Source organism: Kitasatospora humi (assembly GCF_020907985.1).
GTDB classification, from domain to species: domain Bacteria; phylum Actinomycetota; class Actinomycetes; order Streptomycetales; family Streptomycetaceae; genus Kitasatospora; species Kitasatospora humi.
Genome location: NZ_JAJJPA010000050.1, coordinates 1 through 42823 on the forward strand (window position 1 = coordinate 1; position 42823 = coordinate 42823).

33 protein-coding genes and 1 pseudogene are annotated in these 42823 nt (G+C 72.6%); 20 read left to right on the forward strand and 14 right to left on the reverse strand.

Translation table 11 applies throughout. The features are described 5' to 3' along the window. Positions 1-458: 458 nt before the first annotated feature. Both LN042_RS38130 and LN042_RS30515 read right to left on the reverse strand, forming a co-directional pair. Positions 459-1022, reverse strand: a complete 564-nt coding sequence (locus tag LN042_RS38130; RefSeq protein ID WP_372495848.1) for an RloB family protein — start codon at positions 1020-1022, stop codon at positions 459-461. Between the two features lie 62 nt (positions 1023-1084). After that, positions 1085-2395, reverse strand: a complete 1311-nt coding sequence (locus tag LN042_RS30515; protein ID WP_230054658.1) for an AAA family ATPase — start codon at positions 2393-2395, stop codon at positions 1085-1087. Between the two features lie 1017 nt (positions 2396-3412). Here LN042_RS30515 and LN042_RS30520 point away from each other — a divergent pair. Continuing rightward, the gene (locus LN042_RS30520; protein WP_230054659.1) at positions 3413-4465 is read left to right on the forward strand and encodes a hypothetical protein; all 1053 of its coding nucleotides are present in this window, start codon (positions 3413-3415) and stop codon (positions 4463-4465) included. Positions 4466-4606: 141 nt separating this feature from the next. On the opposite strand, the gene LN042_RS30525 is transcribed toward LN042_RS30520, so the two are convergent. Next, positions 4607-5368, reverse strand: coding sequence for a hypothetical protein (locus LN042_RS30525; protein ID WP_230054660.1), 762 nt, complete (start codon positions 5366-5368; stop codon positions 4607-4609). 150 nt (positions 5369-5518) lie between these two features. Here LN042_RS30525 and LN042_RS30530 point away from each other — a divergent pair, with 150 nt between their 5' ends. The 3 genes from LN042_RS30530 (at position 5519) to LN042_RS30540 (ending at position 9827) form a co-directional block, all read left to right on the forward strand. After that, positions 5519-7540, forward strand: coding sequence for an N-6 DNA methylase (locus tag LN042_RS30530; protein ID WP_230054661.1), 2022 nt, complete (start codon positions 5519-5521; stop codon positions 7538-7540). Between the two features lie 83 nt (positions 7541-7623). Next, positions 7624-8199 (forward strand): hypothetical protein, encoded by a 576-nt coding sequence (locus tag LN042_RS30535; RefSeq protein WP_230054662.1) that lies wholly within the window; start codon positions 7624-7626, stop codon positions 8197-8199. Next, a complete protein-coding gene (locus LN042_RS30540) occupies positions 8196-9827 on the forward strand; it encodes a serine/threonine-protein kinase (RefSeq protein WP_308191889.1) in 1632 nt (543 codons plus the stop codon). The genes LN042_RS30535 and LN042_RS30540 overlap by 4 nt, the downstream gene beginning before the upstream one ends. Positions 9828-10056: 229 nt before the next feature. On the opposite strand, the gene LN042_RS30545 is transcribed toward LN042_RS30540, so the two are convergent. Next, a complete protein-coding gene (locus LN042_RS30545) occupies positions 10057-10593 on the reverse strand; it encodes a nuclear transport factor 2 family protein (RefSeq protein ID WP_230054663.1) in 537 nt (178 codons plus the stop codon). Between the two features lie 281 nt (positions 10594-10874). Between LN042_RS30545 and LN042_RS30550 the strand changes: the two genes are divergently transcribed. Then, positions 10875-11471, forward strand: coding sequence for a TIGR03086 family metal-binding protein (locus tag LN042_RS30550; protein ID WP_230054664.1), 597 nt, complete (start codon positions 10875-10877; stop codon positions 11469-11471). A gap of 7 nt (positions 11472-11478) precedes the next feature. On the opposite strand, the gene LN042_RS30555 is transcribed toward LN042_RS30550, so the two are convergent. After that, positions 11479-12594 (reverse strand): low temperature requirement protein A, encoded by a 1116-nt coding sequence (locus LN042_RS30555; RefSeq protein ID WP_230054665.1) that lies wholly within the window; start codon positions 12592-12594, stop codon positions 11479-11481. Positions 12595-12658: 64 nt separating this feature from the next. Next, complete coding sequence (locus tag LN042_RS30560; protein ID WP_230054666.1) at positions 12659-13492, reverse strand: helix-turn-helix transcriptional regulator; 834 nt, start codon at positions 13490-13492, stop codon at positions 12659-12661. 209 nt (positions 13493-13701) lie between these two features. On the opposite strand from LN042_RS30560, the gene LN042_RS30565 reads away from it, so the two are divergent. After that, positions 13702-15471: a glycoside hydrolase family 35 protein gene (locus tag LN042_RS30565; RefSeq protein ID WP_230054667.1), complete on the forward strand. Its 1770-nt coding sequence runs from the start codon at positions 13702-13704 to the stop codon at positions 15469-15471. A 141-nt stretch (positions 15472-15612) separates the two neighbouring features. Here LN042_RS30565 and LN042_RS30570 read toward each other — a convergent pair whose 3' ends face one another. Next, positions 15613-16392 (reverse strand): SDR family oxidoreductase, encoded by a 780-nt coding sequence (locus LN042_RS30570; RefSeq protein WP_308191890.1) that lies wholly within the window; start codon positions 16390-16392, stop codon positions 15613-15615. Between the two features lie 140 nt (positions 16393-16532). Here LN042_RS30570 and LN042_RS30575 point away from each other — a divergent pair, with 140 nt between their 5' ends. The 5 genes and pseudogenes from LN042_RS30575 to LN042_RS38245 form a co-directional block, all read left to right on the forward strand. After that, positions 16533-17372: a helix-turn-helix transcriptional regulator gene (locus LN042_RS30575; RefSeq protein ID WP_230054668.1), complete on the forward strand. Its 840-nt coding sequence runs from the start codon at positions 16533-16535 to the stop codon at positions 17370-17372. Further along, positions 17369-17932, forward strand: coding sequence for a methylated-DNA--[protein]-cysteine S-methyltransferase (locus LN042_RS30580; RefSeq protein WP_230054669.1), 564 nt, complete (start codon positions 17369-17371; stop codon positions 17930-17932). Before LN042_RS30575 ends, LN042_RS30580 begins: the two co-directional genes overlap by 4 nt. Positions 17933-18112: 180 nt before the next feature. Then, a complete protein-coding gene (locus LN042_RS30585) occupies positions 18113-19540 on the forward strand; it encodes a family 2B encapsulin nanocompartment shell protein (RefSeq protein ID WP_230054670.1) in 1428 nt (475 codons plus the stop codon). Between the two features lie 98 nt (positions 19541-19638). Beyond that, positions 19639-20748 carry a family 2 encapsulin nanocompartment cargo protein polyprenyl transferase gene (locus LN042_RS30590; RefSeq protein ID WP_230054671.1) on the forward strand — a complete coding sequence of 370 codons (1110 nt, stop codon included), beginning with the start codon at positions 19639-19641 and terminating at the stop codon, positions 20746-20748. Between the two features lie 314 nt (positions 20749-21062). Further along, positions 21063-21725: pseudogene (locus LN042_RS38245) on the forward strand (bestrophin-like domain); the annotation flags it as partial. A gap of 97 nt (positions 21726-21822) precedes the next feature. On the opposite strand, the gene LN042_RS30600 reads toward LN042_RS38245, so the two are convergent. After that, a complete protein-coding gene (locus LN042_RS30600; RefSeq protein ID WP_230054672.1) occupies positions 21823-22866 on the reverse strand; it encodes an NAD-dependent epimerase/dehydratase family protein in 1044 nt (347 codons plus the stop codon). 191 nt (positions 22867-23057) lie between these two features. Beyond that, positions 23058-24776, reverse strand: a complete 1719-nt coding sequence (locus LN042_RS30605) for a BACON domain-containing protein (RefSeq protein ID WP_230054673.1) — start codon at positions 24774-24776, stop codon at positions 23058-23060. Positions 24777-24933: 157 nt separating this feature from the next. Between LN042_RS30605 and radA the strand changes: the two genes are divergently transcribed. Further along, the gene (radA, locus tag LN042_RS30610) at positions 24934-26439 is read left to right on the forward strand and encodes a DNA repair protein RadA (protein WP_230054674.1); all 1506 of its coding nucleotides are present in this window, start codon (positions 24934-24936) and stop codon (positions 26437-26439) included. Positions 26440-26606: 167 nt separating this feature from the next. Continuing rightward, on the forward strand, positions 26607-27665 hold the full coding sequence (gene disA, locus LN042_RS30615) for a DNA integrity scanning diadenylate cyclase DisA (protein WP_230054688.1): 1059 nt from the start codon (positions 26607-26609) through the stop codon (positions 27663-27665). Between the two features lie 242 nt (positions 27666-27907). Here disA and LN042_RS30620 read toward each other — a convergent pair whose 3' ends face one another. Continuing rightward, the gene (locus LN042_RS30620; protein WP_230054675.1) at positions 27908-28777 is read right to left on the reverse strand and encodes a hypothetical protein; all 870 of its coding nucleotides are present in this window, start codon (positions 28775-28777) and stop codon (positions 27908-27910) included. Between the two features lie 134 nt (positions 28778-28911). On the opposite strand from LN042_RS30620, the gene LN042_RS30625 reads away from it, so the two are divergent. Continuing rightward, positions 28912-29835, forward strand: coding sequence for an iron-sulfur binding domain-containing protein (locus LN042_RS30625; RefSeq protein ID WP_230054676.1), 924 nt, complete (start codon positions 28912-28914; stop codon positions 29833-29835). Positions 29836-29898: 63 nt separating this feature from the next. Here the strand turns inward: LN042_RS30625 and LN042_RS30630 are convergent, their stop codons facing one another. After that, positions 29899-31470 carry an MDR family MFS transporter gene (locus LN042_RS30630; RefSeq protein WP_372495849.1) on the reverse strand — a complete coding sequence of 524 codons (1572 nt, stop codon included), beginning with the start codon at positions 31468-31470 and terminating at the stop codon, positions 29899-29901. 173 nt (positions 31471-31643) lie between these two features. On the opposite strand from LN042_RS30630, the gene LN042_RS30635 reads away from it, so the two are divergent. Further along, entirely contained in the window at positions 31644-32261 is a 618-nt protein-coding gene (locus LN042_RS30635) for a TetR/AcrR family transcriptional regulator (RefSeq protein WP_230054677.1), read from the forward strand. A 6-nt stretch (positions 32262-32267) separates the two neighbouring features. On the opposite strand, the gene LN042_RS30640 is transcribed toward LN042_RS30635, so the two are convergent. Next, positions 32268-33185, reverse strand: a complete 918-nt coding sequence (locus tag LN042_RS30640; protein ID WP_230054678.1) for a M23 family metallopeptidase — start codon at positions 33183-33185, stop codon at positions 32268-32270. A gap of 318 nt (positions 33186-33503) precedes the next feature. Here LN042_RS30640 and LN042_RS30645 point away from each other — a divergent pair, with 318 nt between their 5' ends. The 3 genes from LN042_RS30645 (at position 33504) to LN042_RS30655 (ending at position 38809) form a co-directional block, all read left to right on the forward strand. After that, positions 33504-34718, forward strand: a complete 1215-nt coding sequence (locus LN042_RS30645; RefSeq protein ID WP_230054679.1) for a threonine aldolase family protein — start codon at positions 33504-33506, stop codon at positions 34716-34718. A gap of 108 nt (positions 34719-34826) precedes the next feature. Beyond that, positions 34827-35153, forward strand: coding sequence for a trypco2 family protein (locus LN042_RS30650; protein ID WP_230054680.1), 327 nt, complete (start codon positions 34827-34829; stop codon positions 35151-35153). Positions 35154-35158: 5 nt separating this feature from the next. After that, positions 35159-38809: a tetratricopeptide repeat protein gene (locus tag LN042_RS30655; RefSeq protein ID WP_230054681.1), complete on the forward strand. Its 3651-nt coding sequence runs from the start codon at positions 35159-35161 to the stop codon at positions 38807-38809. A gap of 10 nt (positions 38810-38819) precedes the next feature. Here LN042_RS30655 and LN042_RS30660 read toward each other — a convergent pair whose 3' ends face one another. Beyond that, a complete protein-coding gene (locus tag LN042_RS30660; RefSeq protein WP_230054682.1) occupies positions 38820-39224 on the reverse strand; it encodes a winged helix-turn-helix transcriptional regulator in 405 nt (134 codons plus the stop codon). 111 nt (positions 39225-39335) lie between these two features. Between LN042_RS30660 and LN042_RS30665 the strand changes: the two genes are divergently transcribed. Both LN042_RS30665 and LN042_RS30670 read left to right on the forward strand, forming a co-directional pair. Continuing rightward, positions 39336-40280 (forward strand): NADP-dependent oxidoreductase, encoded by a 945-nt coding sequence (locus LN042_RS30665; protein ID WP_230054683.1) that lies wholly within the window; start codon positions 39336-39338, stop codon positions 40278-40280. Positions 40281-40352: 72 nt separating this feature from the next. Further along, entirely contained in the window at positions 40353-41771 is a 1419-nt protein-coding gene (locus LN042_RS30670) for a uracil-xanthine permease family protein (protein WP_230054684.1), read from the forward strand. Between the two features lie 67 nt (positions 41772-41838). Here LN042_RS30670 and LN042_RS30675 read toward each other — a convergent pair whose 3' ends face one another. Continuing rightward, a complete protein-coding gene (locus LN042_RS30675) occupies positions 41839-42699 on the reverse strand; it encodes an SDR family oxidoreductase (protein ID WP_230054685.1) in 861 nt (286 codons plus the stop codon). Positions 42700-42823: the final 124 nt, after the last annotated feature.

Genomic DNA, 42823 nt, shown 5'->3' on the forward strand with positions numbered 1-42823 from the left:
TTGATCGGGGAAAACTTGTAAAGCGGGGGTCGTCGGTTCGAACCCGACAGGGGGCTCAGCGAACGAAGCAGCACGGCGCACGACGAGGGCCAGGTCACCGGGTTTACCCGGGGGCCTGGCCCCTGAGCGTTGTTCGAGCGGTTTCAGTAGAGCCCGCCGTGGCTGGTGGCGGGCGGCTCCACGGTTTTACTCGCCTCCCAGGCTCGGGACCCGAGTCGAGCAAGAACGGGGGCCACTCGGCCAAATTGCGGTCAGGCCCTAAGAGCCCTGACCGAATCGCAACAGCTTAGGGCCCCTGATCATGCTCGACCACAAACCAGGCAGGACACTGGCCAAAACCGCTCCGCTGCCCGTGAGGGAACTCTGCCGCTCACTACATTTGAGAATTCTAGCCGGCACTACCGAGGTAAATTCTAACACCACATCCAGCGATCACGCTCGGCAATAATCAACGCCTGTTATCGCCTCATGCTTGACTGTCGCAAAACATCAGCCAGTAGCGCCACCGAGCTATGCGGGTTCGGCGGCCGGTGTGGAACGGATGTCGACTTGCAATGCATAGCGCGCCGAATTGCTTCCTCATAGGTAGAGAACGGAAAGGCTTCGGGGAGATTTTTTCCTGAGAATCCGTGGCGCTCCTTGAGTCTCGCCAAGGCCTCGGCGCCAGCGATCCAAGTCGTTTGATCAGCAAAGTGCCAGAGGAGCCAAATTTCGAAACAAGGGTTGCTGATGGCGAGCGAGACGCCCTCTTTCCGAGCGAGGGAGCATGCAGCCTCAAGTGACTGGTGGTTGTCCACATCGACGGCACACCACGTTGCATCGAAAGGATCACCTGCTCGCTGCTCGCGCGCTCTCCTGGTGATAGCTTCCTTGACCACCGAAAGCGGATCCTTCCCGAGGCCGACAGGCCTTACCGAGATCACCTGGATTGCTCGCGAGTTGAGATGCCTGGCCAGTCCCTCAAAGTACTGGGGTTCAGTCTTGATGCCCTCCGTGACAATCAAGATCTTCTTCCCGGCCACCTTTCGGTTGCGCGGCTTCTTAAGTTCATGACTTCCACGCCTGATGTGCCCCCCCCATTCCCTTATCGCCCCACTTCAAGGGCGCGCTGAAAATCCTGCCATGAAATCTGCGGCACAGACCCATATCGGCCACTTAGGTAGCGACGTTCGATGTTGTGATCGCTTTTGACTGGAAAGTCTGTCAGCGGATACAGGTCTGTCGCCCCATTCAGATCCTTCTCCGTGAACCACACATCTTCTCTCCCAAGGGCACCGCCGGAGAGGTGGCTCATGAGGGAAGTGTCGTGTGAAGCAAAGATAAGCTGAGCTCCGGTCTGATTGTACTCGGGCGTTTTGAACAGCTCAATCATTGCCGAGACTAGCTTTGGATGGAGACTCGCATCGATTTCATCAACTGCAAAAACCCCACCCCACTCCATGGCGCGCAGTGCAGGAAGAGCCAGAGACAGCCATGAGACCGTTCCGGCGCTCTCCCGAGAGATATCCAGGCGGTACTCACTACCATCTCCGGTGGAATGCCAGAAGCCAATTTCCTTCTGCTGCTCTGCGATGAAATCATCCACGGAGCCCCCGGTCGAGTTCGGTGACTCGGCGCTGGAAATGATCGTGCTCAGCGCCTTGTAGACGTGGCGAATGTTATCCAGCTGTCCCTCTGGAATCTCCTTGGACTCTGCTGAGATCCGCAAGATTCCCAGATCTGCAAACCTCAGGAGGCTTTCTGCCTTGCGCCGGACCGAGTCGTCCTCGATCCATTTTCTGATGGATCGAATTCGACCGGCCTGCTGCTGCTCAGAGAATGGGACATATTCGAAGTGGCTCGTAAGGTAGTGCTGGATCCTGCCAAGCTCTTTATGCTTCCAATGGGTGGCCACCGAAAGGAAGAGGCTGTGACTGCCCATGACTCGGGCAATCCTGCGATTGTCACCCTTTAGATTGCGGCCGAATTCGATGTCATTCGGTGTCCCTCGCTCGAAAAGCACCCTCTTTCGCCCCGAAGGGTAGCTGTACAGCCATTCAGATTCGACTCCAGATCTGCTGACCTCAAATCCATAAGTGTGCCGGATGTCTTTGATCGTGAAGTCGATCTCATATGCCGAAGGATCATTTTTGGATGTTTTGTCAAGCAGAAACGGCGAACGCGGGAATTCGTCCCAGTGCGCCGACCGCTGGAGGGCGCGGCGTGCGAAATCCAGTGCATCGAGAATATTTGTCTTGCCCGATGCATTGGCGCCAAAGATTCCAGCAACGCGGTTAGTGACCGGCCGCCAGTCGCCATCGGCGGGTCGACTTGCCGAGAAGCCGGCCGTGGTCATGGAGAGCTCGATGGTGTCACGGATGGACCGATGGTTCGTGGCTCGGAACCTCAGCAGCATGGCTCTCACCTTGGTAGCAGTTTCGTCGTCCTCCTGGACGGAAGCCGCCTCAGATGGCTCTGAGACCGTACTATCATGGCGCACTCGTCGGCGCAGCGGTAAGCCCAAAGTCCCTCCAATGGCTGAACAGGGCATCTCACCTGCGTACGTTCGCGCCAAGCCAAGCCCGGCCTGATCGAAACCCGTTCCGTGCCCGCTGCGCGCCCTTCGGCTAGCGCGGCCGCCGCGGCGAAGGACAGTGAGACGCCCGGCTGTCCCGCAGGTCAGCGAGTCGCCAGATCAGCGCAAATCTGCGTCCGCCGTCTGCAAGCTGGTGCTGTATAGCGGCGGCGTGCTGCAACCTCCGTGACCCCAGGGGACCAAAGGGGCACCATCCATGCCACAGACGTGCCAGATTGGGCGGTACGTGGCGATCAGTCGCGGGTGCCGGCGGTGTGACGGCCGAGGAACCGGGCAGGCAGGGCAAGTCGCAGGTCACGCTGGATATTGAACGCCTGTGAGCGGGGGGCCGTGGGTTCGAATCCGACAGGGGGCTCCGTCATCGCCGGCCTCGGACGACTCGTCCGGGGCCGTTTGCGTGGGCGGGTGGCGGGCGGGTCGGGGGTGCGCGGGGTTGGGGGCGTCCTTGTGGACCGGCCGGGGCGGGCTGCCTGCTGGGGAGTTCGCGGTGCTCGGGCGGCTCGGGTCGGTGGGCGGGTGACGGCTGCGCGTGCTGCGGGTGGGCGGGGGATCTGAGATCTTTTACGTCTCTGCTGTTGGTTACTGATGGGGCGTTGTGTCTTGATGGGGGACTTGATGGGGTACGAGCGGGCAGGACGCGCCGGCGGACACCGCCTGGCACCGGTGGTGGTGGCGGCTCTGGCGCTTGCGCTGGTCACGGGTTGCGGGGGCACCGCACGGCCGGTTGCTCCGGGGGGTGACGGCAAGGCGCCTGCGACGGATCCGGCTCAGAAACCGCCGGTCGCTGCCGATGCGGCCTTCCGCGACCACGACCTCGTGATCAGCGCGGGCTGTACCGTGCCCGGGTCCCGGCCCGCCAAGGTGTGGGTCGAGGGATACGATCCGGGTAGTTGGAAGAAGACCGTGTCGGTCGAGTTCACGCTCCCGGCGCAGGCGGTGGTCAGTACCGCCGGAGGGCAGCTGAGTGCCCTGCAAGACCTGTGCGCGGGCAACTTCCCGGTTCCCGGGGGTGACGACGGGGCCGCCTCCGACCGCGCCTTCGGGCCCAGGGTCCGGGAGCTCTTCGACCACGACTTCAGTCGGCTCGCGGTGGTCACCACCGACGACAAGACGGGCGCGAGCCACGTCGGTTACGTCGACCGTGCGGGCAAGTTCACCGATCTCACCGGAACCGCCTCGGGGTTCAGCAGCACTCCCCACGAGCAGGACGCGCTCTTCGCCCCCGACGGCGGGAGCGTCTGGTTCACCTACCGGGATCCGGGCGGCCAGTTCCACATCGCCAGCCGTGCCCTCACCTCCGATCACCGGCTCGTCGACCAGTGGTCGGGGCCGACCGACGGCGCCGACGACCTCGATCTCCAGTTGGGTGGCAGCCCGCTGCGCGCCGTGGTCGGTGGAACCGTCCGGTTCGGCCCGGACGGCCGGCGGGCGGCCGGGTTCATCGACGGTGCGGGTGACAACGTGGTGGCCGTGCCGTCGAGCGGCGTCCTGAAGACGAACGGCGATGCCGGCGCGATCACCGACCAGGACTGCGATCCATCAGGATGGGTCGACGACCACACCCTGCTGTGCGCCCCCAGGGGGCTGTCGCCTGCACAGCCCCCGTACCAGAACAACCTGTGGACCCTTGATGTCGACCGGATGCACCCGGGGGACTACGAGCACGCCAAGGACGCCGCCAGCCCGCCCCTGCTGCCGGCGACCGACCGCAAGAACCTCCCCGAGGTGGTCTCGCCTGACGGCAAGAAGCTGCTGTTCCGTTCCGTGCAGGGCAAGGACGAGAACGCGTTCGTCACCGACCTGACCCCTGGCGCCCAGCCGCAGCAGATCACCGCCCCTGAGGCGGCCACGGCCCTGGGCTCGGGGGATTGCGTCCTGGAGTGGCGCTAGTCGTCCGGCTCAACCCGGCGCGTGAGCACCATAGGTGACCATGCGTCAGGCCCGACGCTCCCCTCCACAGGGCCGGGCCTGACGCCGTTTCCGGAGCCGAGCCGCGCGGTCGCTCGTGGGCGCCCGGCTCGTGCAGCGCTGTCAGTGGGCGGCTGCGACGTTCTTGACCAGGGTCTCGGTCAGCGCCACGCCGGCGGTTCCGGTGTTGCGCTGGTCGTTGTCGAGGGTGGACACCACGATGCCGCCGACGCGCGCGGCGACGAGGGTGGTGCCGCCATCCAGGTTCGGCGAGGTGATGACCGCCTCGACCGCCTCGTCGCCGAGGCCGGTGAGCGGCTTCAGGGTGACGGTCTCGGTGTAGGTCTGGCCGTTCACCGTGGTCGGGAAGGTGTGGCAGGCGGTGAGGTTCTGCTTCAGGGTGGCCATCATCGTGATCGCGTCGTTGCCGCGGTAACTGCTCACGTCCTGGGCGAACATGTCCTGCGCGTCGTCCGTGTAGTCGTTCTGGGCGAAGGACGCGTAGTTGGCCCCGGCCGAGTCGGTCCAGTTCGTCTGGCGGAGCATGTCGCAGGCCTTCGGAGGCGCGACCGGGGACGGCGCGATCGGGGGGTTGAAGCCGTCCCCCGTGCTCTGGGTGCCGCTCGGGTCCAGCTTGAGGTTCTGCGGGAGCGCGCTGGCCGGCAGCAGCAGGGCGTTGAGCTTGTTGCCGTTCGGCAGGCCGGCGGTGCCCCCGGTGGGGCTGGGGCTCGACGCGGGCGACGCGGCGGACGACGCGGCGGACGACGCGGCGGCGGATGCCGGGGCGGCCGAGGTGTGCGCGGCTCCCGAGGAGCAGGCGGTGAGACCGAGAAGCGCGGCGGTGCCGCAGGCGACCAGGGCGGTTCGGCGGAGGTGCTGGGACATGACGGGGTGCGCCTTTCGGGCGGAGACGAAGCTGTGTGAGCGGCGCGCCAATAAGATCACGGCGTGTGAACCGCGTCAACACAGGAGTTTTCTGTGAGGAGAGTTGTAAGATCGCGTTGAGTCATAGCGCTGCCGGAGGGGGCCGCATCAGTGCCGGAGATCAGGACAGACGTCACGGCCGCAGGGATCGCGCGGTTGGCCGGAGTCGGTCGCGCCGCGGTCAGCAACTGGCGGCGCAGGCACGCCGACTTCCCCAAGCCCGTCGGCGGCACCGACGCCAGTCCGGTCTTCGATCAGGCCGAGGTCGAGCAGTGGCTGCGCGACCAGGGCAAGCTCGCCCAAGTGCCGCTGCGGGAACGGGTCTGGCAGCAGGTCGAACGGGACCCGGCCGGGCCGGCCGCCGCGCTCCGGCTGCTCGGTGCCGTCCTGCTGCTGCGCGGTCGACCCACCCGGTGGCAGGAGTTGGCCGACGCGGACGACCGCCGGCTGTCCGGTGAACTGCCCCAGGCGCTGGCGGAAGTGCTCCGCGACCGGCTGGGCGAGGACCACCCGGTGCTGGTGCCGGGCGGACCGGACCTGGCCGAGCGGTCGGCGCTGCTGCGCGGGGGCGTGGAGCTCGCCAACGAGCTGGGCGCCCGCGAGGCCTACGAGTTCCTGATGGGCCGCCACCTGGAGTCCGGACCCCGCCAGTACACCCTGACGCCCGCGCCGCTGTCCGAGCTGATGGCCGAACTCGCCGGCCCGGCCGAGCTGGTGCTGGACCCGGCCTGCGGCTTCGGCGGTCTGCTGGTCGCGGCCGGTGCCACCGCGGCGGTGGCGGGCCAGGAGGCCGATCCGGACCTCGCCGCGCTGACCGCGCTGCGCCTCGCGCTGCACACGCGGGGGCCGGTGCGGATCAGGGTGGGTGACAGCCTGCGCGCCGACGCGCACCCCGGGCTGCGAGCGGACGCCGTGCTGTGCCATCCGCCGTTCAACGAACGCTCCTGGGGGCACGAGGAGCTCGCCTATGACACCCGCTGGGAGTACGGGCTGCCGCCGCGGACCGAGTCCGAGCTGGCCTGGATTCAGCACGCCCTCTCCCACCTGCGGGAGAACGGCTGCGCCGTGCTGCTGATGCCGCCCGCGGTGGCGTCCCGCAAGTCGGGCCGGCGGATCCGGGCGGACCTGCTGCGGCGCGGTGCACTGCGGGCGGTGGTCGCGCTCCCCGCCGGAGCGGCCCCGCCGTTCGGGATCCCGTTGCACCTGTGGATCCTCCGCCGCCCCGCGGCCGACGCGGCCCAGCAGCAGGGCCTGCTGCTGGTGAACGCCGCCGAGCGGTCGGACGGCGGGGAGAAGCCGTCGTGGCCGGAACTGCGCGCCATGGTGCTGGAGGACTGGCTGGCCTTCGACCGCGAGGACGGTACGCCGGAGCGACCCGGCGTCAGCCGGACCGTTCCGCTGGTCGATCTGCTGGACGACGAGGTGGACGTGACGCCGGCCCGGCACCTGCCGGTGCGGGCGACGGGCACCGGCGACGCCGGGCCGAGCGAGGTGCGCGGCCGTCTGAGCGAGGCGTTGCGCAGCACCGTGGAACTGCTGCCGGTGACCGGCGTCCAGGGTGCGCCCGCCCGCTGGCCGGTCACCAGCGTCGGCGCACTGGCCCGGAGCGGTGCGCTGTCGATGCGGACCGGGGGCGCCGGTGCCGGCGTCGGCGGCCCGCCGGTGCTGACCGAGCACGACGTCGTGTCGGGCGGCGCGCCCTCCGGTGTGCTGCCCGAGGGCGAGGAAGAGGCGCCGGTGCTCACCCGGGTCGGGGACGTGGTGATCCCCGTGCTCGGCCGGGGCACCACGACCCGCGTGATCGACGAAGCCACGGCCGGTGCCGCGCTGGGCCGCAACGTGCACCTGCTGCGACCCGACCCGGCCGTCCTGGACTCGTGGTTCCTCGCCGGTTTCCTGCGGGGCACCGCGAACAACCGGCAGGCCAGCAGCTTCACCACGAGCGCGACCCGACTCGACGTGCGCCGCCTCCAGGTGCCCCGGCTGCCGCTGGCCGACCAGCGGCGCTACGGGGAGCGGTTCCGTGCCGTCACCGCGTTCGAGGAGGCGTCACGGCGGGCCGCCAGACTGGGCGAACTGCTCGTCCAGGGCTTGTACGACGGGCTGACGGACGGGACCATCAGCCCTACCTGACATCGGCGGACGGGTGCGGCACCGGGGTCGGTAGGCTGACCCCGGCAACCGCCGATCACCCTCCGCCGACCAGGAGCTGGCCCATGTACGGCCCCGTCCCGACAGCGCCGCCACGCGGGCCCGGCGCATCAGCGTGGCGGGTGGTCCTGCGGGTGGTGCTCAGCATCGTTCCGGTGCTGTCCATCGGCATGCTGGGGTGGGTGTCGATGCTGTGGCTGGCGCTCGTTCACCGGCGCACCCGCGACTGGCTGATGCTCGTGCTGACGGGGGCGACGGCCATCGGCGGGTTGGCGCTGATCGGCCCCTCCGACGGGGAGGGCGGGCAGACCACCGCCGGAATGGTGCTGCTGCTCGGGACCGCGGTGTTCGTGCCGGCGTACTTGCTGGCCGTCGAGTTGCGGCCGCAGCAACCGGTCGGGGCAGCCGCCGTTCCGGGGCCGTTCGCGGGGGCGCCGCTGGTGCGTTCGGCTCAGCCGGTGCAGCACGCTCAGCCGGTGCAGCAGGTACCGCTGGTGCAGCCGGTACCGCCGGTGCGGCCGAGCCAGCCGCTACCGCCTGGCTACCCGCCGCCGGGCCGGCCGCGACAGGACCGCATCGGCGAGGTCAGGGCCGGGCTCGACGAACTGAGCGCCTATCTCCAGCAGCAGGACCGCTCGTGAAGGGCCGGCTCGTCGCCGGGCGCTACGAGCTGGCGATGCTCATCGGGCAGGGCGGCATGGGCCAGGTGTGGCTGGCGCACGACCGCACGCTGGACCGGCGGGTGGCCGTCAAACTGCTCCGGCCCGACCGGGCACCCGGAGCGGACGAGTCCGACGAGGTGCGGCGGCGCTTCGCCCGGGAGTGCCGGGTCACCGCGCAGGTGGACCACCCGGGGCTGGTCACCGTGCACGACGCGGCGAGCGACGGCGACGACCTCTACCTGGTCATGCAGTACGTCCAGGGCGCGGACCTGGCCGACCACCTGGCCGAGCACGATCCTTACCCCTGGCCGTGGGCGGCCGCCGTGGCGGCGCAGCTCTGCCCGGTGCTGGCCGCCGTGCACGCGGTGCCGGCCGTGCACCGCGACCTCAAGCCGCGCAACATCATGATCCGCCCCGACGGCACCGCGGTCGTGCTCGACCTCGGTGTCGCCGCCGTGCTGACGAATGACACCACCCGGCTCACCCTCACCGGGTCACCCATCGGCAGCCCGGTGTACATGGCGCCCGAGCAGGCGATGGGCGGTGCGGTCGGCCCGCGCGCCGACCTCTACGCCCTCGGCGTGATCCTGCACGAACTGCTGAGCGGCACCGTTCCGTTCGCCAGCCCCTCGCCGCTCGGCGTGCTGCACCAGCACGTCTACGAGCCGCCGCCGCCACTGCGCCGGATCCGGCCGGACACACCGGTGGCACTGGAGGCCCTGGTCCTGCGGCTGCTCGCCAAGGACCCACGGGACCGGCCGGCCGACGCCGCGGAGGTCCACCGGGCGCTGGTGCCCCTGCTGCCCGGGCCGGACGCGGCCCGCCCCGACGGCTTCGAGCCGCCGATGGACCCGACCAGGCCGTTCCGGCTGCCGTACGCGCCCTGGCACGGCGGCCAGCCGCAGCAGTCGCCGCCCCCCGCGCCGGCTGCCGTTCCGTTCCCCACGCCGGCTGCCGTCCCGTTCCCCGCGCAGGTCGGCGGGCCGTCCCACGCGCTCAGCGCCGTCCCGTACCCCGCGCCCGCCGCTGTCCCGGCCCCCGCGCCGGCCGGCGGGCAGGCCGTGGGGAACGCGGATACGGCCGCGGCCGTCGAGGAGGCGAAGCGGCTGCTGGACGCAGGCCGGGTCAGCCAGGCGGCCGGCGTGCTCGGAAGCGCACTGTCGGCGGCCGAGCAGGCCCACGGCCGGCACGCGCCCGTCGTCCACATGTTGCGGAAGCACTACGCCGCGACCCTGCTGGAGGACGGTCAGTTCCACGCCGCGCTCCCGCAGTTGCGGCTGCTGGGCGAGGAGCGCGCGGGGCAGGTCGGCCCGACCGACCCGCAGGTCCTGCGCTTCCGCGTCGAGGCGGCGCAGTGCCTGGAGCACCTCGGCGACCAGGTGTCGGCGCTCGCCGAGTACCAGGCGCTGCTGCCCCTGCTGGACCGGCATGCGGACGACGATCCGGCGCTCCTGCTGGAGGTCCGCCGCCGCACGGCGCACCTGCTCATGGTGGCGGGTGACCACGCCGCGGCCCGGGCGGCCCTGCACGGGCTGCTCCTCGAAACCGAACGGCGCTACGGCCCGCACCACCCGCTCGCGGCCGAGACCCGGCGGGCCCTCGGCTGACGCGACCGACGGAAGGCCGGGCCGCCGCGCGGGGCACCGCCGCGCCCGTGAGCCGCCGGTCCGGGCGCCGGCCGCGTGCGGTCGCGTCCGGGCAGCCCCGACGCCGACGCCGACGAAGTGCGTCCGCTGTCCGCAGACGCCGTCCGCAGACGCTGTCCGCTGTCCGCCGTCCGACGAGCGCCGCCAAGCCCGACGCCCGGCACGCCACGACGTGCCGGGCTGACCCGGTTCAGCGGCGGCCCCAGCCGGGCGGCGGGGCGATCTTGCCGGGCATGATGCGGGAGTACTCGATGTTGCGCGAGCAGAGGGTGGGCGTCGCGAAGTCGAGGATGTTGGTCTCGATCAGGGTGACCCAGCCCATGGTGCCGTCGGTGTCGGACGGCACCTGCATGGTCACCCAGATCTCGATGGCCGCCCGGTTGCCGGAGACGATGGGCGTGCCCTGGAGCCCGGACATGCCGGCCTGGGGCGCGGTGACGCCGACCCAGTAGTCGTGGATCTCCTTGCTCCCGTGGAACATCTGGTCGGACACGGACGGGACGGACTGGTACTCGGCGTCGGGGGTGAAGAGCCGCACGACGGCGTCCGCGTCCTTGGTCTGCCAGGCCTTGAGGTAGGCGGCCATCCAGCGGGTCACGTCGTGCTCGCGCAGTGTCGGGGTGTGGGCGGCGGCGGCCGGGACCGCCGTGGCGGCGACGACGGCCGCGGGCACCGCGGTCGCCAGGCCCACGCGGAGCATCGTGCGGCGGTCGGGGAGAGCGGGCATGGTGCGGTTCCTCCTGGGGGGTCGGCGGACGGCTCGCGGTGGCACCGGGGGCGGGCGGCACGCGGGGAGGACGCGGAAAGGGAAGGGTGTGCCGTCGGGGAGTGATGCGCCCGGTGCGCCGGATCAGGATAGGGCGGACCTCGCGGGGTGGCGGCGTTGCTGCTCGAACTCCCGATCACAGCGTTCAGTTGATGCAGTATCGACGCGCAAACATACTGCACGACCGTTCGGTTATGAGATAGCGTCAGGGATCGACGGAAGCCGAAGAGAAGGGGAGCGCGATGGACATCCGAACCCTGCACGTCCGGGCGCTGGAGCTGGCCACCGAGGTGGTCGACCAGGTCACCGCCGACCAGCTGTGGCGGCCCACGCCCTGCGCCGACTGGCGGTTGGGGGAGTTGCTGGCGCACATGATCGGCCAGAACCACGGGTTCGCGGCGGCCGCCCGGGGCCTGGGGGACGACCTCCACCAGTGGCGCGACCGCCCCTTCCCCGGGACGCCGGCGCGCAGTTGGGCGGTCTCGGTCGCCGACGTCGTCGAGGCCTTCGCCACCGCCGCTGCGCCGCTGCGGCTCCCGGAGGTGCGGCCCGGCCTGGACATCCCCGTCGAGACCGCCGTCTCCTTCCACCACCTCGACACCCTGGTGCACGCCTGGGACGTGGCGGTCACGCTCGGCCTGCCGTTCGAGCCACCGCAGGAGCAGGCCCGGGCGGTCCTGGCGGTGGCTGCCCGGGTGCCCGCCGGTCCGGACGACCGCCGGCCCGGCGGGTCCTTCGGCGGGGTGCTGGCGCCCGGCGCCGGCGCGTCGGAGTTCCACCGGGCGCTCGCCCTGCTCGGCCGGGACCCCGCCTGGCAGCCGGTGGGGCAGCCGGTGTGACGACTGGTCAGCGGGCGAGTTCCTCGTAGCCGAACAGGCCGGCCAGCAGCACGGCGATGACGGCGGTCTGGGCCGCCCCGCAGAACTGGTGGCCCAGCAGCGTGGTGGCCCCGATCACCGGGGCGGCCACCAGCCGGGGCAGTTGGGGCGCCAGTCCCAGGGTCCGCCGGATCGCCGCGTTGGTGACCAGGTAGAGCATCACCCCGCCGGCCAGCGCGCCGGCGAACTGCCAGCTCAGCGGCGCGGTCGGGGCGCCCAACGCGGCCCGGATGCCGGCCGTGAAGAGCAGCACCCCGAGCAGCAGCCCGTAGTGGCCGACGTTGTAGACGTTGACCGCGATCCGGTTGCGCACGTCGTCCGGCAGCCCCGACAGCACCCGCTCGGCCTGCTCGTCGTCGTCGTGCCCGAAGTACGCCCACCAGAGCGCGACGCAGACCGCCAGCGCGAGCAGCGCCGTGGCCAGCGGGCCGGCCTCCAGGGTCGCGGCGCCGGTGCCCAGGGCGATCACCGACTCGCCGAAGGCGATGATGATCACCAGGCCGTGCCGCTCCACGAAGTGGTCGGCGCGCAACTGGAAGTTGGGCAGGTCGACCAGCCGCGGGATGACGAACTGCAGGGCGAAGGCCAGTACCCACAGGCTGAGTTGGGCCGATCCGGTGAGGAATCCGCCGAACACCACCAGGCCCGCGTTCACCGTGTTGAGCAGCCCCATCCGCACCACCGAGTGCCCGGCCACGCCGTGCACCGCGAACAGCCCGGTGTGCAGGGCCACCACGACCAGGTAGGCCCAGCCGAAGGCGACGCCCTCGCCCTCGAAGGCGTGCGGAATGGTCAGCGCGATCACCAGGAAGCTCACCATGGTGAGCAGCAGCAGCCCGCGCCGCGGGTGGGTGTGGGGCGGCATCGCGTTGGTGGCCCAGGTGAAGGCGTCGTACATCCACCAGATGATGGCGAGCACCACCATCACCCGCAGCAGCCCGGACGGGTCGAGGTGGTGCACCAGGCTGGTGCTCAACTGGGTGATGGTGAAGACGAAGACGAGATCGAGGAAGAGCTCCAGCGGCGAGACCCTGAGCGTGTCCGGCTGAAGCGTGTCGGATTCGGTGGTCACTTCGGTGGTCACTTCCGGAGTATCGGCCACGCGTTCGCCAACCGGTGCCAGGGGGTGCCGGGTGACGGCAGGTCAGTCAGTCGGCGCAGTGCGGCCGTTCGCGCCCGCCCGCCCGCCGGAACCCGGTGGGCGCCATGCCGACCCGGCGGGTGAACAGCCGGGTGAAGTACGCCGGGTCGTGGTAGCCGACCGCCTGGGACACCTCGCGCACCGAGTGGTCGGTGGCGAGCAGCAGCCGCTTGGCCCGGGAGAGCCGGGCCCGCAGGATGTACTCCTTCGGCGTGGCCCCGGTGGCCCGCTGAACCTCGCCGCGCAGCGCCGCCTCGTCGAGCCCGAGCCGCCGGGCGTGCTCGCCCACGCTGACCGGTTCCACGGCGTGCTCGTCCAGGTAGCGGACCACCTGGGAGAGGTCGGCGTCCACCCGGCCGACCAGCAGCTGGGCGAGCAGCTGGTGGACCAGGGCGGCCGCCACCACGTCGCGGTGCGCCGCGCCGCTGCGCACCGCCATGGTCAGCCGGTCGAAGACCCGCAGCAGCTCCCGCACACCGGGACCGAGCGGCACCACGGGGTGCTCCCGGTCCAGGCCGCCGAGCGCCTCGTGGGCCCCGGCCGCCGGTCCGTCGAACAGCACCCAGCGCTCCGACCAGCCCACCGGGTCCGGCTGGTAGGCGTGGTAGAGCCCGGGGAAGACCACGAAGGCCGCGGGCGCCCGCACCGGCAGCCGGCGGCGCGGCCGGTCGCCCCACTCCAGCCAGCCGGCGCCCCGGGTGACCAGCATCAGGCCGTAGCAGTTCAGCACCCGGCCGTCGAACTCCATCCGCCGCACCTGCTGCCAGCCCACGCCCAGGCAGACCAGCCCGAGCCTGCGGTGCTCCGCGGACGGGGTCAGGTACTGCGCGAAGCTGCGCACGGGGCCTCCTGGCGCGTCCTGGAAGGGAGCACCAGGATGCCGCCGAGGCCCTCGGAAAGTCCAAGGGGATGGACAACGGCCGTGGTCAGCGCGGTGCACCGGGTCGAGGGGAAGTCCATGGTCTGCTGGAGAGGAGTTCAAGCGGGGCCCCGTGCCGTCCGCGAGCACGGAGCCTGCCCGGGAACACGACCGTGAGGAGTCCGCTGCCGATGCCCAGCCTGACCTACGACCGGGACGGCTTCGCCCTGGACGGCGCGCCGCTGCGGATCCTCTCCGGCGCCCTGCACTACTTCCGGGTGCTGCCCGAGCAGTGGGAGGACCGGCTCGCCCTGCTGCGCGCGATGGGCCTCAACACCGTGGAGACCTACGTGCCGTGGAACCTGCACGAGCCGAGACCGGGGCGGTACGACTTCACCGGCCGGCTCGACCTGGCGGCCTTCCTGCGGGCCGCCGAGCGCCAGGGCCTGCACGCCCTGGTCCGGCCCGGCCCGTACATCTGCGCCGAGTGGGAGTTCGGCGGGCTGCCGGCCTGGCTGCTGAAGGACCCGGGGATCCGGCTGCGCTGCGGCCATCCCGGCTACCTGGCCGCCGTGGACCGCTGGTTCGACGAGCTGCTGCCCCGGCTGCTCCCGCTGCTCGTCGAGGCCGGCGGGCCGGTGCTGGCGCTCCAGGTGGAGAACGAGTACGGCTCCTACGGCACCGACGGCGACTACCTGCGCCACCTCGCCGACGGGCTGCGCCGGCGCGGCGTCCGGAGCCTGCTGTTCACCTCGGACGGCCCGGAGCACCCGATGCTCCAGGGCGGCACCCTGGCGGGTGTGCTGCCGACCGCCAACTTCGGCGACCGGACGGCGGAGTCCTTCGCGGTGCTGCGCGAGTACGCCCCGGACGCGCCGCCGGTCTGCATGGAGTTCTGGAACGGCTGGTTCGACTACTGGGGCGAGCCGCACCACACCAGGGACGCGGCGGACGCCGCCCGGGTGCTCGACGAGATGCTCGCGGCCGGCGCCTCGGTCAACCTCTACATGGCCCACGGCGGCACCAACTTCGGATTGCTGAACGGGGCCAACCTCACCGACGGCCGCCTGGAGCCGACCGTCACCAGCTACGACTACGACGCCGCGATCAGCGAGGACGGCCGGCCGACCGCCAAGTTCTGGGCGTTCCGCGAAGTGCTCGGCAAGTACACCGAGCTGCCGCCGCCGCCCGCCGACCGGGAGCCCGAACGGCTGGCCCCGCGCACCCTGTCGCTGGGCGATCCGCGTCCGCTGCTCGACCTGGCGGTGGCGGGCGTCGAGCCGGTGCGGGCGCCCTACCCGCTGGCCATGGAGGAACTCGACCAGTCCTACGGCCTGTTGCTCTACCGCTGCCGGGTCAGCGGGCCCCGGGGGACCGAGGAGCTGGTGGTGGACGGCCTGGGCGACCGGGCCCAGGTGTTCCTGGACGGCCGCCCGATCGGGGTGCTGGACCGCACCGGCCGCACCGGTGGCCCGGTCGAACTGGCGGTCCCGGCCGGCGGCGCCTGGCTCGACCTGCTGGTGGAGAACCTGGGCCGGGCCAACTACGGTCCCGGGCTGGCCGATCGCAAGGGCATCACCGGCGGGGTGCGGCTGGGCCGGCAGTTCCTGATGGGCTGGCAGATGTTCCCGCTGCCGCTGGACGACCCCGCCGCCCTCCCGGACGTGCCCGGCGGCGCCGATCCCCAGCCCGGCCAACCGGTGCTGCGCGGCGCCGAGTTCGAGGTGGAGCAGCCGGCCGACGCCTTCGTGCACACCGCAGGCCACGGCAAGGGCCTGTGCTGGGTGAACGGCTTCCTGCTCGGCCGGTTCTGGGACATCGGCCCGCAGCAGACCCTCTACCTCCCCGCCCCGCTGCTGCGGCCCGGCCGCAACGAGCTGGTGCTGCTGGAGCTCGACGGGCCGCGCGGCGACGGCCTCGACCTGGTGGCCGAACCGGTTCTGGACCGGCTCGGCGGCTGATCGGCCACCAGGCGCGCCGGAGGCGAGCGGCTGATCGGCCACCAGCCCGCCGGACGCGGGCGGTTGGTCGGTCACCAGGGGCGCCGGACGCGGGCCGGTGGTTGACGGTCAGGCCGCTGGACGCGGGCAGCTGGTTGGCGGTCAAGCCTGCCTGGTCGGCAGCACGATCGCCTGGCGGAGGTTCACCGCGGGCCGGCGGCTGGTCGTCCAGGCGATCAGGTCGGCGATGTCCTCGGCCGTCAGTGACTCGATCGCCTCGAACATGCCGGCCAGCTGGTCGGCGAGTTCGGGGTTGGCGACGCCGTCTGCCAGCTCGGTGTCGGTCAGGCCGGGTTCGACGTTGGTCACCCGGACGTCCAACGGGCCGAACTCGGTGCGCAGCACGGCGGACAGGTGGCTCAGCGCCGCCTTGGTCGCGCCGTACACCGCGTAGCCGGGGAACGGCACGTGGGCGCCGATCGAGGAGACGTTGACCAGGTCGGCGGTGCGGCCCCCGGCGGCGGCCGCCACCAGGTCGGCGCGGAAGGCGTGGATCACCCGCAGCGCGCCGGTCAGGTTGGTGTCGATCATCCGGGCCCAGTCCCCGTCGGGCTCCGCGCGCGGGTGCGCGACGGCCACCGGGTTGGGCAGCATCACGCCGGCCGCGTTGACCACCAGGTCGACCTGGCCCCAGGCTCGGTGAACGGCGGCGGCGGCCCGGTCGACCGACCGCTGGTCGGTGACGTCCACCGGGACGGCCAGGGCCCGGCCGCCGACCCCGGTGATCGCGGCGGCCAGGGCGTCGAGCCGGTCGGCCCGGCGGGCCAGCAGGGCCACCCGGGCGCCGTTGGCGGCGAGTAGCCGGGCGGTGGCCTCGCCCATGCCGGAGGCGGCTCCGGTGATCACGGCGGTGCGGTCGGCGAGTGCGGGGTAGTGGGACACGTGGGGCTCCGTATCGAAGGGGGCGGTCGGTTGGTGCTCCTCGATGCTGCGGCGGCCCGGCGGCCGGACCCAGGGTGGTGTTGAACCTGGGTCTGCCACAACCAGGATCCGGGTCACCCGGGCGGCCTAGGCTGGGGGCCATGGAGAACACGTTGGGGGAGTTCCTGCGGTCGCGACGGGCCCGGATCCAGCCGGGGGAGGTGGGCCTGCCGTCGTACGGGCGGCGCCGGGTGCCGGGGCTGCGCCGCGAGGAGGTCGCGCAGCTGGCCGGGGTCAGCGCGGACTACTACGTGCGGCTGGAGCAGGGGCGCGGGTCGAGCGTGTCGGACGCGGTGCTGGACGCGGTGGCCCGGGTGCTGGGCCTGGACGCGGTGGAGCGCGAGCACCTGCGGCTGCTGGCCCGGCCGCCGCACCGGGGCGGGCGACCGGCCGGTACGGCGGTGCGCCCGGGGGTGCGGCTGCTGCTGGACCGGATGGCGCAGGTGCCGGCGTTCGTGCTCGGCCGCCGGATGGACGTCCTGGCGTGGAACGCCCTGGGGGACGCGGTGAACGGCTTCTCCGAGCTGCCGCCAGGGCGGCGCAACGCCGTCCGGCAGGTGTTCCAGGAGCCGCGGGCCCGCGAGTTCTACCGCGAGTGGCCGGTGGTGGCCGAGGAGACCGTGGGCTATCTGCGGCTCTACGCCGGGCGGCACCCGGACGACCCGGAACTGGCCGCACTGGTCGACGAAGTGTCCGACCACAGCGCGGAGTTCCGGCGGCTCTGGGCCGACCACCGGGTGCGGGAGAAGAGTTGGGGGCGCAAGCTGCTGAGCCACCCGCTGGTCGGGGAACTGGACTTCGGCTACGAGACGTTGGCGCTGCCCGGGGAGCCGGAGCTGCTGCTGGTGGGCTACACCGCCGAGCCGGCCGGCCCGACCGCGCAGCGGTTGACGCTGCTGGCCGGTTGGACCGCCGGCGAGCGGCAGGAGGTGGCCGGATGAGCGCGGACCGGGCCGGTGCCCCGATCGAGTGGCTGACCGTGGCGAGCCCGCTGCCCAGCGGGCCGCTGGCGGTCGGGGTCACCGACCTCGGGGTGGCCGCCGTGCAGTTCCTGGCCGACACGCTGCCGGCCGGGTTGCCGCAGGTCCGCGACCCGCGCCGCGCGGCTGCGGTGGCCGCCGCCTTCGAGGCTTACTTCGCGGGCCGCGCGCGCCGGTTCGAGCTGCCGCTGGACTGGCGGCTGACCGACGGGCCGCACCGCACCGTGCTGCAGACCCTGCACGGCACGGTGCCCTACGGCGAGACGGTGACCTACGGTCAGCTGGCCGGGCGCAGCGGCGCGTTCCCCGATCTCGCGCAGACCCCGGGGCTGGCGGCGCGCGCGGTCGGCCAGATGATGGGCGCCAATCCGCTGCCGGTGCTGGTGCCGTGCCACCGGGTGGTGGCGGCGGACGGGCTGGGCGGCTTCGGCAACGGGCGGGTCGGGCTGGACGTGAAGCGCTGGCTGCTCACCCTGGAGGGCTGGTTGGCGCCGACCCTGGACTGGGACGGGCCGAGCTGAGCGGCGTTCTTCCGATCCGCTCGCGGAAATCGGAAAACCGCACGCCATTCGAGCACGATAGCTAATCATACTAATTCCCCCAGCTGATCAATCACTCGTACGAGTGATTGCGGCTCGGCGTGGCGTGGCGAGACCCTGGAATCAAGCAGTCCATATCTCGCTTGGGGGAGGGTTTTCGTCATGACAACCGAAGCCACCGTCGGCATTCCGGCGCCCGGTTCCGAACCGTTCGACGCGCAGCAGAGCCTCGCGACGGCCGCTGCTCGCAACCTTGCCACCACCACCAAGTCCGAGCCGCAGATGCAGGGCATCAGCACGCGCTGGTTGCTCCGGATGCTGCCCTGGGTCGAGGTCGGTGCGGGCACCTACCGGGTGAACCGCCGGCTGAGCTACGCGGTGGGCCGGGGGCGGGTGAGCTTCGTCAAGACCGGTGCCCGGGTGAAGGTCTGGGCGCCGTCGCTGCGCGAGGTCCCGACGCTGCGCGGCTTCGAGGACGACGCGGTGCTGACCCAGCTGGCCGATCGGTTCGTCCAACGCGACTTCCGGGCCGGTGAGGTGCTGGTCGAGGCCGGCCAGCCGATCAACGAGGTCTTCCTGATCGCGCACGGCAAGGTCAACCGGATCGGCAGCAGCAAGTACGGCGACAGCGAGGCCGTGGTGGGGGTGCTGGCCGACGGCGACCACATCGGTGACGAAGCGCTGACCGTGGCCGACGGCCTGTGGCCCTACAGCGTCAAGGCGGTCACCGCCGGTACGGCGATGGCGCTGCCCTGGCCCGCCTTCCAGGAGCTCGCGGACCGCTCCCCGGAGCTGCGGGACCACGTCATGCGGTTCCTCTCCGCCGCCCAGCAGCCGCAGACCAAGCACGGCGAGGCCGAGATCGAGCTGGCCGCCGGCCACGAGGGCGAGCACGAGCTGCCCGGCACCTTCGTGGACTACGAGCTCCAGCCGCGCGAGTACGAGCTGAGCGTGGCGCAGACGGTGCTGCGGGTGCACAGCCGGGTCGCCGACCTCTACAACGACCCGATGAACCAGGTCGAGCAGCAGTTGAAGCTCACCATCGAGGCGCTGCGCGAGCGCCAGGAGTACGAGCTGGTCAACAACCCGGACTTCGGTCTGCTGCAGAACGCCGACTACGACCAGCGGATCCAGACCCACTCCGGTGCCCCCACCCCCGACGACATGGACGAGCTGCTCAGCCGCCGCCGCGGCACCCGGTTCTTCCTGGCCCACCCCAAGGCCATCGCCGCGTTCGGCCGGGAGTGCAACGCGCGCGGTCTCTACCCGGACACCGTCGAGGTCGAGGGCCAGCGGGTGCCGGCCTGGCGCGGGGTGCCGATCCTGCGCTGCAACAAGATCCCGGTCGTGGACGGGCACACCACCTCGATCCTGGCGATGCGTCTCGGCGAGGACAAGCAGGGAGTCATCGGCCTGCGTCAGACCGGAATCCCGGACGAGGTCGAGCCCGGGCTGAACGTCCGGTTCATGGGCATCAATGAAAAGGCGATCATTTCCTACCTGGTGAGCGCGTACTATTCGGCGGCCATTCTGGTGCCCGATGCCATCGGTGTTCTGGAGAACGTCGAAGTCGCCCGCCCGCGCGACTGATTCTCGTGCCGCCCGGTGCCGCCTCGGGAGATCAGCGGGGCGGTGCCGCAGCGGGGGCCGATCAAACCAATGACCGATTTTCTGGGGGGCCGGAACCCATGGGCACCGATACGCTCAACCGGGGCGAGAACCATCGGGAGGAACGCGCGGTCGGCCTGGGCCGCGTGGCGCCGCGTGACGACGACCAGGCCGCCGAACTGCTCGCCCGAGCCCGCAGCGCGGTCGACCCGGCGCTGAGGGCCGCGGTCGACACCATGCCGGAGTCGATGGCCCGGATCGCCGCCTACCACTTCGGCTGGCGCGAGGCCGACGGCTCGCCCGCCGGCGCCGACTCCGGCAAGGCCATCCGCCCGGCGCTGGTGCTGGCCGCGGCCCAGGCCTGTGCCAGCGCCGGCACCGCGGGGCTGCCGGCCACCGCCGTGCCGGCGGCCGCGGCCGTCGAGCTGGTGCACAACTTCACGCTGCTCCACGACGACGTGATCGACCGGGACGAAACGCGCCGTCACCGACCGACCGCCTGGCGGGTGTTCGGCGCCACCGAGGCGATCCTGGCCGGCGACGCGCTGCACTCACTGGCGCTGCGCACCCTGGCCGGGGACGACCATCCGGCGGCCGGTCCCGCGATGCGCCGGCTGGCCGACTGCGTGGTCGAGCTCTGCGGCGGCCAGCAGGCGGACTGCGCCTTCGAGCAGCGCAGCGCGGTCTCGTTGGAGGAGTGCCTGGCCATGGCCGAGGCCAAGACCGGCGCCCTGCTCGGCAGCGCCTGTGCCATCGGCGCGCTCTACGGCGGGGCCGACCAGAGGGCCGCCGACGCGATGGACGCCTTCGGCCGGCAGATCGGCCTGGCCTTCCAACTGATCGACGACCTGATCGGCATCTGGGGGGATCCGGCCGTCACCGGCAAACCGGCCGGTGCCGATCTGCTGGTCCGCAAGAAATCGCTGCCGGTGGTGGCCGCGCTCGGCTCGGGCACTCCCGCCGGGGCCGAACTCGCCGAGATCTACGCGCTGGACCGGCCGCTCACCCCGGCAGAGGTGCGCCGCGCCGCCGCCGCGGTGGACCGGGCCGGCGGCCGCGCCTGGGCGCAGGGCGCCTCCTGCGAGCGGATGGCCGCCGCCATCGAGCACCTGGCCCTGGCCGTGCCCGAGCCGTCCGCCACCGACGACCTGCTGGCCCTCGCCGAACTGGTCACCCGCCGCAACCGCTGACCGTCCGCTGGCCGGCACCGCCATCGACCGCCGGCCGACCCCGACCCCGACCCCGACCCCGACCCCGACCCCGCGCATCCCGTCGAACGCCCGCCGCAACCCGTCGAACGCCCGCGCATCCCGCTGGACGCCCGCCGCAACCCGTCGAACGCCCGCGCATCCCGCTGGACGCTCGCCGCAAACCGTCGGACATCCGCCGCATCCGCCTGGCCCGCTCCGCTGCGGGCGTCCCCCGTTTCCCTCACCCGAGTTCACCGTCACCTGCCGCAGCCGGCCCTGGGTACCGCGCTGCCCTGACGCAGAAGGCTCACCCCATGAGTTATGCCGACATCGGCATCACCGTCATCGTGCTGGCCCTGTTGGCCGTCGCCCTCAAGCTGCTGCAACGCTGGGTCCCGCACCACGTCCGGGAGACCCACAACGACGTGGCGGGGTTCATCTTCGCCGCCGTCGGCGTGCTCTACGCCGTGTTGCTCGCCTTCGTGGTGGTCACCGTCTGGGACAACAACGACGCGGCCCGCAGGACCACCTTCCAGGAGGCCGACGCGTTGGCCGACATCTACTGGATCTCCCGGGAACTGCCCGCGCCGCTCGGCCCGCAGTTGGAGCAGCAGACCCTCGCCTACGCCCGGACCGTCGAGGACACCGAGTGGCCGATGATGGCGCATCACAAGAGCGACCCGGAGGCCACCGAACTGGTCTACCAGATCCGTGACAGCGTCTTCTCGATGAAGCCGGACGGGCCCACGCAGCAGGTGCTCTACGACCACGCGGTGAGCCACCTGGAGGACCTGGCCTCGCAGCGCCGTGAGAGGCTCAACCAGGTGGACGACGAAGTCCCGGTGCTGCTCTGGGTGGCGCTGATCGTGGGCGGAGTGCTCACGGTGGGCTTCACCTTCCTCTTCGGGCTCTCCAACACCCTGGCCCACACCTTGATGATCCTGTCGCTGGGTGCCCTGGTGGTGGTCTCGCTCCTGGTGATCAAGGAGATGAACTTCCCCTTCACCGGCGTCACGGCGGTGAAACCGACCGCCTTCGACGTCTTCCTGCAACGGCTACCACCGCCGCGGGGAATCAACCGGGGTGCGCGGCGAGGATCCGCCGCTCCTTCTCCGGATCGATCCCGAGCGGCTTGTCGCCCTGCAAGTACGGGGTGTTCCGCGGGCCGCGCTCCCGCAGCCACGCCCAGGTGGCCGCGACCGTCTCCTCGATCGGTCGGCACCGCAGCCCCGCGGCCACCGCCTTGCCGCTGTCGGCCTGCCAGATGCCGGCCGCCTCGCCGTCCTCCGGGGCCCAGAGCGGGAGTTCGGACCACATCTCGATGCCGGCGGCGGTCAGCTCCTGGTCCGGCACCCACACCAACTCGGCGTCCGAGCCGGTCACTTCCACGCAGGCCGCGAGCATCCGCCGGTAGCTGCTGGAGCCCGGCAGCGCGGTGGTGACGAAGCTGCCGTGGTCGCCCCGCTCGGCCAGGTCCAGCCCGAAGACCGCGAAGTCCGCCGCGTCGATCAGCTGGATCGGCAGGTCGGGCCGGCCGGGCGCGAGCACCCGGCCGCCGCGGGCGATCCGCTCCAGCCACCAGGGCAGTCGGCCGACGTTCTCGTGCGGCCCGACCAGCAAGCCGCAGTTGAGCAGCAGCGAGCGCTCGGCCCCGAACTCCGCCAGCACGGCCCGCTCGCAGCCCGCCTTCAGCGCGTTGTCCACCGGCAGGTCGGGCGGGGAGTCGGCCGGACACTCGTGCAGCGGCGAGTCCTCGTTCACCGGCTTGGCCGGCCAGTCGGCGAAGGCGTGCACCGAGGAGACGAAGAGGTAGCGGTCCGCGTGGTCCTTCAGCAGCGCGGCCGAGCGGCGCACGGTGTGCGGCTGCTGGCCACTGGTGTCGATCACCAGGTCCCACCGCCTGCCGGACGGCGCCCGGGGGGCGTCCCCGGGCTGCCCGTCGACCAGCGCGGCCAGGTCCTCGGCCACCGCGCGGTCACCTCGAACGGCCGCCACCCCGGGCAGGTCCGGCGCGGACCGGCCGCGGTTGAAGGTGGTGACCTGGTGGCCGCGGGCCAGTGCTTCGACGGCGAAGGCGCGGCCGAGGAAGACCGAGCCGCCGAGAATCAGGATTCGCATGCGGGTGAGCATGCCGGTCAACGGCTCGCCGGGGGACGGCCGTTCGCGGTCGGCTCAGCCTGTTCGCCCGCGGCGAAGCAGGTGCGGGGCCGCCCGGGGGCGGATTGTCATCGGCTTCTCATCTGTTGGGTGCAACGTTGGGGCTGAGCTGGGGAGTCCAACAGATGGGCGACGGGACAGTACCGGGACTGTCAGCGCGTGGGTGACGAGGGCGAAGGTGTGAACGTGGTGGAGCCGGGAGCGGGCGCGCCGGTCGGTCCGGAAGGCGTCGGTGCGACGGTCGGCTGGGTGGACGGCGTGATCGACGGGCTGCCGGCCGATGCGCTGGGCGACGCGGGCGAGGGGCCGGTCGGCGGTCCGGACGTCGGGTTGGCGCTCGGACTGGCGCTGTTGCTCGGCGCGGTGCTGGCGCTGCTGCCGGCGCTCGCGCCGTCCGAGGGGATCGCGCTGGCGCTGCCGCTCGGGTTCGCGCTCGGGCTGGGGGTGAAGCCGCTCGGCGAGGACGCCGCCGGGCTCGGCGCCCCGCGCAGGCCCGGCCCGCCGGACAGGGTGACCACGGCGCGGGAGGGCGGCAGCGAGATCTGCGCCGTCCAGTCGCCGACCGGGGCGTGCTGATCGTCCACCGTGACGGTCACCGTGATCCGCCGGCCGGGTTCCAGGGTGCCGGAGTCCCGGCTCAGCCGGAGCCAGTCGCAGCTGAGCACGGCGTGCCAGTCGAGTGGGGACGTGCCGGTGTTGGTCAGGGTGAGCACCGTTCGGTTGCCGTAACCGGCCGCCTCCACCCGCAGCGCGTCGGCGGCGGGGAGCGGTACGGGGTGCAGCAGCGGGCTGGAGATCGGGACGGCGCCGGGCGCCGGTACCGGGACGGCGGCCCCCAGCACCGGGGGCAGCAACGTTTCTGCACCATTGGTGCTCGTCCCCACCAGGGCGGCCGGCAGGCCGTGGACGGCGGTGCCCGGGGTGGGTGCCGGCCGGGGGGCGAGCGGCGCGGGGACGCCGTCGTCCTCCGGGGCCGGGGTGTCCACCCGGACCGAGGAGACCGCGGCGGCCCCCGTCGTGGCGCTGCCGCTCTGGTGCGCCACCCACAACGCGGTCAGCGGCGCTGCCAGCACCGCGGCCAACACGCCGGTGGTGAGCGCCCGTTGACGCGCCAGCACGAGCCGTGCGGGCAGCTCGCAGCCGTGCCCCCGCAGTGGGCCGGGGGTGCGGTGGCGCGGGAAGCCGGCCGGGTCGAAGTGCACCCGGGGCAGCGGCGCGGCGGGGTCGAAGGCCTGGTGCAGGTCGTCCGGCGCCGGGAGCAGCCGCGGTTCGGCGACCGGTGCGTCGGCCCGGTCGGCGATGCCGCGGCAGGTCGGGCAGCCGGGCAGGTGGCCCACCAGTTCCCGCCGCAGGGCCGGGCCCAGGACCGGCGGGCGGCGCGCACCGTCACGGGTGCCGCCGAGCCGGGCCAGCTCCGGGCAGCCGCCGCTGTCGAGCACCAGCAGCGCCCGGCGGGTGGCGGCCAGCTCCGCGCGGGCCGCGGCGAGCAGCGCGGCCGCCTCGGCGGCGGGCAGGTCCAGGACGGCGGCGAGCTCGGCCTCGTCCAGCCCGTGGCGCAGGGACAGCTCCAGGGCCTCGCGCTGCTCGGCCGGCAGACCGGCCGCCTCCGGCCAGGCGAGCCCGGCCAGCTCGTCGGCCGCCGCGCCGCCCGCCCCGGGGAGGCGGCGCACGCAGGCGTAGCGGGCGGCGGAGTAGAGCCAGGCGCGGTGCAGGGCGGGGGCGATGCGGCCCGCGCCGCCGGCCCGGGCCAGCTCGCGCACCTCCAGGACGGCGGCCACGGCCGCCGGGCGCTCGCACAGCACGGACAGGCAGTAGGTGTAGAGGCCGTCCAGCCGGCGGCCGTAGCTGGTGAGCATCGTCTCGGAGGTCACGGGTCGAACAGTAGGGAGTGGGCCCGCCAGGCCCCGGAGCATCGCCGCCCTTGTACTCCTTTCGGGTGGCAGGAGCGCCTTGCCCGTGACGTCCCGGGCAACCGGACCGCCGGCCCGTGGCACCGCGCTGTCGGTGGCACCCGCTACCGTGGCGCGCATGGCAGCCCGCACCTCGAAGACCACCGCCAAGCCCCGCCCGGCCTACCGCTGCACGGAGTGCGGCAACCAGCTGCCCAAGTGGGTCGGCCGGTGCCCGGAGTGCAACGCCTGGGGCACGGTGGAGGAGTACGGCGCGGTGCCGATCCGGACCACCGCCGCGGGCCCGGTCAGCTCCCCGGCCCGCCCGATCGGCCAGGTCGACGGCCAGGTGGCGACCGCCCGCTCCACCGGGGTGCCGGAGCTGGACCGGGTGCTGGGCGGCGGCCTGGTGCCGGGCGCGGTGGTGCTGCTGGCCGGTGAGCCCGGCGTCGGCAAGTCCACCCTGCTGCTGGACGTGGCCGCCAAGGCCGCCACCTCCCAGCACCGCACGCTCTACGTCACGGGTGAGGAGTCGGCCGGCCAGGTGCGGCTGCGGGCGGACCGGATCAACGCCCTCTCCGACCACCTCTACCTGGCCGCCGAGCAGGACCTGGGCGCCGTGCTCGGCCACATCGAGCAGGTGAGCCCGGGCCTGCTGATCCTGGACTCGGTGCAGACCATCGCCTCCGCCGAGCTGGACGGTGCGCCCGGCGGCCCGGCCCAGGTGCGCGAGGTGGCCGGGGCCCTGATCCGGGCGTCCAAGGAGCGCGGCATGGCCACCCTGCTGGTGGGCCACGTCACCAAGGACGGCCAGATCGCCGGCCCCCGCCTGCTGGAGCACCTGGTCGACGTGGTGCTGAGCTTCGAGGGCGACCGGCACGCCCGGCTGCGGATCATCCGCGGTGTCAAGAACCGGTACGGCGCCACGGATGAGGTCGGCTGCTTCGAGCTGCACGACGAGGGCATCGAGGGGCTGGCCGACCCGTCCGGCCTCTTCCTGACCCGCCGGGACAAGCCGGTGGCCGGCACCTGCCTGACCGTCACCCTGGAGGGCAAGCGTCCGCTGGTGGCCGAGGTGCAGGCCTTGATGGTGGATTCGCAGATCCCCTCGCCGCGCCGCACCACCTCGGGCCTGGAGTCGCCGCGGATCGCCATGATCCTTGCGGTGGTCGAGCGGCACGGCGGGATCAAGCTCGGCAAGCAGGACATCTACACGGCCACCGTCGGCGGGGTGAAGCTCACCGAGCCGTCGGCGGACCTGGCGGTGGCGCTCGCGGTGGCCAGTTCCTCCACCGACAACCCGCTGCCCAGCAACCTGGTGGCGATCGGTGAGGTGGGCCTGGCCGGCGAGGTGCGGCGGGTGACCGGGGTGCAGCGCCGGCTGGCCGAGGCGCACCGGCTGGGCTTCACCCACGCCCTGGTGCCGCCGGACCCGGGCAAGGTGCCGCCCGGCATGAAGGTGGTCGAGGTGGCCGACATCGGTGAGGCGCTGCGGGCCGTCCCGGGCCGCCGCCGGTCCGCCGGGCGGCCCCGCGCCGAGCAGCGGCCGGCCCCCGAGCAGCCCCGTCCGGTGCCGCCGCCCGTGGCCTACGCCGATGAGCTCATGGACGGCTGGGACCCGGTCGATTCGGACGAACTGGTCTGACCGAGGCACCGTCAGTGCTGCTGCACCGTAGACTTTGTCCTGTCCAGTACCAGATCGGACAGAAGCGAACGAGGGACCGGGGCTGAGATTCGGTCCGGATCGGGGCCGGAGGAGTCACCGTGGCAGCGAGCGACCGGGCGGAGAAGTCCCCCCGCGAGGAGGCCTTGCTGCGCTCCTCCCTTCAGGCCATCGCCCCGGGCACCCCGCTGCGGGACGGCCTGGAGCGGGTACTGCGGGCCAACACCGGCGGGCTGGTCGTGCTGGGCTTCGACAGGACCGTCGAGTCGCTCTGCACCGGCGGTTTCGTGCTGGACGTGGAGTTCACCGCGACCAGGCTGCGCGAACTGTGCAAGCTGGACGGCGCGGTGGTGCTGGACAAGGACATCACCAAGATCGTCCGGGCCGGCGTGCACCTGATGCCGGACGCGGACATCCCGACCGACGAGACCGGCACCCGCCACCGCACCGCCGAACGGGTGAACAAGCAGACCGGCTTCCCGGTGGTCGCCGTCTCGCACTCGATGCGGCTGATCGCGATGTACGTCAACGGCGCCCGCCGGGTGCTGGAGGACTCCACCACCGTGCTCTCCCGGGCCAACCAGGCGCTGGCCACCCTGGAGCGGTACAAGCTGCGCCTGGACGAGGTGGCCGGCACCCTCTCCGCCCTGGAGATCGAGGACCTGGTCACCGTCCGGGACGTCACCGCGGTGGCGCAGCGGCTGGAGATGGTGCGGCTGATCGCCGCGGAGATCGCCGGTTACGTGCTGGAGCTCGGCACCGACGGCCGGCTGCTCTCGCTCCAGCTGGACGAGCTGATCGCCGGCGTCGAGCCGGAGCGCGAGCTGGTGGCCCGGGACTACTTCCCGGAGCGGGCCGCCAAGCGCGGCCGGACGGTCGCCGAGGTGCTGGCCGACCTGGAGACGCTCACCCACGCCGAGCTGCTCGACCTGCAGACGGTGGCCAAGACGATCGGCTACTCCGGCTCCCCCGAGTCGCTGGACTCGGCCGTCTCGCCGCGCGGCTACCGGCTGCTGGCCAAGATCCCGCGGCTGCCGAACACCGTGATCGAGCGCCTGGTGGAGCACTTCGGCGGGCTGCAGAAGCTGCTCGCCGCCAGCATCGACGACCTCCAGGCGGTCGAGGGCGTCGGCGAGACCCGGGCCCGCTCGGTGCGCGAGGGGCTCTCCCGGCTCGCCGAGTCCTCGATCCTGGAGCGCTACGTCTGAACCGGTCCCGGAGGGCTGCGCCCGAACGTTCCTGCAGTGTTCCGGCGCCCGTCCGGTGAACGTTCCGGCGCCTGCCCGGCGAGCCGTCCCTGCGCCGGTCCGGTTCCCGCGCCTGCCCGGCGAGCCGTCCCTGCGCCGGTCCGGTGAACGTTCCCGCGCCCGTGCGGCGAACCCCTCCCGCGCCCGTCCGGCACCGCGTCAGGCCCGGCACCTCCCGACGAGGCGCCGCGCCTGACGACCGCTCAGCTGCCGCCGGGCACCAGCTGGATCGAGGCGCGAGCCACCACCGGGCCGCCGGCCGGGCCGGTGAGGTCGGCCTGCACCAGGTAGGTGTCGTTCGGCACCGGTGAGGTGTCGCCGGAGGTGGCGCACTGCGGCTTGCTGCGGCTGCGGTCCCAGTCGAAGGTCTCGGTCAGGTCGCTGGCCGGGGCCTGCACCCAGCGGCCCTGCTTGCCGGTCGTGCAGTCGGCGGAGGACCAGATGTGCTCGCCGCCCTTCCAGATGGTGATCGAGGAGGCGGCCTGGCTCAGGTCGACGCGGCACTGCGTGCCGGAGACGTTGTGGATCTTCAGCTCGAAGGTGGGCTTCTGGTTCGGCTGGTAGGCGTTCTGGAGGCCGCCGCCGACGACCGTCAGCTGCAGGCTCAGCTGGCCCGCGGTGCAGATCGGCAGCGCCATCACCTCGGCGGTGTTGATCGGCGGGGCGCTGCCGCCACCGGTCGAGGAACCCCCGCTGCCGCCGCCGGTGCCCGCCGACGGGCCGGCGCCGTTGCCGCCGTTCCCGGATCCGCCGCCGTTCCCGGACCCGCCGCCGTTCCCGCCCCCGCCGGTGGCGCCGTTGGACGCGCCGCCGGTCGACCCGCCGCCGCTGCCGCCCGGGACGCTGGAGATCGCCGGGCCGGTCGGGGTGGCGCCCGGGGTGATCGAACCGGGCGCGCTGGGGGAGGCGGAGGCCGGCGCGGGCTGGGCGGCCTTCTGCTTGCCGCCGTCCTGACCGAGCGTCAGCCAGGCGAGCAGGGCGACCGCCACCAGTAGGGCGGCGAGCACAACCAGCCGCCGTCGCCAGTAGATCGAGGCGGGCAGTGGTCCGACGGGCTGTCGCAGTGAAGGCACGAGCAAAATCTATAAGAGGTGGGGTACCCGCTTGTGCACCAACACCGCCATCCGAGGCCGATCTTTCACATCATCCGGTATTTCGCCCCTTCGGGGGAGGGCCGTCGCCGGACTGTGCGAGGATCGAGGACGCCATGCCGACCATCTCCGCACCCCGCACCGGCGCCTTGCCGCCGGTGGAAACGCCCGCGCCGCTGCTGCATTCGATCGTGCTCGACTGGTACCGGGAGAACGCCCGGCACCTGCCCTGGCGCACCCCCGAGGCCTCGCCCTGGGCGGTGATGGTCAGCGAGTTCATGCTGCAGCAGACCCCGGTGAAGCGGGTGCTGCCGGCCTACGCCGCCTGGCTGGAGCGCTGGCCCACCCCGGCCCACCTCGCCGCCGACGCGCCCGGTGAGGCGGTCCGGATGTGGGGGAGGCTGGGCTATCCGCGGCGGGCGCTGCGGCTGCACGCCGCGGCCACCGCGATCGTGGAGCGGCACGGCGGCCGGGTGCCGGACGACCACGCCGAGCTGCTGGCGCTGCCCGGGGTCGGCGAGTACACGGCCGCGGCCGTCGCCTCGTTCGCCTTCAAGCAGCGGCACGCGGTGCTGGACACCAACGTCCGCCGGGTCTTCGCCCGCGCCGTGACCGGCGTCGAGTACCCGGCCAACGCGACCACCGCCGCCGAGCGCCGGGTCGCCACCGAGCTGCTGCCCGACGCCGCCGAGGTGGCCGCGGAGTGGGCGGTGGGCGTGATGGAGCTGGGCGCCCTGGTCTGCACCGCCCGTTCGCCGGAGTGCGGGGGCTGCCCGCTGCGCGCCCGGTGCGCCTGGCAGCGGGCCGGCTGCCCGCCGCACCAAGGGCCGGCGCGGCGCGGCCAGAGCTACGAGGGCACCGACCGCCAGGTGCGCGGCAAGCTGCTCGCCGTGCTGCGGGCGCAGCACGGGCCGGTGGCGCGCGCCCGGCTGGACGTGGTCTGGCCGGACGACATCCAGCGGGACCGGGCGCTGGACGGTCTGGTGGCCGACGGCCTGGTCGAGCCGCTCGCCGACGGGTACTTCCGGTTGCCGCAGTGACCCCCCGGACATGACGAGGCCCCCCGCTCGATCCCTGGAGCGGAGGGCCTCAGCTTCGGGGGCTCAGTGAGCCGCCGCCTCCACGCTCGGCTTGCCGGCGCCGCGCAGCGGGGCGCCGCGCAGGAAGAGCGAGGCCGCGACGGCGAGCACGCTGATCGCGGCGGCCCACAGGAAGACCGAGTGGATGCCGTTGGTCACGCCGTGGTGGATGATCATCTGCCTGTCCATCGGCATCGTGCGCAGCCGGGCCGGGGTCAGGTCCGCGGTGGAACCGCCGCTGCTCGGCAGGTGGGCCTTGGCCAGGGTGTCCTTCATCCGGTTGGTGTAGATGGCGCCGAAGAGCGCCACACCGAAGGAACCGCCGATGGTGCGGAACAGGGTGGCGGTGGAGCTGGCCACGCCCATGTCCTTGAGCTCGACGCTGTTCTGCGCGACCAGCATGGTGATCTGCATCAGGAAGCCCATGCCGGCGCCCAGCACCGCCATGTAGATGCCGGAGGTGAGGCGGCTGGTGTCGGTGCCCATGCCGGAGAGCAGGAACGAGCCGACGCCCATCACCACGGTGCCGACGATCGGGAAGATCCGGTACTTGCCGGTCTTGGTGACTATCTGGCCGACCACCAGCGAGACCACCAGCATGCCGAACATCATCGGCATCAGCAGCAGGCCGGAGTTGGTGGCCGAGGCGTTCTGCACGATCTGCTGGTACTGCGGCAGGAAGGTGACGCCGCCGAACATCTGGAAACCGACGATGAAGCCGATGATCGAGACCACCGTGAAGTCGCGGTTGCGGAACAGGCCGAGCGGCAGCATCGGCTCCGAGACCCGCTGCTCGACGTAGCAGAAGCCGATCAGCGAGGCCACGGCCAGCACCGCCAGGCCGATGATGTGCTTGGAGCCCCAGGCGTACTGGGTGCCGCCCCAGGTGGTGATCAGGACCAGCGAGGTGATGCCGGTGGTGAGCAGCAGGGCGCCGAGGTAGTCGATCTTCGCAGTGGAGCGGGACTTCGGCAGGTGCAGGGTGACGGTCACCACGGCCAGCGCGATCGCGCCCAGCGGGATGTTGATGTAGAAGATCCAGTGCCAGCTGAAGTGGTCGGTGATGAAGCCGCCGAGCAGCGGGCCGCCGATGGTGGCCAGCGCCATCACGGCCGCGAACAGGCCCTGGTACTTGCCGCGCTCGCGCGGCGAGACCAGCGCACCCATGATCGACATCACGCCGACCATCAGACCGCCGGCGCCCAGCCCCTGGAGGGCCCGGAAGGCGATCATCTCGTTCATGTTCTGCGACAGGCCGGCCAGTGCCGAGCCCGCCAGGAAGATGGTGATCGAGGTGAGGAAGGTGCCCTTGCGGCCGTAGAGGTCGCCGAGCTTGCCCCAGATCGGGGTGGCCGCGGCGGTCGCCAGGGTGTACGAGGTGACCACCCAGGACAGGTGGTTGGCGCCGCCGAGGTCGCCGACGATGGTCGGCATCGCGGTGCCGACGATCAGGTTGTCGAGCATCGCGAGCAGCATCGTGATGACCAGGCCGATCATCACCAGACGTATCTCGCGCGGCGATCGTTGCGGGCGCTCGTCCTCCCCAACGCCTGCGGGCGGAGTCTCCGCCGTCGCGTCGACCTGCTGTTGTGCCATGGTGTGCGTCTCCCGGGTGCGCCTGTCGGGCCTGCGACTCGCGGCCCCTCGCCAAACCTTACTTGCCGACCGGCTAGTTTAGTAATCGATGGCACGGTAAGGTCTGGGTAGTCGGGAGTCAAGCCGATTACGGCAGCTCCCAGTCCGCAGCGAGCTAGGCAGGCAGTCAGCCCATGAGTACGACCCACGGCCCCCGCAGCGACACCCGCGCGCGGATCATCGCGGTGGCGCTGGAGATGTTCTCCGAGCACGGGTACGAGAAGACCTCGCTGCGGGAGATCGCCGACCGACTGGGCGTCACCAAGGCAGCGCTGTACTACCACTTCAAGACCAAGGACGACATCGTCCACGGCATCGTCGAGACCATGGCCGTGCCGATCGACGAGGCGATCGCCTGGGGCGAGGAGCGGGCCTGGTCGCCCGAGGTGCGCGACGAGCTGGTCCGCCGGTTCGCCGCCGGCATGGTCGAGCGGGCTCCGCTGCTGCGCTTCTTCCACGAGAACCAGCCGGCGCTGCGCGAATCGCAGGCCGGGCTGGAGTTCCGCGACCGGATGATCCGGATGATCCGCCTGGTGCACGGCCCGGGCGCCTCGTTCGAGGACAAGCTGCGGGCGACCATGGCGCTCTTCTCGGTGAACTCGGCGTTCTTCCTGCTCAAGCACGACTGTTCGGACCTCGCCGCGGACCACGCCGTGGAGGACGAGACCGCGCTGGCGGAGGTGATGCGGGCGGCGACCACCGTCGGCCTGGAGATCGCCGCACCGATCAAGCCGGTGGCCGCCCGGGGCTGAGCCGGCTCAGAAGTCGCTCACCCCGTGCCCCGAGAGGTAGCCGACCGGGTCGATCACCGCGCCGTAGCGGTTGGCGGTGCGGATCTCGAAGTGCAGGTGCGGTCCGGTGGAGTTGCCGGTGCTGCCCGCGGCCCCGATCCGCTGACCGCCCGTCACCCGCTCGCCGGCCCGCACGCCGAACGCTGACAGGTGGGCGTACTGGGCGAACCTGCCGTCGGACAGCCGCAGCACCACCTCGTTGCCGTAGGCGCCGTTCCAGCCGGCCGAGACCACGGTGGCGTCGCCGACCGCGAGCAGCGGGGTGCCGGTGTCCACCGCGAAGTCCACGCCGGTGTGGTAGCCGGCGGCGTACGCGCGGTCGGGCACGCCGAACGGCTCGGACACCGGGGCGCCCGGTGCGGGGGCCGACCAGGCCGGGCCGGGCGGTGGTGCGGGAGCAGGCGGGGGCGTGGGCTGCGCCGCGGGCCCGGGGGCGGGCGCGCCGGTGCTCGCCCCGGCCAGGTTGGCCGCCACCGCGACCGCCGCCCGGGAGGCGGCTGCCCCGCCGGGCATCCGGTACGGGCCCGGCTTTGCCACCTGCACCACCGGCGCGGGTGACGACGGGAGCCGAGCGGCGGTGAACGCGGAGGGGCCGGGGGTCGTCGGCCGCACCGTCCGCGCCACCGCGCTGCCGGGCACCGCGGCCAGCGTCACACCCAGCAGCAGTGCGCCGGCCGCCGTCGAGGTGACCGCGGTCCGCCGGTGCGGACCGCGGAAGACCTCGTACGGGTCCCGGCGCAGCGCGGTCACCCGGTGTCGCGGCAGTCTTCGCGGGATGCCCGGCCACGAAAGGCGCGGCGCCCAGGGCGCGCGCGGCCGGGCGTGCCGGCCGGAACCGCTGAGCAGCCGGGCGACCCGGGAACGGACGGGGGTGGGGGTGGGCATGCCGTGCTCGACCTCGCAGCGGTTCGGACCAGCGGCCGGCCGGCAGCGCACTGGGGTAGGGGACCACACAGGTGTAACCGTCGGTGAGGAGGGAGTGAAATCCGCCCGGCTACTACGAGGGGTAGTGGCGATCGCCGCCGGTGGCGGCCGATCGGCGGCTCGTTCCCGCTCCCCGAGGCGCTCCGCCGGGGCCCGCCCGGTACTACCGGCATCCGTATCGGCCGCGGCGGCTGTGAGCAGCGCCACCCGCGATCGCGCCCCGGCGCCGGTCCACGCACGACCGTTCCCGCCGCCGCCACCCGGGCGGACCATCGAGGGATGAGCGCAGAAAGCAAAGTCTCGCTGCAACGCACCGCCGCGCCTGGGAGCAACGCTTCGCTGCCACGCGACGCCTCGCCCTACACCGGCCCCGACGACCGCCGCTTCGCCCTCTGGCGGGCCGCCGACCGGATCCTCTCCGGCCCGCGACCGGTCACCCTCCACGAACGCCTGGCCGAGCTCGGCGCCGACGCCCGGGCCTGCGTCGGTCCGGCCGAACGCCCCGACTTCTACGGCGACGGCGTGGTCGCCGCCCTGGAACACCAGGTCGCCGACTTGCTCGGCAAGCCCGCAGCGGCCTTCTTCCCCACCGGCACCATGGCCCAGCAGGTGGCGCTGCGCTGCTGGGCCCGGCAGTGCGGCAGCAGCCTGGTGGCCAGTCACCCGCTGGCGCACATCGAAACCCATGAGCGCCGCGCCTACCGCCGCCTCACCGGCCTGGACACCGTCTTCCCGACCACCGCGCCCCGGCTGCCGACCGCCGCCGAACTGCGCGCCCTGGACGAGCCCTACGGCGTGCTGCTGGTCGAACTGCCGCTGCGGGCGGCCGGCTTCGTGCTGCCCGCCTGGTCGGAGCTGCTCGAACTGACCGCGGCCGCCCGAGCCGCCGACGCCGTGGTGCACCTGGACGGCGCCCGGCTCTGGGAGGCCGCCGCCCACTACGGCCGCCCCCCGCACCAGCTGGCCGACCTGGGCGACTCGGTCTACGTCTCGTTCTACAAGGCGCTCGGCGGGATCAGCGGCGCCGCGCTCGCCGGACCCGCGGACCTGGTCGCCGAGGCCAGGGTCTGGCGCCACCGCTACGGCGGCCAGCTCTACCAGCAGTGGCCAGCGGTGCTCTCCGCCCGCGCCGCGCTCGGCCGCGAGCTGCCCCGGCTGCCCGGCTACCTGGCGCAGGCCGGGGTGCTGGCCGACGGGCTGCGCCGGGTGATCCGCGCGGTGCCCGGCGCCCGGATCCACCCCGACCCGCCGCACACCCACCAGTTCCAGCTCTGGCTGCCGCATCCGCCGGAACTGCTCGCCGAGGCCGGGCTGCGGCACTGCGCCCGCACCGGTGACGGGCTCTTCGGTTCCTGGTGGACCGGCCCGCTGCCCGGCCTGTCGATGACCGAACTGACCGCGCTGGCGCCCGCGCTGGCCTGGACCGCCGAGCAGGTGGCCGAGTCGGCCGGCGGCTTCCTGGCCGAGGTCGACCGGCTCGCCGCCGCCGGATAGCGCGCCCGGGGGTGCGCTTGACGGTCGAAGGTACATCGTCAACCCTGGTGATCCGTCGCCGAACCGTGGGTATCAAGCCAATTGACGTCGGGTCAGCAGGGGGAACGAGTGAGCGAGCAGCAGCCGCAGATCGAACTCGCCGAGGCGGTCGAGGCCGTCCGCCGCGAGGTGGCCGCGGCCGCCGAACGGGCCGCCGGCGAGCGGTTCAGGTTCGAGGTCGGCACCGTGGAGCTGGAGTTCTCCGTCGAGTTGCGCCGGGACGCGCGGGCCGACGGCAAGGTCCGCGCCTGGGTGCTGTCGGCCGGCGTCGAGGCGGGCGCCGCGCAGACCCGGGCCCACCGGGTGACCGTCACCCTCACTCCCCTGGACACCGTCACTGGCGGGAACGTGCTGGTCGGCAATGACGACCTGGGCAGCCGCGAGGGCTTCCATTGAGCCTGGTGGCCCAGCGGATCGCGGCCGTCCGGGCCGTCGGTCAGGGCAGCGGGGTGCTGCTCTCCGGCCGAGTGGTGCTGACCGCCGCCCATCTGCTGGCTCCTCGACGGGCCGGGACGGCCGCGCCGGGGGTGATCGAGGCCGCCGTGCCGGGCGGACGCGGCTGGATGCGCTGCACTCCGCTGTGGCTCTCGGCCGAGGCCGACGTCGCCGTGCTGCTTGCCGCCGGCGACCTGGTCAGGCCCGAGATCGCCGCCGACTTCGGGGAACTGCGCTGGGGCCGGATCGACGACCTGGAACCGGTGCCGCTCTGCCACGCGATCGGCTACCCGGCGGCCGGCCGGGAGGACGGCGGAGTACTGCGCAGCCACCAACTGGTCGGCACCCTGGCCCCCGCGACCGGTCTCGGCACCAGCCGGCACGTGCTGGCCACCCAGCACCAGCCACCCGGCCCGGTCACCGGCGCGGACTCGCCGTGGTCCGGGATGTCCGGCGCCCCGGTGGTCTTCAACAACCTGCTGCTCGGCCTCGCCACCGCCGACGTGGCACCGGGCGTCTGGCACCACTCCCAACTCGGCCTGGTGCTACTTGCCCCGCTGCTGGCCGACCCGGACTTCACCGCACTGCTCGCCCGCCGGCTGCCGGCCCCGATCCGGGTCCAGGGCATCGACCAACGCGAGCGCCAGGACGCCGAGTTCGAGGAGGAGTACGCCCGCAGCATCCGGCGCGAGCACGGCCGACTGAAGATCTTCGGGCTACCGCAGCCACTGCGCTGGGACCTCGGCACCGCCTACCTGAGCCTGCAAGCCCTCAAGGTGACGGAGCGTCAGCCGAACGCCGAGCGCACCCCCGGCACCGGCGAACCGCTGCTCGACCGCACCGGACGGCGCGGCCGGGTGGAGAGCCTGCTCAAGGACCGCCGCCGGGTGCTGCTGCGCGGCCAGGCCGGCTCCGGCAAGACCACCCTGCTGCAGTGGCTGGCCGTCAACGCCGTCTCCGGCGGCCTGGTCGGCGAACTCGCCGAACTCAACTACCGGGTGCCGTTCCTGCTGCGGCTGCGCACCATGTTCCAACTGCGCAACCTGCAACCGCGCCCCGCCGAGTTCCTCGCCATGGACCGCAGCCCGGTCGCCGCCGACCAACCCCCGGGCTGGGCCGACCGCCTGTTCACCGCCGGCCGGGCCATCCTGCTGGTCGACGGCCTGGACGAGATCCCGCAGGAGAACCGGGACGAGGCCGGCGAATGGCTGGCCGACCTGCTGGAGCTCTACCCCAACTGCTTCACCCTGGTCACCGTGCGCCCCACCGGCGTTCCCGCCGACTGGCTGCACCGCCAGCGGTTCGAGGAGCTGATGCTCTGCCCGATGGACGAGTGGGACCGCAGCCGCTTCGTGGAGCGCTGGCACCAGGCCGCCCTCGCCGCCGAACGGGACGCCACCGACGATCCCACCCCTGCCGAACTCGCCGCCCTGGAGGGACGGTTCCGAGAGATGACGGACGCGCTGCGGCGCGCCCTGCGGCAGTCCCCGGAGCTCGACCTGCTCACCGACAGCCCGCTGCTCTGCGCCATGATCTGCGCCCTGCACCGGGAGTGGGAGGGTGGACTGCCCGAACGCAAGATGGAGGTCTACGAGTCGGCCCTCGACATGCTGCTGCTCCGCCGCGACAAGCAGCGCCGGATCGCCGCCCTGCCGGAGGGCCGCCAGCTCGGCCGCGAGGAGCAACTCGCCCTGCTGCAGCGGATGGCGGCCTGGCTGGTGCTCAACGGCCAGCACGAGGGCGACCACGAGGACGCGCTGCGGCAGATCGAACAGGTGCTGCCGAGCCTGCCCGCGGCCCGTGGCAGCCTCGGCGCCGAGCAGGTGCTGCGCCACCTGGTGGAACGCACCGGACTGCTCACCGAAACCAGCGTCGCCACCTTCGAGTTCGTCCACCGCACCTTCCAGGACTACCTGGCCGCCCGGGAGTTCATGGAGGACCGGGACTTCGGGCTGCTGGCCGGCCGCGCCGCCGACGAGCAGTGGGCCGACGTGGTCCGGATGGCCGTCGGCCACTGCTCGCACCGCGACCGCGCCGTGCTGCTGCGCCGCCTGCTGGCCGCCGCCAGTGCCGGCCCGCAGGCCCGCGCCGCCCGCTGGATCCGGCTGATCGCCGCCGGCTGCCTGCCCTACGCCTCGGTGCTGGACGAGACCGTCCGCGCCGAGGTGCTGGCCCAACTGCGCCCGATGCTGCAGATGTTCCCGCGCGAGGAGGAGGCCACCTACGAGCCGCGCGAATGGCAGGCGCTCTACGCGGTCGGCGAGGACCTGCTGCCGCTGCTCACCCCCGACACCGATCTGCCGCTCTGGCTGGTCGTCCGGCTGCTGGAGCGGATGGGCGGCCCGGAGGCGCTGGACCGGCTGGTCGCGATCAACGCCAGGATCGCCGCCGAGCAGGGCGGACAGCCGGCGCTGGCCTCCCGCGAGGTGCTGGCCCGGGCCTACCAGCAGGCCGGCGACCTGGCGCAGGCGATCCCCGCACTGGAGCAACTGGTCACACTGTCCGAGCAGTTGATGGGCCAGGGGCATCCGGACACGTTCGCCGCGCGGCTGCGGCTGGCCGACGCCTACCTGGAGTCCGGCGCGCTGGCCGGCGCGCTGCCCCGCTACGAGCAGCTGCTGGCCGACGCCGAGGCCCGGGCCGCCGCCGTCGACCTGCTGGAGATCCGCAGCCGGCTGGGCGCCGCCTACCTGGAGGCCGGTGCGCTCGGCCGGGCGCTGCCGCTGTTCGAGCGCCTGATCGCCGAGGCCGAGGAACTCAAGGGCCGGGACAGCCCCGAGGCGCTGGCCGCCCGCGGCCGGCTCGGCGCCGCACAGCGCGACGCGGGCCAACTGGCCAAGGCGATCACCAACTTCGAGTGGCTGCTGATGGATGCCGAGCGCGCCCTCGGCGAGGACCACCCGGACACCCTGGTGATAAGGATCGACGCCGCCGCCGCGCAGGCCGAGGCCGGCGACCTGACCCGGGCCATCCCGGCGTTGGAGCAGATCCAGGCGGACTCGGCCCGCGAGCTCGGCGAGCACTACCCGACCACGCTGACCGCCGCACTGCGGCTGGCCAACGCCTATGCCGAGGCGGGTGACCTGTTCAAGGCCGTGCCGATCCTGGAGGCGGTGGACCAGGCCCGCACCCGGCTGTTCGGCGAGGACCACCCGGCCACCTTCACCGCCCGCCGCCACCTCGCGGTCGCCTACCTCGGCCAGGGCGAGCACGGGTTGGCGCTCGGCCTGCTGGAGGCCACCCTGGAGCGGGCCCACCGGGCGCTCGGCGAACGCCATCCGGAGCCGCTGTCGCTGCGGCACGAGCTCGGGGTGGCGCAGCGGGTCGGCGGCGAGCCGCGGCGCGCCGTCGACCTGCTCTCCCGGGTGCTCGGCGACCGCTGGGTGCTGCTCGGCGAGCGCCACCCCGACACCCTGCGCACCCGGCACCAGCTGGCACTGGCCTACTGGGCGGCCGAGGACCCCAGGCAGGCCACCGAACTGGCCGGGCGCACCCTGGCGTTGTGCGAGACCCATCTCAGCCCGGACCATCCGCTGACGCTGGCGGTGCGGGAAAGCCTGGACCCGGCGAACCGGCAGGCCCACCCGGTCCGCCGTCGGCCGCGCAGCAGCCCTTAGCCGATGGTCGTCAGGAGCCGTTTGCCGAGTCGTAGTCGGCGCGTGCCGCGAGCACCTCCTCCATGTTGGCTTCCGCCCACGCCTTGATCGCCTGCATCACCGGCAGTAGGTCCAGGCCGAGCGGGGTGAGCGCGTACTCCACCCGGACCGGGACCGCCGGGGTGACGGTGCGGGAGACCAGGCCGTCGCGCTCCAGGTTGCGCAGCGTCTGGGTGAGCATCTTCTGGCTGATCCCCGCGACACGGCGGGACAGTTCGCCGAATCGCCGGGGCTGCTCGGCGAGCGCGTTGATCAGCAGACTGGTCCACTTGTCGCTGATCCGGTCGAGGAGGTGGCGGGTCGGGCACTCGGCCACATATGCGTCGTAGCGCAGTTTGGCGTCGACGCGCTGCTGGGCGGCCGTCCTGGTGGCCATGGTGAAGCTCTCCTGAGGGTGCGGTACGCACTTCGAGGTGCGTTCTTTCCGGCAGAGCGTAACTCTCCTTAGGTTAGCTGCAACAGGGCGGACGGTGACGGGAGTTCTGACATGCGCGCAGTGGTGGTGCGGGAGTTCGGCGGGCCGGGGGCGCTGACGGAGGTCGAGGTGCCGGTACCGGCCCCCGGGCCGGGGCAGCTGCGGATCGAGGTGGCCGCGGCGGCCGTGAACCCGGTGGACGCGGCGACCAGGTCGGGGGCGCTGGCCGGGATCGGCCTGATGCCGCCGCCGGCGGGGTCAACGGTCGGCATCGGCTGGGACGTTGCCGGAACGGTGGCCGAACTGGGGCCGGGCACCTCGGGATTCGCCGTCGGTGACCGGGTGATCGGACTGCGCGACCGGCTGGACGTGCCGCTCGGCAGCTACGCGGAGCAACTGGTGCTGGACGCCTCGGCGGTGGCCCCGCTGCCCGCCGCGCTGTCACCGGCGGCGGGGGCCACCCTGCCGCTGAACGGGCTGACGGCCGAGCAGGCGTTGGACCTGCTGGACCTGCCGGCGGGGGCGAGCCTGCTGGTCACCGGTGCGGCGGGCGGGGTCGGCGGCTTCGCGGTCGAACTGGCGGCCCGGCAGCGGGGTTTGCGGGTGGTCGCGGTGGCGGGCGCGGCGGACCATGACGCGGTGCGGGCGCTGGGGGCCCGCTGGCTGGTGGACCGCGAGACGGGCGACTTGGCGGCGGCGGTGCGCGGGCTGGTGCCCGGCGGGGTGGACGGCGCGCTCGACGCCGCGCTGCTGGGGATCCGGGCGCTGGGCGCGGTGCGCAACCGGGGCGCCTTCGTCTCGGTGGCGGGGGACGCGCCCGTGGGGCTGCGGGGGATCCGGGTGCGAACGGTCTGGATCGCGGCCGACGGGGCGGTGCTGGGGCGGCTGGCACAGTTGGCCGCCCGTGGGGAGCTGACCCTGCGGGTGGCGGACACCCTGCCGCTGGCGGCGGCGGAGCAGGCGCACCGGCGGCTGGCGCGGGGCGGGTTGCGCGGGCGGCTGGTCCTGGTGCCCTGAGTGAGGTGTTCCCGACCGGAGAGAATGGCTCCGGACGGGACTCCCGCGACTCAGAGAAGGTGAAGCCACATCATGGACTTCGGCGTGCGCTGGAAGCTGCACGGTGACGGGCGCACGCCCGCGCCGGGAGCGGTGGTCCGCCCCGACGAACGGCTCTCCTGGCCCCGCACGGTGGGCCTCGGCGCCCAGCACGTGGTGGCCATGTTCGGGGCGAGCTTCGTGGCGCCGGTGCTGATGGGCCTCAACCCCAACCTCGCGATCATGATGTCCGGCGTCGCGACGGTGATCTTCCTGCTGGCGACCCGCGGCCGGGTGCCCAGCTACCTCGGCTGCTCGCTCTCCTTCGTGGGCGTCGCCGCGGTGATCCGGGCGCAGGGCGGCACCAGTGCGACGGTGACCGGCGCGGTGTTCGTGGTCGGCGTGGTGCTGTTCCTGGTGGGCCTCGCGGTCCAGCGGTTCGGGGCGCGCATCATCCACGCGGCGATGCCGCCGATCGTGACCGGTGCGGTGGTCATGCTGATCGGCTTCAACCTCGCCCCCGTGACCGCGTCGGTCTACTGGCCGCAGGACCAGTGGACGGCGCTGCTGGTGATGCTCTTCACCGCACTGGCCGTGGTCGCCCTGCGCGGCTTCTGGTCGCGCATCGCGATCTTCCTCGGCCTGCTCTTCGGCTACGGGATCTCCTGGGCGTTCGACCGGATCTTCGGGGAGATCCACTCGGTGGACGCCAGTGGCAAGCTCACCGACCACTGGCGGCTCGACCTCTCGGGCGTCGGCAAGGCGGACTGGATCGGCCTGCCGTCCTTCCACGGCCCGTCCTTCCAGTGGTCCGCGATCCTGGTGGCGCTGCCGGTGGTGATCGCGCTGGTCGCGGAGAACGCCGGACACATCAAGGCGGTCGGTGAGATGACCGGCGACCCGCTGGACGACAAGCTGGGCACGGCGATCTCCGCCGACGGCGTCGCCTCCATGCTCTCGACCGCGGTCGGCGGCCCGCCCAACACCACGTACTCGGAGAACATCGGTGTGATGGCCGCCACCCGGGTCTACTCGACGGCCGCCTACTGGGCGGCCGCCGGTTTCGCGCTGCTCTTCGGCATCTGCCCCAAGTTCGGCGCGATCGTGGCCGCGATCCCCGGCGGGGTGCTCGGCGGCATCACCGTCATCCTGTACGGCATGATCGGCCTGCTCGGTGCGCAGATCTGGAGCCGGTCCAACGTGGACCTGCGCAACCCGCTCAACCTGGTACCGGCCGCGGCGGGCATCATCATCGGCATCGGCAACGTCACCATGAAGTTCTCCAGCAACTTCAGCCTCAGCGGCATCGCGCTGGGCACGCTGGTCGTCGTCATCGGCTACCACGGGCTGCGGCTGCTCGCTCCCGCGCACCTCAAGGCCCAGGAACCGCTGTTCGACGAGGGCACCTCCTCCTACGACGAGGGCCCCTCCTCGTCCGGTGAGGCCTCATCGTCCGGCGAGGGGCGCGCCTAGCGGATCAGCGCCCAGCCGGTCGTGGCCGCCCGCGCACCCGGGTGGACGGGTGCGCGGCCACGTCGCGTCAGCCCCGGAACACCGCGGCATGGTCGGCCGCGAAGTCGGCGAAGGAGCGGGGAGCGTGCCCGGTTAGCTTCTCGACGTCGTGGGTGACCGCGCCCGCGCCGCCGCCCGCGTAGAAGGTGTAGAGCTCGATCAGGCCCTCGGCGCGCCACGGGTCCCAGCCGGCGGCCAGCATGCCGGCCAGCGCGGCCTCCGGCTCGACGGCCTGGTACGCCACCGTGCGGCCGGCCACGGCGCCCAGCTGGTCGGCGATCTCATCGTGGGTCAGCCCGGCCGGACCGGTCAGCGTGTAGACCGCGCCCTCGTGCCCGTCCGTGGTCAGCACCGCGACGGCGGCCTCCGCGACGTCCCGCGCGTCCACCCAAGAGACCGGGGCGTCCCCGGCGGCGGCCGTGAGCCGGCCGGCCTTGACCGCGGCGGCCATGCCCAGGAAGTTCTGGTGGAAGCCGTTGGGCGCCAGCACCGTCCAGGGCAGTCCGCCGGCCTGCAGGTGGGCGTGGCCCGTCACGTGGGCGGAGAGGAAGCGCACGCCCTCGGGCTTGACCTCCACCCCGGCGGCGGCGTGCAGCACGATCCGCGGCCGCAGACCGGTGCGCACCGCGGCGTCGATGACGTTGATCTCGTGCTGCGCCATCTCGGGGTGCACGGCCACCAGCAGGTAGATCACGTCGGCACCGGCCAGGGCGGTGTCCAGCGAGGTCGGGTCCGTGTAGTCGGCGGCCACCACCTCGACGCCCTCGTCCCATCCGGCCGGGCGCGACCCGGGGTCGCGCACCAGCGCGCGCACGCTCTCGCCGCGCTCGCGCAGCCCGCTGACGACCTTCGACCCCACGGTGCCGGTGGCACCGGTGACCACGATCACGGATGTCTCCCCCGCTCGTACCGGCGACTGACCTGATGAGCAGTCAACCAGACTATCACAGCGAGCCATTGGATGATCAAGGGCCGATTCGCCCTCGTTCGATCAGCCGGGCTCACCGCTCCGG

What these genes read in the sequence shown, in the direction of transcription:
- LN042_RS30515 (WP_230054658.1), bottom strand. Translation starts at nt 2,395, where the DNA reads ATGCTGCTGAGGTTCCGAGCCACGAACCATCGGTCCATCCGTGACACC.
- LN042_RS30525 (WP_230054660.1), bottom strand. Translation starts at nt 5,368, where the DNA reads ATGTCCCAGCACCTCCGCCGAACCGCCCTGGTCGCCTGCGGCACCGCC.
- LN042_RS30535 (WP_230054662.1), top strand. Translation starts at nt 7,624, where the DNA reads ATGTACGGCCCCGTCCCGACAGCGCCGCCACGCGGGCCCGGCGCATCA.
- LN042_RS30545 (WP_230054663.1), bottom strand. Translation starts at nt 10,593, where the DNA reads ATGCCCGCTCTCCCCGACCGCCGCACGATGCTCCGCGTGGGCCTGGCG.
- LN042_RS30550 (WP_230054664.1), top strand. Translation starts at nt 10,875, where the DNA reads ATGGACATCCGAACCCTGCACGTCCGGGCGCTGGAGCTGGCCACCGAG.
- LN042_RS30565 (WP_230054667.1), top strand. Translation starts at nt 13,702, where the DNA reads ATGCCCAGCCTGACCTACGACCGGGACGGCTTCGCCCTGGACGGCGCG.
- LN042_RS30575 (WP_230054668.1), top strand. Translation starts at nt 16,533, where the DNA reads ATGGAGAACACGTTGGGGGAGTTCCTGCGGTCGCGACGGGCCCGGATC.
- LN042_RS30580 (WP_230054669.1), top strand. Translation starts at nt 17,369, where the DNA reads ATGAGCGCGGACCGGGCCGGTGCCCCGATCGAGTGGCTGACCGTGGCG.
- LN042_RS30585 (WP_230054670.1), top strand. Translation starts at nt 18,113, where the DNA reads ATGACAACCGAAGCCACCGTCGGCATTCCGGCGCCCGGTTCCGAACCG.
- LN042_RS30590 (WP_230054671.1), top strand. Translation starts at nt 19,639, where the DNA reads ATGGGCACCGATACGCTCAACCGGGGCGAGAACCATCGGGAGGAACGC.
- LN042_RS30600 (WP_230054672.1), bottom strand. Translation starts at nt 22,866, where the DNA reads ATGCGAATCCTGATTCTCGGCGGCTCGGTCTTCCTCGGCCGCGCCTTC.
- radA (WP_230054674.1), top strand. Translation starts at nt 24,934, where the DNA reads ATGGCAGCCCGCACCTCGAAGACCACCGCCAAGCCCCGCCCGGCCTAC.
- LN042_RS30625 (WP_230054676.1), top strand. Translation starts at nt 28,912, where the DNA reads ATGCCGACCATCTCCGCACCCCGCACCGGCGCCTTGCCGCCGGTGGAA.
- LN042_RS30630 (WP_372495849.1), bottom strand. Translation starts at nt 31,470, where the DNA reads ATGGCACAACAGCAGGTCGACGCGACGGCGGAGACTCCGCCCGCAGGC.
- LN042_RS30635 (WP_230054677.1), top strand. Translation starts at nt 31,644, where the DNA reads ATGAGTACGACCCACGGCCCCCGCAGCGACACCCGCGCGCGGATCATC.
- LN042_RS30640 (WP_230054678.1), bottom strand. Translation starts at nt 33,185, where the DNA reads ATGCCCACCCCCACCCCCGTCCGTTCCCGGGTCGCCCGGCTGCTCAGC.
- LN042_RS30645 (WP_230054679.1), top strand. Translation starts at nt 33,504, where the DNA reads ATGAGCGCAGAAAGCAAAGTCTCGCTGCAACGCACCGCCGCGCCTGGG.
- LN042_RS30660 (WP_230054682.1), bottom strand. Translation starts at nt 39,224, where the DNA reads ATGGCCACCAGGACGGCCGCCCAGCAGCGCGTCGACGCCAAACTGCGC.
- LN042_RS30665 (WP_230054683.1), top strand. Translation starts at nt 39,336, where the DNA reads ATGCGCGCAGTGGTGGTGCGGGAGTTCGGCGGGCCGGGGGCGCTGACG.
- LN042_RS30670 (WP_230054684.1), top strand. Translation starts at nt 40,353, where the DNA reads ATGGACTTCGGCGTGCGCTGGAAGCTGCACGGTGACGGGCGCACGCCC.